Genomic DNA, 51,946 nt, shown 5'->3' on the forward strand with positions numbered 1-51,946 from the left:
GCGCCCGGCGCAGGAAACCGTACAGGCCCACACCCACTTCCCAGTCCCATTCATCGAACTGGATCTTGCCGTCGGAACTGCCGCTGACCAGACCTTCCTGAATGCCCTTGAGGCGGCTGAAGGCGGCGGCGACATTGTCGATCGTCGTCCTGAGAGTGTCTTTTTCCATGCTTGGCTGGTTCATCTGTCAATTCCGCTTAGGAGTAGAAGGGTCGTGTCGCGCCGCCCGAGGCGGGATCGGCACTGTCGAAGGTAATTTTGGGTTGGGGCTGGTCGTGGTCGAAGGCCATGGCCTGACCACCGATGGTGAAGGCGCCTTCCCAGGTCAGGGTAAGCTCAGGTCCGCCCGGCGGCGTGACCGAGAGCAGCCGCCTTTCGGCATTGAAGGTGACCTGCGTGGCGAGAATTTTCTCGCGGAAACGGGCGAAGGCTTGCCCGTCGCCGCAGCCGATGACGCCCACCCAGCCGGCGCGGCGGCCGGGTGATCTGATCTCGCGATTGGCGGTGGCGCCGGCAGTGATGGGCTGAAGCCCGTTTGTTGCATAAAGCGCGGCAAAGCCACGGCCCGAACGGGTGATGAGCCAGTTGCCCTCCATCAGCACCTCGTCCAGCCCGTCGCGGCCGAGATAGGCGTGGGTCCAGTCATTGCGGTGATCGTTCGTATCGAAGATCAGCATCGCCAGATCGCGATGCTGCGCCACGCGCGGCAGGATGCCGCTTCCCGCCCAATAGGAGGGGCGCTGGCTGCCCCATGGATCGTCCTCACCGGGATGGTTGACCCAGAGCCGCGCCATCGGATGGCCGGCAAGCTTGATGTCCATGACATGCTGCTGGTGGCCCTTGCGGCCGGTCTTGTGGTCGACAACGGTGGAAAGCTGCGCGGCCTCGTTCTTGAACAGCACAAGCTTGCCGGGCTCCAGCCCCTGCGCATACCGTGCCTCGACCATGCGGCCGGTTTCCAGCTGGGAGAGGGCGGCAAGATGCGCCGGCGGCAGGTAGTCACCGCAGCAGAACATCGGCAGCGAGGCGACACCATTGTTGAGCCAGCCTTTGCCGAAGGCGACTTGCGCAAAGGGCGCCAGTTCCGTCAGCGGCCCGGCGCGCAGTTCCTTGTCATAAGCCCGCCCTTGCGAACCGGAGGGAACGCCACCCAGCGTGTGCAGCGCGATCATCTCGAAAATGAGATCGAGCTGGTGGCGGGCACGGGCGGCAAGTTCCGGCCCCGCCCAATGTTCGATGGCAAGAAGGCCGATGAAATCCACCGGGTAGTAGGCGGCGGAGTTCCATTCGGCGAGGCCATGCGCCTCGACGCTGTCGAACCAGCGCTCCAGACGGTCGGCGGCCAGCGCCGCCTGCTGCCGGCCGGAGCGGCCCGACGCGGTGAAAAGGGCATCCGGCAAATAGTCGCCGGCCAGCAGCTGGCTGGTGTGGAAACAAAGAACATGGTTCTCACTCCAGAACCACATGACGTCATTGCCCGGTTCGTCCACCCAGTAACGATAGCCGAGGATCGTTGCATCGATCCGCGCCCGCATGTCGGCCGGCAGCCGGTCGCCATAGGCGCGCACCAGCCAGAGCAGCGGGATCATCACGAAATCGGAGCAGTCTTCGCGCCTGTCGATGGAATGCAGCGTCGCATCAACGATGCCGCCAATCGTCTCGATGTCATCGCTGCCGGTGGCGACCATCGCCAGCGCGCGGCCGATGCGCCAGGCGCCGAAACGGGCGCTGAAGGAGAGGGCCGCCTTTTTGCGCTCGTTGATATCGGCATTGGATGCTTCCGGCGCGATATCATGCATGAAGGCGGCGTCGATGAGGCGGGTGACCGTTCCCGCTCCCGAACCCATGGTGATCCTGACACCGTGATACCCGTCCGGAATGCCCGACGTTCCGGGGATCGTCAGCGCGGATTGCCCGGCCTTCAGCACGGTGTCCACTTCCGCGAGCGTGGCGCGCTCGTGGCCATGGCTTTTGACGGCAATATGCACCGGCAGGTCGTTTGCCGGGGCCGCGCCGAAGACCAGTTCGAGAGGCGTGCCGGAAAATACATCCCGCGCCGGGTGAACGTCACGCACCAGTGCGGCCAGACGCTTCGTCTCCTCCCGGTCGAGCGGCACCGGTAGCACGACGGTGAGCGGCACCGGATCGATGACCTCAAGTTCGAAAAACCAGATGATGTCGCGCTCCGCCAGATCTTCGCAGAGCAGCAGCACCTCGTTATCGCCCACCGCAAGATCGAGCGTGATGTCACGGCTGCTTTCGACATTGCGGATAAAGGGTTCGAAACGGACCTGTTCGACGCCGCCCACCCAGATGCGCACGCCGCCGCAGGTGCGCAGCCGGAAATGCGCCTTTCTTGCGGTCTCGCTGCGGAAGGTGCCCTTCAGCCAGCGCTGTACGTGGGTCGGAACATGCCAGAAGCCGGTGAATTCGACGCGGCGGTTGGAGCCTGGCAGGTTGAGGTGTGACACCGGCCACCCGGTATCAGGCGCGATATCGCGGCCGATCATGGTCTCCTGGAAGGCCTTGCGGCAGGGAAGGTCGCCCACATTCACGAAACCATTGATGAAGCGATAGTTCACGCGGTCTTCGGCGGGGGCTGCGATGCCGGGAAACGACGTCTCCACGAGATCGGAGACGATCCAGGCGGTCACCGTCTCGCCGTCCGTGACGGTATATGTCGGCTGCGACGCGTTCGCCGCAAATGCTGCATCCGTCATAATGGATCGCCTCCCGTCGATCTATAATGAAATTATTTTCACAAATCTGCTTTCGCTTTTCTGCGTCGATTTGTGCGATTTCGCCAAAACAAACAGCTTGACGTTTATTCTGTCAAGTCGCAAAACATCATAAATCGAATTAGGCAGAGGAGCTTCCATTCGATTTATGAAAATGTTTTCATTGGGAGGATGAGCATGATGAAATTGTTTTCGGGCGTCAGCGCCCTCGTGATGGCCTCCGTCGCCGGTCTTGCGACTTCCCAGGCCGAGACCCGCACGATTACGTTCCTTTTTACCGATGACGACCAGGGTTACGTGCAGCGCATGTCGGAACTCAGCAAGGAGTTCGAGACGGCCAATCCCGGCGTGAAGATCAATTTCGTATCGTCGGGTTACGACGCGGTTTCCAAGCAGCTGCCGGTGCAGCTGGCGGTGGGTGAGGGGCCCGATATCGCCAAGATCACCGACTGGCAGCTCGCGCCCTATTATCTCGATATGCGGCCTTACATGAAGGATGCGGAAGCCTTCGCAAAACTACACGGTTCCAGCCTCGACCAGCTTCGCCTGCCCAATGTCAACGACCCGAAGTCGATCAATGGCTATATGGCGTCGCAGACGCTGAACCTGCCTTTCGTCAACAAGACGCTGTTCGAGCAGGCCGGCGAACCCTTGCCCGGCCCGACCGCCAAGTTCAGCGAGATCGTGGAAGCGTCCGCCCGCGTCGCCAAGGCGACCGGTGTGCAGATCCCCTTCACCATGGACCGTTCCGGCCACCGCTTTTCCGGCGGCGCCTTCTCTTACGGCTCGACCTATGTGAAGGACGGCAAGTTCAGCTTCCCTGATGATGCGGCGAAAAAATACATTGCCGATCTCTTTTCATGGACGCAGAACGGCAGTTTCCCCAAGGAGATGTGGGGTGCGGCCGGCGGTTCCCAGTACAAGAACATGGGTGACGAGTTCGTCAACGGCAATGTCGTGACCTATCTCGCCGGCAACTGGATGGTCAATCCGTTCCAGAACAAGATCGGCGACGGTTTCGAATGGACCGCGATCAATGCGCCCTGCGGCGATGCCGGCTGCTACGCCATGCCCGGCGGCACCGCAATCGTCGGCTTCAAGCGCACCAAATATCCCGAGGATGTCGCCCATTTCATCGAATTCCTCGGCTCCGAAAAGGTGCAGCGGGAAATTGCCGAGAACTATGTCATCCTGACGGGTGCTGAGATCGTCGATCCGCAATACAAGCTGAAGAGCGAAAACGCCAAGGCGGCGATGAAGGTCTTCCTCGACAACAAGAAGAATGTGCCGCAGGCCGCGCGTGAATTCGAACGCGCCAAGGGCGGCAGCGCCATGTATCAGCAGATCGTGCAGCGTATGAGCCAGCTCATCGTCGGTGAATTGACGCTCGACCAGACCTACAAGGTTCTGGAGGATGACGTCGCCAAGATCAACGAGGCTGTCGCGGTCAAGAAATAACGGCACGGCCATCCGCTTCTGGCGGAATGGAGAAGCCGTCGGACGATATGCCCGGAGTGATACTCCGGGCATATTCCGCCGTTTCCCTGCGGAGGCGCGCATCGTCGCCAGGGAACCGCCGCAAGAAGCCGTTCCCGTCGGCCATCGAAAAACTGAAATATGCTTTGTTTAAACCTGACGATGAGGCGCGCGGAACGTCGCGCCGCCTGTTTTCGTCACGCGTCACTCGCTGAAAATCATAGGATTCGTCATGGCCAGACTGAAGATGTCGTCTTTCTTTTCCGCACGCTCGACCCTGCTCGCCTCGGTCGCCTTGCTGTTTTTTGTTCCCGGCGCGCAGGCTTTCGATGCCGCCGAACCGGTGGGGCGGGGTTTTGCCATCACGGTGCCGGAACCGGCCGCGACATATCCGCTGCCGCTTGCCGACAATTATCGCAACCAGACCGGCAAGAATGAGAAGGGCGAGGACGTCCGCGCCTACGACGACCGGGATAATCCGATCATTGAAATCCTCTCCGGTTTTAATCGCATCTGGACGATTGGCGATGAAAAATGGGCCGATGGCGGCGCCAATGGCGATGGCCCGGCGGATTTCAGCCATGTCAAGATCGTTGATCCCGCTGTCTGGCAGGAAAACATGCGCTACGTCCTGTCCGTGACCGGCGAGAACCGCACGCGCGCCGCCGCTTTCGAAGCCTATATGAACGACCGCCGCTCGCAGGGCTACAGCGTCATCGACGGCCTGGGCCCGCTTGCCGCATGGTATCGCGAAGGGGCGGGTGCGACGACGACGATCAATCACACGCCTGCGGATTTCGATCCGAACGAGGTCATCACCCGCAAGGAGGACGACAAGGGCACCGAGGCGGGTGCGGCGGATAGCGAGCTGAAGGATTTCGTCACTTTCATGAAGGTGATCCGCGGTCCGGAAGGCACGACATCGCCGGCCAAATATTTCTATTCCTCACCGCGTCCCTGGCGCATGAACGCCAAGGGCGAGGTGATCGAGACGGGTAAGGAAACGATCGGCGACCGCTCATTCGAAAACTATGACAGCGATCCCGGTGTCATCGTGCCGGCACTGAAATATGTGCGTGAAACCCGCGGTCGCGGCAAGGATGGCGGTTTCCCGAGCGGGCACACCAATGCCGCCTATCTCGCCGCCATCGCTTATGCCTATGCTGCGCCGGAGCGCTTTTCCGAATTGCTGACGGCGGCCTCCGAACTTGGCGAGAGCCGTATCGTCGCCGGCATGCATTCGCCGCTCGACGTGATCGGCGGGCGCATCACGGCAACCGCTATGGCTGCGGCCATGTTGCAGGATCCGAAAAATGCCGAGGTGAAGAAGGCGGCGCACGAAGCCTTGCAGGCCTATTTCACTAAGCGCCTGCCGCAGGGGCAGTCGCTCGTCGATTTCGCCCATGGCGCAGGGCCGGATGCCGACCGCTTTGCCGATGCTGCCAAGAACGTGGCGGATTATCGCCGGCGCATGACGTTCTCCTTCAGCCGCGACAAAGCCGTGGGCGATGATGCGCCGATGGTGGTGCCGAAGGGCGCGGAAGTGCTGCTGGAGACGCGCCTGCCTTATCTCGATGCCGCAGAACGGCGCGCCGTGCTGTTTTCCACCGGCATCGAGGCCGGTTATCCGCTGCTCGATGACAGCAATGGCTGGGGCCGCATCAATCTGGTGGCCGCCGCCGGTGGCTACGGCGCGTTTGACGGCGATGTCGAGGTGACCATGGACGCCGCCGCCGGCGGGTTCAATGCGGCAGACCGCTGGACGAACGATATTGCCGGGGCAGGGCGTCTCGTCAAATCCGGCAGCGGGGCGCTGACGCTCAGCGGTCATAACAGCTATGGCGGCGGTACCATTTTGAGGGAGGGAACGCTGGTGGCGTCGTCTGCCGATGCGCTTGGAACCGGCGATATGCTGGTCACCGGCGGCGCGCTTTCGCTCAGGGCAGGCAAAGACGTTGTCATCGGCGGTGACTATATGCAGACGGGCGGCACGCTGATGCTTGATGCGGAAAAGGCTCCGTTGCGGATCAGGGGCAATGCGGTGCTTGAGGGCGCAACGCTGAAGCTCGTTTTCGATGGCGCTGCACCGGCCGCCGGAACGCGGCTCGACGTTATCTCCGCCAACGGCCTGACCGGAACCTTTACGTCGATAGATGCGGGCACTGTGAAAGTGCGGCCGGTCTATACGGGTTCGGCATTATCGGTGGTGGTCGAATAGGGCGCGACAGTGCGGGCGCGGTCATGCCGCCGCGCCCGAAAGGGTCTCGTTTCAGGAATTCTGCCGCCGCATCAGCAGGAATATGAAGGGTGCGGCGAGCACGGAAACGATGGCGGCAAGCGCGAAGGAGGCCTGATAGCCGAATTTTTCGGCAATCGCGCCGGCACCCAGGCCGCCCGCCATGCTGACGATGCCGTCCATGCACTGGAAGAGGGTGAAGTCGACCCCGGCCTGCCGTGGGTCTGACCAGCCCATGAAACAGGCGTAGAGCGCTACAAAGCCGATGGACATGATGCCCGAGGAGCTTGCTACCGCAACCGCCATGACCACCCATTGCGAAACGTCGCGATGGACGCTGAAATAGGCGAAGACGCAGAGCAGCGCCGTCTGTACGAAGATGGCGACGAGCAGAACCCGCGATGCGCCGTAAAGCCTGACCAGCGTGCCGCCGAGCAGCGCACCGGCGAAACCGATAATCATGCTGCCGACACCATTCAATGCGCCGATGGTGGCTAGATCAAAGCCATAATCGACCAGAAACGGGCCGAGCATAGCGAGCCCCCATTTCTGTGCGGCGACATAAACGGCCGCGACCAGAAGGCCGGTGCGCACCTCGCGCCGCTTCAGCGCGTTTCTGATGGAGGGCAGGTGATCCCGCGTCTGCACCACCGTTTTTGCCGCCGGGCCGAACAGGAAGGGCAGGGCAAGCAGGATGACCAGTCCGGCCATCACAAGCGTGGCGCTCGTCCAGCCGGACCGCTCCACCAGCACCAGAAAAAGGCCCGCGCCGATGGCCGAACCGAGATAGGAGCCGCCCACCTGTGCGGCATTGCCCCAGCCGTGATGTTCGGCCGCCAGTGTTTCGACCGCATAACCATCGCAGGCTATATCGACCGTCGCGGTCACCAGCGCGATCACCGACAGGATGACGATTGCGACGGAGACCGGCGAAGGGCCGGTGAAGGCGAGGGTGGCGAGGCCGCAGGCGCAGGCGGCGATGCCCGCGCCGACGATTATCCGCGAACGGTTCCTGCCGACCGGCGGCAGGCGGTAACGCTCCACATGCGGCGACCAGAGGAATTTCAGCGCCCAGGGCAGAACGACGAGATAAAGCAGGCCGATCTGGTCCAGCGGCAGGCCAGCGGTTCTGAGCACTGCGGGCAGACCGAGAAAGGTCAGCCCGCCAATGACGCTCTGGCCGACATAAAGCCCGCCGACCGCCACGAAGACGGCGGCGGGTGACGGTCTTGCTGCGAGGGGGTTCTGCTGCAGCATCAGAAACGATACCGGATGCTGCCGACGATCTTGCGACCCTCGTCGTAATAGCAGAAGCCCGTGGTGCAGACCTGCTTGACCTCGTTGAGGAGGTTGGTGGCGTTGACCTGCAGCTTCACACCTTCCAGCGAGGGCAGGGCCTTGCCGAGATCGTATCGCAGCGAGGCATCGACGAAGGTGCGGGATTCATTGTCGAGAATGGGCGTGTGCTGGTTGTCGCCGAAGCTCGATCCCACGTAACGCAGGCCCGCGCCGATGCCGAGGCCTTCCAGCGCGCCGCCCTGGAATTCATAATCGGCCCAGAGCGAGAAGGTGTGGTAGGGCGAGGAATTGAGCTGCCTGCCAACTGTTTCCGACGTCAGCTTGGTGATTTCGACGTCGTTATAGGAGTAGGAGCCGATAAGGCTCCAGCCATTGTCGAGCGAGGCGGTCGCTTCCAGTTCCACCCCGCGCGAGCGCAGGTCGAGCTGCCGCAGCAGGTTGATGCCGGACGAGGTTTCGTAGACCGTGGCATTGTCCTGATCGAGATTGAAGAAGGCGGCGCTCAGCAAAGCGTTATATTGCGGCAGGGCATATTTGACGCCGAGTTCATATTGCTTGCCGACCGTCGGCTGCGCCTGGCCGGTGACCGTTCCCGTGGTGATGATGACGCCCGGATTGGCGACGAAGGAGGTGCCGTAGCTGACGTAGGGCATCACGCCGCTGTCGAAGACATAACCGAGGCTGGCGCGGCCCGTCGTTTTCGTTTCATCGCCATCATAGGTGGGAGCCGCTGCCGCACCCGCGGTCTGGGACTGATATTCTGTATCCAGCCAGTCGTGGCGGATGCCGGCCGTCAGGCGCCAGCGATCGATTTCAACCTGATCCTGCGCATAGATGCCGAGGGTGTTCATCCTCTGCTTCAGTATCAGCGACACATCAGGCACATAGGTGAAGGTGTCGGTGAAGGGGCTGGCGCCGTTGCCCTGTTTCGATGTGTAGGACATGTGGCTGAAGTCGATACCCGTCAGCAGCGTATGTTTCGCCGGGCCGGTGTCGAATTCGGTCTTCAGGTAATTATCGGCGGAAACGCCTTCATTATCCTCGATGGTGATGCCGGGATAATTGGCGAAGACCCATTGCTGGTCGGCCGAAAGGGCGGAGTAACGCGCCTTGCTGTAGAAGGTGACATTGTCGTTGATTTCGTGCTCGAACTCATAGCCAACACGCCATTGTTTCTGCTCGAAGTCATTAAAACGGGAATCGCCGCCATAAACCGGCGTCGCGCCGGTTGATTTGCCGTCGCTGCCGTAGTTGTTGATGTAACCCCAGGTGCCGCCGGTGGTGCTGTCCATATATTCGCCGAGCAGTGTCAGCTTGGTGCCGGCATCCGGCTGGAAGGTGAAGGCCGGCGCGATGAACAGCCGGTCGTCCTTGATGGCGCTGATTTCGTTGCGTCCGTCGCGGGCCACGCCGGTCAGGCGGTAAAGCATGGTCTTTTCGTCATCGACAGCGCCGGAAAGATCGAAAGCGCCCTGCACGCGGCCGTAGGAGCCATATTGCAGCTCCACCTCCCGCAATGTCTCCTCCGTCGGGCGCTTCGAGATGATATCGACAATGCCGCCGGAGCTGCTTGCGCCATAGATGGAGGCGGCCGGGCCGCGCAGGATGGAAACGGCTTCCACGCCATAGGGCTCAAGCCGGGCGCTGCCGTTCTGACTGCTGACCTGCCGCAGGCCGTCGCGGAAAATGCCTGTGGTGCTGAGATCGGTGCCGCGCACCTTGAAGGCGTCGAAGCGCGGCTCCGCGCCATATTGGCCGATGCGCGCGCCGGGCGTGTAGTTCAGCGCTTCGGAGAGGTTCTGCGGCTTCAGATCATCGAGCTGCTTGCGGCTGACGGTGGTGATCGACTGCGCGGTTTCGGCAACAGGCGTATCGGTCTTGGTGGCGGTGCGGCCGGATTTGCCGACATAGCCATTGCTCTCGATGATGCCCCTGGCGCCTTCAAGGCCGGTGCCCTGCACGGTGATTGGCGCAAGCAGGGTGCTGCCGGCGGCGGCAGAACCGCCGCCTTCACCGGTCTGGCCGGCGGGATCGAAAATGCGAACCGTATTGCCGCCGGCCAGCGCATAGTTCAGCCCCGATCCGGAGAGAAGCCCGCTGACGGCCGCCGATACGTTGAGCGTGCCCTTGACGCCCGCCGTGCTGCGGCCTCTGGTGATCGCGGAGGGGTAGACCATGCGCAGATTGGCCTGGCGGCCAAAGCTGAGGATGGCGTTTTCCAGCGGCCCTGCGGGAATGGAGACGGTGACGGTCGCGGATGCGCCGCTTGCGGCCGGCGGTGTCTGCGCGCTGGCGGTCGTGGCGCCCGGACCTGCCGCGACGATACCGCCTATGATCGCCGTCGTCGTCAGCCAGAACCAGCCACGCGCCTGCTTGCCCAAATTCATGTCATTCCCTCTCACTCGTGATCATGCCGCCCGCTGAAACGGGTCCTGATTGCCTAGAGTGAAAAGGCGGGCCGCCTCCTGACGTCGGAGCCGCAAAAAAGTTATTTTTATCTGGAGCGCACGAAAACCAGCATTCCGGAAAGCCGTGATACCGAAACGGGAAGGCTTTCTTCGAGAATGATGAGCGCCTGATCCGTATCCTTCAGGTCGAAAATGCCGGAAACGCGCTGTTTCGCCGCCGCCTCATCGAGAATGACGATACGACCCCGGCGATATTGCGAGAGAATATCGAGAACCTCACGCAATGGCTGGCCGGAAAAGACGAGCTTGCCCTCTCGCCATGCCATGCTGTTGGCAACATCCTTGCGGGCGCGCACCAGCCTGCCGTCGCCACCAAGGGTCACGGCCTCTCCGGGCGTGAGCACGGCGACCTCGGCCCCTGTCGTCACCTCCACCCGGCCTTCCTCCACCTGCACCTCCTGCGGCAGTGCGCCATTGCCGGTACGGACCGAATAATGCGTGCCGAGCGCTTTTGCCGTCAGCGCTCCATCCTCCACGATGAAGGGGCGCTCCGGATTTTTCGCGACATCAAAATAGGCCTCGCCGCGAAGAAGGGTAATGCGCCGTTCCTTTTGCGAATAATGGACGGCAATTGCCGTGTCGGTATTCAGGCTGATACGGCTCCCGTCTTCCAGCGCCAGCACGCGCGTTTCGCCGATGCCGGTGTAATAATCCGCCTGCCAGCGGTCCTTTAATCCGCTTTTTTCCGCAAACAGCGCCGCAAGCCCGATGAGGCAGAGACCGGCCAGGCCCGCAAGCATCGCCCGGCGGGCCCCTCGGCGTTTTTGCCGCTCGGCCGGCGCAAGATCGATCTCGGCGAGTTCTCCCCAGAGGCTTTGCATTTCCTCATAGGCGGCAGCATGGGCGGCATCGGCCCGCAGCCAGACATGAAACGCCGCGCGCTCCGCTTCCGTCGCATCTTTTGATTGCATGCGCGCCACCCACAGCGCGGCCTCCTCGGCCAGACCGTCATCGGTCAAGCCGTCATCCTTCAGACCGTCCGGGCGCTCATTCATGTCCTGATCTGCCGTTTGTTGCGTGCTGATGTGTATTCCTTTTCCCTTATAGAGTGAAAAAGGATGCGAACACCTGATGCAGGTTTACATTTTTATTTGCACGCGGACCTGACGGCAGTGCAGCAGCGCCTTGATAATGTGTTTTTCCACCATGTTGCGGGAAATGCCGAGCCGGGTGGCGATCTCGCCATTGGAATGGCCATGCAGGCGGCTGAGCACGAAGACCTGCTGGCAGCGTCTCGGCAGGGCCTCGATGGCCCGTGCCATCAAAATCAGGTGCTGCCGTCCGGCGACGATCCGTTCCTGCCCCGGCTCTTCGCAGGCAACGGCAAAACCCGCTTCGTAAGGGGCGAATAACGGCCGCTCGCGCGACTGGCGAATGGCCGTCAGGCGGGCGACGGACCGGGCGATCTGGAAGAGATAGGCCTGCGGATTGTCGATCAGCGTGGCATGCGAGACTTCCAGCGCCCGCAGCAGGGTTTCCTGCATGGCATCGGCGGCATCTTCCCGGTTCTGCAGTCGCCGGCGGAAGAACCGCATCAGGCGGCTTTCCTCCTCGGCATCGAGAACCTGTAACAGGGCTTTGCTCATCAATCGACCCGGTGACGTATTGGCTTGTCGCATGATGCGGCTGCGAATATACGCGCCGCCTCATATCGCAAGAAACATGATTATTATGATCATGTTTACTGCCATCGGGCCTTTGCTGCCAGCCCGTAAAAACCCGGGGGCCAAATTTGCCTCACGTTTCCGTGATGATTGTTGCGGGATTACATCAGGCCGCTTGGGCCAGCCTACAGGAAATAGCGGACTCTGAGCGGCAGCAGCGCAGCGCCGATTGCAGAGGGATCGCCGACCGTTTCGCTAAGAACCAGTTTGGCCTCCTTCGGGCCGACGCCGTAACGGTGTTCGCGCTCCGAGGGCATGTGCGTGCGTTCGATCATCATCTGGCCCAGCGCGTGCGGCAATTGCCCGCCGAAGACGATGGCTTGCGGATCAAGAACCGAGATCAGGCTCGCCACCAGACGGTCCACCTGCGGCATGGTTTCGGTCAGCCATTCCTCGACGCCCGGCCATGCGGGGTCGAACTGCTGGTAAAGCGCCTCGATCGAATGGATGTCGACGCCGTTTTTCTGCAGGGTGGTGATCAGATATTGCAGGGCGGGACGTTTGGGCGCTTCGTCCGGGCTGTATATGCCGCTGAATTCGCCGGCATTGCCGTGAAAGCCGTGAAAAGGCTGGCCGCCAAGGATCAGTCCACCACCGAAACCGTAATTGAAGGACAGATAGGCGAAGGTCTGGCACCAGGAGCCGACGCCGCGCAGGCTTTCGCCGATCGCGCCAGTGGTGGCGTTGTTTTCCAGCCAGACCGGCAGGCGGAACCGTTTCTCAAGGATCGGCTTCAGGTCCATCAGCGACCAGTCGCGCAGAGGTTCCGGCGCATTAAAGGCGCGGTCTTCCGACACGAAGAAGCCGGACATAGAAAAACCGAGGCCAAGCAGACGCTTGCGCGGGATGCCGCGTTCCGCCAGCAACCGCTCCAGGGCCAGCGACAAGGCGGCGAGCGTCTCCTCCCGGTCCTCCGGAAGCATGTCAAGTTTTTCCTCGACAATCACGTCGCAGCGAAAATCGGCGATGCAGATCACCACGGAGTCGGTGTTGATGGAAATGCCAAGCGAATAGGCCGCCTCCGGCACCAGCTCGATTGTCGGGCTCGGCTGGCCGCGCGTGCCCTTGAGCGGCGCGCCGGTTTGCAGAATCCCGCGCTCCTGCAGACCTTCGATCAACCGGTGCACGGATTGCTGCGTGAGGTTGGTGTGGCCGGTGATCGATGCACGGGCAATGGGGCCGTGGCGACGGACGATATCGAGAATAAGACGCTCATTCTCGCTGGCAAGCGGCTGGCGGTCGAAGCTCTGGTGCGGCGTCTGATCTGTTGTCATGGCCTTGGATAACGGCTGTGCGGGGCGGCGGCAACACGGGGCTTTGGTACACGGGGACATTATTCCCAGCCCTTGTCATAAATAATACGCTTTATGTGTATTAATTGAAGGCGACAAAATCAGCCGACCATGAAACCTGAAAGTCGACCCATGCACCGAACCCTCGCTACCTCCCGAAATACCTCCAATCCCTGCAATGTGCTTGCACTCTGCTCGCGCGACAATCCGGCCATCCTGACCATCGCCCACCGTGGTTTCTGGACTGCTACGGCAGAAAACTCACTTGCCTCCGTCCGGGCCGCGGTTGCGGCGAGTGTCGAGATGATCGAGATCGACACGCAGGTGACGGCCGATGGCAGGCTGGTCGTCATTCATGATGAAACGCTCGACCGCACCACGACGGGCAAGGGGACCGTGAGCGCGCTGCCTTTCGAGGTGGTTCGCGCAGCAAGGCTGAAGGCCGGCGCGGGTGGCGATGCGGCTGACGTGACCTATGAATGTGTGCCGACACTGGAAGAACTGCTGGAAGAGGCACGGGGCAAGATCACCGTCAATATCGACATCAAATTCACCCGCGATCTGCCGCAAGTCATGGAAACCGTGCTGCGGCTCGGTGTTGAAGACCAGGTGCTGGTGAAGACCGATATCGATCCTGAGGCCAGCCGTTTCGAGGTGCTCGATACGGACTGGTTCGGCAAGATCCCGCATATGCCGATGTTTCCGGTGAGAAAGGGCAGGTTTGCCGAGGATCTGCGCCGCATCGAGGCATTGAAGGCGCCGATGATCGAGGTGAAATTCACCGATATTGCCGATCTGGCCGAAGGCCGTGCCGAGATGGAGCGTCAGAATATCCGGTTGTGGATCAACACGCTGGATGTCGCCCATTGCCTCGATTTCAACGATACGCGGGCGCTCAAAGAACCGGAGGCGGTGTGGGGCGCACTCGCCGAGGCCGGCGTCGGTGCGATCCAGACGGATGAGGTCGAAGCTTTCGCCAGCTGGCTGAAGATGGATGCCGGCAAGCATGGGCACGATGAACGAGCGCCTTGAAGGCGCCGTCGCTACCGTCGAACAAGCGACGAAGCACGTCCTTCGCTTGTTCGACGCTATCGCCACACGGTGAAGTCGCTATCGGACGTCACCCCGCCTGAGCCAGCGCAATTGCGTCAGGGCCAGCGGGAAAACGGAGCTGGCCGGACACATCATGAACGGCGCTCCAGATCGCTTCGGCGACGTCCTGTTCGCTGGTCGTCATGGCCGGTTTGGCGAAGCCTTCGAGAATTGGGCCTGCGAAGTCCATGTAATCGTCCGGCAGCAGCTCTTCCAGCGGAAGGATGGCATTTGTCGTGAAACGGGTGGTTGGTGCATAGCCCGGTTCCACCAGCTTCACCCGGATGTTGAAATGACCGAGCTCATGGGCAAGCGAACCGGAGAAACCTTCGATTGCCTGCTTGCTGGCGGTGTAGGCGGCGGCGAGCGGAAAGGACGCGAGCGTGGCGCTGGATGTGACGTTGATGATCGCGCCGGACCGGCGCTTTCGCATCTGGGGAATGATCGCCTGCGTCATTGCCATCACACCAAAGCTGTTGGTGTCGAAGATCGTGCGGATTGCCGACATTGGCGTTGCTTCGAAAGCGCCGACCATGCCGATGCCGGCATTGTTCACCAGCACATCGACCGGACCTGCCGCATCGATCAGGGCCGCGATGCTTTGCCCGTCCGTCACATCCAGCGGCAGGACGCGCAACCGGTCATTATTGCCGCCGAAGCGATCGGGATCCGGACGCCGCATGGTCGCAACGACATTCCAGCCACGCGAGAGGAAAAATTCGGCGGTCGCCTTGCCATAGCCGGATGAGGTGCCGGTGATGAGGATCGTCTTGGTCATCATAAGTCTCCATTATTCGATATGACCTGACATAGACGATGTGTTCTGGATGATGTATGCTCTGGACACCGTAATTCATTATTGATCGTCCAGACAGTGGATCCTCTTAGCGATATCATCGATCTCTTACGGCCCAGCGCCGCCGTTTCAAAGCCAATCTCCGGCCGGGGCCGTTGGGGTGTGCGTTATCACGCCTATGGCGCGCCGGGTTTTGCCGTCGTTCTTGCCGGTGCGGCATGGGTCATGATCGATGGCCGGGAGCCCCTGCGGTTGACGAAGGGTGATTTCCTGCTTTTACCCTCCACGCCCGCCTTCTCGCTTTGCAGCGATCCCGACGTCGACTCTATTCCGGTCGAGCCGCAGGGCCGGGCGGTGCGGCATGGTGAACAGGAAGGGGAGCCTGATTTTGTCGCGCTAGGCGGAAGCTTCATGTTCGAGCGGGTCAATGCGGCGCTTCTGCTGTCGCTGATGCCCGACCTGATCCATGTACCGGCGGGCGAGGGCGGAGCATCCCGGCTGGCGCGCCTGATCGAGTTGCTGTCGGAAGAATGCGTGCGCGAGGATGCGGGCAAAGAGCTGATCATCCGGCGCATGCTGGAGGTTCTGCTGGTTGAAGTGCTGCGTCGGCCGAACGCGGGCAGCGAGGCAATTCCGGCGGGGCTGGTGAAGGGGATGCGTTTGCCCGGGCTTGCCCGCGCATTGTCCGCCATGCACGCCAATATCCGTGCGAACTGGACCGTGGCCGAACTGGCCGGGATCGCCGGCATGTCGCGCTCGGCTTTCGCAGCGCGTTTTAATGAAATGCTCGGCTGCGCGCCGATCGAATATCTGGCCCGCTGGCGGATGGCGCTTGCCAGAGACGCGCTGATGCGCGGGGTAAAGTCCCTCGATCATATCGCGGAGGAGATCGGTTATGAATCCGCCAGCGCATTCAGCACCGCTTTCCGCAAAAGAAACGGTGTCGCTCCTGGCATCTTTGCCCGCGCAAATGGCGACAGACGCCGACAGCAGGCAATTTTTCTCTAGCAGTTGCCGGTCATGGCGATAAGGGTCGTCCCGGTTTATCGCGAGGGAGGGGCGGAATAGGCGCGTTCGCTCCACAGCAGGGCTTTGCTCAGCGGATTTTTGACGGCTTCGATGATGCCGCCCAGGAACAGGATGTGGTCTGCGGCATCGATGGAACCGACAAGTTCGCAATCCATGGATAACAGCGCATCGGCAAGCCTCGGGTTTCCTGAAGGCCAGATATCCCAGCAGCCGATGGAAAACCGGTCCCGCAGGTTGCCTTTTCCCGCAAACACGTCGGCAACTTCTTCCTGCCCTCTGGCAAGCGCCGAAACAGAGAAGCGCCTGCTTGCGGCGATGAGATCTACCATGCGGCTGCTGGCGTCGATGGAGATCATCAGAAGCGGCGGCTCAGCGCTGAGCGGCATGAAGGAGGTGATTGTTCGCCCGACCTGCTCTCCGGCGTGGGCGGCCGTGGCCACAGCCACGGTGAAGGCAAGGCCGGCCATGGAATCCTTGAATTCACGCGGGGAGATCATCGCAGACGCGCAGGCTTTCAGTGGAATATGCGCGTGATTGACGACGCCGCCGGCGATCAGCCTGAAATTATGAGACATGACGTGCCGGGCTACCCGCCCGCTCCCGGATTTTCTGAAAAAATTGATAGTTTTGCTGCAGCACCATTCATGATGTCGGCATTGTCAGGCGGGGACCTTTTCTCGTACACGCGCGGCCAGATGCCGGAATAGTGGCGATTGAGGTCGAGCCAGACATGCAGTCCCGCTTCGGTATCCGGCCGGATCGCCGCGGCGGGACATTCCCCCTCGCAGATACCGCAGTCGATGCACTGATCGGGATGAATGACGAGCATGTTCTCGCCTTCGTAGAAACACTCGACCGGACAGACTTCCACGCAGTCCATGTATTTGCAGGCGATGCAGTTTTCGGTGACGACGTAGGACATGGGGACGCTCGAATGGAGTTGCAGCCGGACGGCGGCTGTCCGGCTGCGCCTGATCCGACCGGCCGCCCAGGGCAGCGGGACCAGCCGGATCTGTGGGGCTCAAATCAGAGGCGCGTGGCGACCGCCTGCCAGTTCACCAGTTTGTCGAGGAAGTTTTCGAGGTATGCGGGGCGCTTGTTGCGGAAATCGATATAATAGCTGTGTTCCCAGACATCGCAGCCTAGCAGCGCCTTCTGCCCGAAGCACAGCGGGTTGACCCCGTTTTCGGTGCGGGTGATTTTCAGCGAGCCGTCGGTATCCACCACCAGCCACGCCCAACCTGAACCGAACTGGGAAGCGCCGGAGAGGGCAAAATTTTGCTTGAACAGCGCAACCGAGCCGAAGGACTGTGTCAACGCGTCTTCCAGCACCTTCGGTATCGCGTGGTTTTCCGGCCCCATGATTTCCCAGAAGAGATTGTGGTTCCAGTGCTGGGAAGCATTGTTGAAGATGCCGGATTGTGCCACCACACCCTTCTCATAGGTGCCCCGGATGATCTCTTCGAGGCTCCTGTTTTCCCATTCTGTACCGGTAATCGCCTTGTTGAGATTATCCACATAGGCCTTGTGGTGAAGATCATGATGGAACTTCAGCGTCTCCTCGGACATGCCCGCGGGGGCGAGCGCATCATGGGAATAGGGGAGGTCGGGAAGCTGGAAAGCCATGGGGTGTTCCTTTGTCACTGTTTGCTCAAGGGCACGAAAAAAGCCTTGCGAAAACAAGGTGACAATATGTCTAGAACTTCAACCATGGTTGAGGTCAAGCGGTTTTTTGCGCCGTCAAGAAACGCGCGCTGTCGGGCAGGTTTCGTCATTCCAGCCCGCGGGCGGCGGCTTTGGTTTGCCTTGGGTCTCGCGCTCTAGAACTTCTTGCTGACGCCAAGTTTCGCGCCGGCCGATGTTTCCCCATCACCCTCGAAGTTGAGAAGCAGTGCTGCATCAACCGACCAGTTTTCCACCGTCTCCATGGAAACGCCGGTTGTGATGGAGCCAAACGCGCCGGTTCCGTCGAGACCTGAAACACCGACCGTACCGCCGAATTTCGGCGTGACGATCGAGCCGTTCTCAAGCGCCACCTGACGGGCGACCTCCGCGCCGAGGCTGACGCGCAGCTGTTCTTCCCGGAAACCCTCGAGATCTATCCTGTCGCCGGCGCCATTCGCCACGGCGTAATCGTCAACGGTCTCGGAAAAATAGACACCGCGTAGCTTTGGCGTGAAGGTCGTGACGTCATCGATATCCCAGCGTCCGGAAATCGATGTGTCGAACAGCCAGCGTGTGGTGTCGAAAGAGCCGTCCCAGAAGGGCGTATCAATGTCATTCGCGGAGCCACCGTAGAGAAGGCTGCTGTTCCAGAAGATTCCCTTTGCGATTTCCAGTGACGCATTGGGTCCGACGAGCCATCCGTTACCGGTCAGTTCGTTTTCGCCATCGGTGGGGTCGGTCATCCGGTCGAAATGGAAGGAGAAACCAAGCAGGGCTTTGTTGGAAATCAGGTAGTCCGCGCCGGCCGAAATCTTGGCGAAACTGCCCCACTTGCTGCCGGATTCCTCGCGATTGTGGACGAGGAACGTACCGTCGAGCCAGATATTGAATTCCGGCAGTTCGCTCTCCGTCACGCCGTCGGCCTTGTTGCGCGCAGCTTCGATCTGGGCCAGGCTGGTCGAGAAACCAAACACCATTCCGTCACCGGACGGTGCCGCACTGGTGGTCACGGCCTCCGTTGCATTGGCCATCTGCCGGCGCTCCAGAAGGCCAGGTATCTTGACGGTTGAGGCGATGAGGTTCTGTCTCGTGCTGACGAAACCATGCACCAGGTCGTTGATCTCATTTGCCACCTGAGCGGCGTCATAACCCAGCTTGTAGGTGATGGTGCCTTGATTGGATGAACCAAGGGCACTGGTGAGGCGAAAACCAACCCGTGCCTGACCGGAAAACGCAGGGTTTGGAATGAATTTCAGATAAAAGCCGGTTGCCTGCGGGCCGTGTGCCTGTGCGAACTCGCCATTGACGATGCTTGCCCTGCCCGCATTGGGCGGACTTACGAAGGTCAGGTCCGCTGCGGTAAACGGGCCGCCGGTTGCGCCTGCGGCAAGATTGACATTGGGCGGCGCCGCGCCGGGGGCGACGGAAATTTCCCTGTCTGTCACATTCACCTCGCGCGGGGTAACCTTCAGCGTATAGGCGGCTGAGAGGGCGTCGCCGCGGGCGTCGCGAACCTGGACCGTAAAGCTGTAATCGCCTTCAGTCTCGGTTTCGAGCGGTCCTGTCAGTTCGCCGGTCGAGAGGTTCAGCACCAGGCCGCGCGGCAATGTTCCGCCCGCAAGACTGTAGATCAGCGGCGCGGTGCCGCCGGAGGCCGTAATCGCCTGGCTGTAGGCTTCGCCAGCCATTGCGTCTTTGAGCGCGCCGCCGGCGGGCGACAGGGAAAGCGCGCCCGGCGGCGGTGTTACCGTAATCGTAATCGTTGCAGTGGAACTGCCGGCAGAGTTGCTCGCCGTATAGGTGATGCTGTCGGGACCGGAATAGCCGCCGGCAGGGCTGTAGGTCAGCGCGACGCCGGTGACCGTTGCCGTCCCGTGCGACGGACCTGCAACAACGATGATCGTATCAGCCTGACCACCGGACAGGTTCAGCGGGACAGGATTGCCGCTGCTGTCGGCTGCCACGGTCACTGCGCCGTCGGTTGCGATCGGCGTAATGTTTATCGGGCCGTAGGTGACGCTATTGTCCGAACTTGTGGACGCCTCGTTCCCAAGTCCCGCCGGTGTCGTCACGCTCCCCGCCGGGATCGTTGCCGTGACGGTTCCCGCCCCGCTCATGCCAGAGACCGCAATGCTGTAACTGGGGCCGGATCCCGTTATCGCCACGCTGGTGGCGCCGGCGGTGCCGGAAAGCTGAACGTCTGCAGAAGAAAAGCCCACAATGGGTTTGTCAAAAATGACGTCGAACATGATTGGAGAACGGGACGTCGGGTCAGCCTGGCTTGCAGTCTGGTTGATCGTGACGGTCGGTTTCGTCTCCACCGTGTGGTTGGAGCCGGAGCCGGTTCCCGTGCTGCAACCGCTGCCGCCCGAATAGGATGCGCTTATCGGATAGGTGCCGGATGCGAGGCTGGAGGTGCGAAACGTTGCTGAAGACGCCGCACTGACCGGGGCTGTGGGTAACAGGCCGAAACTTTCCGATTGCGACCCGATCGAAATGGTGACACTTCCTGGAGGCGATTGGCCGGCGTTACAGCCCATTGAGGAAACCGTAGCAGTGACGGCTACTTCCTCTCCGGGCTGGGAAGGGTTTGGTGACGATGTCACCGAAATGATAACAGGTCCCCCTGCGGCAGCACGGACCACCACCGTGTTGCTTGTCATGGTCACGCTGCCATTGCCGCCAATTCGTGTACCGGTGAAAGTCGCAAAATCAGAGAATTGCCCCGACATAACATCGAGGGAATCCACAGAGTAGGTTGCGGTGCATGTCAACTTGTTCGGGTACTCGAGACCACCGCCAAGGCTCGGACAGGACACACTTGCACCCTTGATCGAGGTTGAGGTGGGATTGATGCCCGTAATAGTGTAAGAACCGGGGTCGATAACGTAATCAAAACGGATCACGTCCCCTTCGGCATTAAATGTCGCTGGCGAGGCCGAAACCGATACAGACTGGGCCAGGCTTGCTGTTACCGAAAGGGTGACGAGCGCCAGAGAGAGCGACGCCGTCTTCAGGATCGCGTGAAAACTCGACGCCGCACCATGGGCAACATCATTCCACCAACTACGCCCGCTGCCCATATGCCCCCCAGCATTAGAACGTTCGAATATGCAGGCATTGTGCTAAGGATGATTGGAAGTGAGAGTCAACCTGTGCGTGAATAAATCGCAGGTGATTTTTGATATTTACGGATAGCGTGTCGTTTTTGCGCCATCTGAAAGCGAGAAAGTCAGTGAACTCTGGGCAAGATGGTTTTGCTTTGCTTCTGGTGGTTTGAGCTGAAACGATGACGACTATCGCGTTCGTTCTCACATGGCGGGAGGAGCTCATGGCCAGAGCCGTTGGAATTGGTGGCGTATTCTTCAGAGCAGCAGATGCTGCCGGTCTGGCCGAGTGGTATGAAAAACATCTCGGCATCGACGATCTACATAAATCCGTGTGGCATCAGGAGGCTGGGGTGACGATTTTTGGGCCTTTCGCCAGAAATAGTGAATATTTCGGTCGTGCTGAACAGCAATGGATGATCAATTTCCGGGTGGATGATCTCGATGCTCTTATCGCGAAGCTCACGGCAGATGGCGTCGAGGTTGAAACACGCGCCGAATGGGATTCGGAGGTGGGACGCTTCGCAAGGATACATGATCCGGAAGGTAATCCGGTGGAATTGTGGGAGCCCGCTCGGAGCTGACGATATTTGTGCCCCGCACGGATCTAACTGGAAGGTGAGTGCTTTCCCTCGCGCCAGGGTTGACGCCGGATCGATGGCCGCGCTGTTTCGATATGGGCTTCCGAGGAGGGCGGTCGCTCAGATTGGGATAAACACAATTCTGAGCGGCAGATTCTGATCTCTGTCCGGCGCGTCATGCCTTCTCAATCAATTGCTCATATGCCTTGCTGCACGATCGGCGCCCTCAAAGCCCAAGAAACTTGAAAGGTTCGGTGTCCTTCAGGCTCTCATTCGCCATACCCGAATAGATATGGATCTGATTGGGGCCGAGATCGAGTTTCTTGACTGCGCCGGTTTCTTTCGAGAGATCGAGTTTCGTCATGTCGATCCAGAAGATATTAGGCGTCAGCGCCGATTCGAAGAAATAGAGTTTGCGTTTGTGATCTATCACCGTGCGCCAGCGGGTGGAGGAAATATTCGGCTGGTCCGGCGTGGTGATGCCGTAGGGAACGGAGACGTTGCGGATGACGCTGAAGACGCTCGCGATGGCTTCGACAGGGTTCTCGCTCTTGGGAATGGCATTGGCGTAGAAAGAGGCGCGGGCAAACCGGTCCGATGCGCGGTTGGTGCCCGGCAGCATGACAGTACCGCCGATCTGCTTCCAATATTCGTTGAGCGCCAGCTGGTGGTCGAAGGTCGGCGAATTGGTCATCACCTGATACTGACGGCCGTGATGGATGACCTGCTTGCCATCGATGTATTCAACGATTGCGCTGTCGCCGCTCGCATCCGAAAGGGAAAGGTGCAAGGTCGCCAGGCGTTCTTCGCCCGGCACATTGTCGGTCACGATGGTGAAGGGGTTCTTCTCGAGTGCGCTGACCGCCTCTTCGACGGTCGCGAAATTATCGAGCACATATTGCGCCCAGGCGGCGATGGACAGGCCCGGAGTTTTTCCGTCATAGGCGGGGTAACTCGACTCGACAAGCCAGAGGACGTTTGCAGCAAGTCCGGCTTCATTCATGCCGTCTGTCGTGGAAATATCATAGCCCGACGCGATGACGCTGCCATATTTCGAGGTCCATTTGACCGAATTCGGGCCGGCCTCGCCGGAGCGCTCCATGCCGCGGGGGAAGACCCAGATATTGGTTCCCACATCCGTTTTCCAATCCATCGACCGGGCCGTCATCACTTGATCATTTTCGCCGAGATAAACGAATCGCGTACAGGCTTCGGCAACCGATGTGGTCAGTGTCGCGACAGACAATATTGCGGCAGTGCAGGCGGAAAAAATCGGCAAGGTCTTCAGGCGCATGGAAAAGCCTCCGGTGCTCGCGGCGCACGATACAGCGTATGATAGAAAATCGGACTTGTTGGCGAGAGTCAAATAGGCTTAGCTACGGGCGTTAGTTGGGGGAAGGAATTGCTAAAATTATCAGTTTTTGCGGCCGTTATGGCTTTTTCTGCAACCTCAGCCGCAGCTGCAGACGACGTTGTGGCCGCGCCTGCGAAGGGTGATGGCGGCACCGATTGGGCGTTTCAGGCCACGGGTTATCTCTGGGCGACTGGTTTGAATGGCAACGTATCGCCGTTCCGGCGTGCACCGACGCTCCATGTGGAAAAATCCTTTTCAGATGTCGTGGATGATCTCAATTTCGGTGGGTTCCTCAACATCTGGGGGCGTTATGACCGTTTCGTCCTTTCCGGCGATTTGATGTACGTCGATACCACCGACAGCAAGGCGGCCGGTCCGTTGCCGGCGCTGCAAATTCCGGGTTTACCAACCTTGCCGGCCGGTGCCGCCATCGATGCAAATGTGGACACACAGGAATTCATGGCGACCCTTCAGGCGGGTTACCGAGTCATCGATGCTGACGGATTCTCCCTCGACGCGCTTGCCGGCGCGCGCTTCTGGCACATTTCCAATGACGTTGCGGTCACCGCCAGCCATCCCTTGATCGGCAGCGCTTCCGCCAGCCATAGGGAGAGTTTCGGATGGGTGGATCCGGTCATCGGCGTGCGGGCCTTTTTCAGCCTGACGGACAAGCTGTCCGTTCAGGGACAGGTGGATATCGGTGGTTTTGGAGCGGGATCAGATCTTACCTGGTCAGCGCTCGCAACGGTCAACTACATCTTTACCGACACATTGTCGGGCTCGGCGGGCTTCAAGGTGCTCGATGTGGATTACTCACACGATGGTTATGTTTTTGATTCCCGGCTGAGTGGACCGGTTGTCGGGTTGACCTACCGGTTCTAGTCGTTGACATCACGTTGTCTCGCCACCTTTCATATCCCATCTGAGAAACAATTTTAGTTTCCCCTTAACTTTGGTTTTCATGTGGTCTTGCGGACAAACGCGTGTTGCAATAACTTCTAGTTGTTGCTTGACTCGAGAAACCGCAGGGCTGGAAATTGGTTGGATCGCGCTTAAAATTCACGGATGAAAAATAATATCCATGCCATGGTGTTGGTAGGATTGATTATTATGCGAATTTTTAATGTGTGCGGTTCTTTGAGCAGATGACTAGAGGCTATCGTCTCGTAAAGAAAGTTACTACTTTAACGCTTCTTGGGTCAGATGAACTGATCTATGCACCCGGTAGGGGATCGACAGCAAGGACAGCTGCAGAGTGAAGCATGGGCGGCATTGCCGCGACAAACTTCATTTCAAATGCAGGCCTCCGAAATATGCCACTTGCTGCTTTTATTCCTGGTTTCCGACGGCTAGTCCCTCCTGACTTTTGTCTCGCAATTGTCCCGGCCGCTCAAATCTCAGCCAATTCCCCGAGGAGCGCGGCGAATGGTTTCAAGCGAACCTTTGCCATTGCGATTTTTGCAAACCTGCTCGCGTCAGGGCAGGCAACTGCACAGTCGCCCGCCGATGATTTTTCCCGCCGGCAGGACCAGCAACAGCAGTTGCAGAGGCTTGAAAACCTGAAACAGATAACTCCTGATGGCGTCGCTGGTCGTGAGAGCCGGGCGCCGGGAGGCGACGCGAAATCCGCTGGTCCTTGCTTCGATATTTCACGTGTAGAGATCGAAGGTGCGACAAGGCTGTCTGGCGCTGCGGTCGGAAAAGTGACCGAGCGTTACGATAATCGCTGCATCGGTGTTGCGGATATTACCGCCTTGCTCAAGGCCATTACCGACCTCTATCTAGACAAGGGATTTGTGACTTCGCGCGCTTATGTTCCCCCACAGGATATTGCCGGAACAAGATTGCTGCGGCTGGTGGTAGTCGAAGGCACGATCTCGGATATCTACCTTAATGGCCACCCGGTCGCGAGAAACGGCGCATTCGCGACGGCTTTTCCCGGCGTGAAGGGTGAGGTCGCCAATATTCGCGATATTGAACAGGGGCTGGACCAGATCAACCGGCTGTCATCGAACGACGCGAAAACCTCGATGTTGCCGGGCAAGGAAGATGGAACGTCTATCCTCAATGTCGAGAACAAACCCGCCAAGCGCTGGTACGCGAGCATTTCCAACAACAACCTCGGTCAAGAGAGTACCGGTTACTCCCAGACCAATGTTTCCGTCGGCTTCGACGACCTGTTGGGCATCAATGATCAGTTGGGGTTCTCCTATGGGCGTAGCGGTCCGGACTACCCTTGGGACGACGATGGCCGCGGGCACAGCAACAGCTATTCGGTTAATACAAGCGTACCTTATGGCTACTGGACGTTTTCAACGAATGGCTCCTGGTACGAATATGACAGCACCATTCCCGGCAATTTTGGGCCGATCGAAACCTCGGGCAATTCCGGTCAGGTTGGATTTGGCATAGATCGCGTCATTCTGCGCGACAAGGATTCCATCACGACCCTTAGAGGCGGTCTCACCTACAAGCAGACCGACAACTTTCTTCTCGGCAATCGAATTGAGGTGGGAAGCCGTCGATACACGATTGGCAGTCTGGGCTTGTCGCGTTCACAGAGAATTCTGGGTGGCGTCGTCGCTCTCGATTTTGCCCTTGATAAGGGTCTTGATCTCTTTGACGCCGTGGAGGCCGGAGAGCCGGGGGCGGGCACGGCGGATCCCCGGTTTTTGAAATTCAACACTACCGTCAGCGCGACGCGGCCGTTCGAGGCGGCTGGCCAGCGGTTGGAATTAACGACGCTCCTCAATGCCCAATATTCGCCCGATAACATGTTTGGCGCAGAACAGATCGGGCTTGGTGGCTCCAGCAATGTACGCGGCCTGAGGGAAAGCGTCATATTCGGTAACAACGGATTTTTCAGCCGCAACGAACTGGTTTGGCGGACAATGCCATGGGAGGGCACAAGTCTGGCGCCCGTTCTGGGCGAATTACGCCCATACCTGGCCCTCGATTATGGCCGCGTGTTCTCGCAGCATCGCTTCGATATTCCAGACGGCTATCTCGCGAGTTGGACCGTTGGTGCGAAACTCGTTGGGGGAAACATCAGTGCCGATTTCGGCTACTCCCAGGCATTTTCCAGCAGCGTCAGTAACGGACGCGGCAATCTCATTTTCGCCAGCGTGACGGCACGCTGGTAGGCTTCAAAAGAGAATATTATGGTCAGATCTTCTTTTCACACCCCCAAATTGTCTGTCGTATTCGCGCTGGTGGCGACTGCCAGTGTCGTTTCCGGTTGCGGTGGCCGGGCAGCGCATCCGGTTGCCTCGACAAACCCTGCCGACAGCGCTTTCGATTGCGCCGGCATCAAGCGCGAATTCGAGGCTAACGAACGGCAGGTCCTGGCGACGGTGAAAGAACGATCCGATGCGCAGGGTAAAAACGTCGTCCTCGGTGCGACAGGTGTTCTTCTGTTTTGGCCGGCTCTTTTCTTTATGGATCCGAAATCGCCAGAGAAACTGGAGATCGACGCATTGCGTAACCGCAATCAGGTCCTTGGCGAGATTGCCAAAAGCAAAAAATGCCCGGCCCCGCAGTCGAAGCTGGCGGATGTCTACAAGAAACTCGACGCCAAGCCGTCCCAGGCCGACACGAGCAGAAAAGACCGCTAAGCCCCAAATTCCGTCTGCCACGAGAGGCGAACAACAATGACATCACAGTTTAAGCGTCTTCCACGCAAAACAACCGACCTCGCATTGTTCGCCAATGCAGGGACGCTGGCTCAAAAAATCATTGCCACCGTTGTCAGTTTTACGCTCGTGCTTCAGCCAGTGCTTCTTCACGCACAGGACATATCGCCGGAAGTTGGAGGATCTTTTGAAAATCGCCCCGGGATAGGGGCTGCTCCGAACGGCGTACCGCTCATCGATATCGTCGGACCCAACAGCCAAGGTCTGTCGCACAACAAGTACAACACTTTCAACGTCGGCACGCCGGGCGTCATCCTCAACAACTTCAACGGTGAGATCGGCACGTCGAAACTGGGTGGTGTGACGCCTGGCAATCCAAACCTTCAAGGCAGAGGTGCGGCCACGGTCATCCTCAATGAGGTGACCTCGCAGAACCGCAGTTCTCTTCTTGGGCCGACCGAGGTGTTTGGTGGCCGGGCCGACGTCATCATCGCCAATCCGAACGGGATCACCTGCGATGGTTGCGGTTTCATCAACACGCCACGCGCCACGCTGGCGACGGGCGTGCCTGACATTGGCACTGACGGACGTCTCAATGGCTTCACGGTCAATGGTGGAGACGTCACGTTTGGTCCGAACGGTGCGAATTTTGCGATGGGAGACGGGAGAGTCGATCTGTTCGATATCGTATCCCGCACCATCCAGATTGACGGTACGATTTATGGCGAGGACCTGCGCCTGACAGCCGGGCAGAGCAAGTTCGATTATGCCACCGGCGAAGCGACACCGCTCGATGATACCTCTGGAACACCCGAATATGCAATTGATGGTTCCGCACTCGGGGCCATGAAGGCTGGCCGTATCAAGATGGTCGTCACGGAAAAGGGCGCTGGCGTTCGCATGCGCGGCGACATGGCCGCCAATGCCGGGGAGCTCTCGCTGTCGGCCGACGGCAAAATCTCGATCGGCAATGCCTCTGGCAATAACGGCGTGAACATTTCCTCGAAGGGAAGTGTTTCAACTGGTCGTCTGACCTCGAAAAAGTCGGTGTCGGTCAAGGCGGGCAAGGACACCAAGGTCGCTTCGATCGGTGCTGAAGAGGATATTCTGATCAATGGTGGGGCCGGCTTCATCGATGTCGCCGGTACTCTCGGGGCCAGTGGTGCACTCAACCTTCTGGCAGATGGGCGTATTGCCTTGGCCGACGCGTCGGCTACCGGACCCGTTTCGCTGTGGTCCGGGGCTGGCTCCATTACCATCAGCGGCAGGGCCCAGTCTGGCACGGCGATGTCGCTTACGGCTGCCTCAGGCGCGATCGCAGCGGGCTCGCTACTTTCGAAAGGCGATTTGGCTTTGCTCTCCGGCCTTGATCTCGGGATTTCCGGGCTCGTACTTGCTGAGGGCAATTTGCAGGCGTCCGCAGGCGGGAACATCCACTATGACAGCATGGAGGCAAACGGAAACGTTTTGCTAGCTTCGACCGGTGGGCTGATAAGTCTCGATAAGCGCACAGCCGCCGGCGGCGACATCGGGATCAGGCAGCAAAATGTCGACCTTTCCAACAATAGGAGCGGGCTTGCTACATCTGGCACACTCTACATCGATGCCAATAATATTAATCTCACCAACAGCACGCTGACGTCAGGTGGTATTGATCTGACGTCATCTGGAACGACAGATCTGACGGGCACGCGGCTCAATGCCGTCACTGCAAGCGGAGCAACTCGTTCCGCTCAGGGGCTAGGTGATATCGCGATCAAAGCGGGTAGCCTCACTGCTGACGGCGCCACCAACATTCTGGCTGCCCATAATCTGACGCTCTCCCTTTCGCAACTTGTCAACGCCGGTCAGCTGGCTGCCGGTAATGATCTTACCTTCAATGTTACCGGCAACCTGACCAACACCGCCACTGGCTTGATCTATGCCAGCAACGATGCAGCGCTTTTCGTGGGCGGCGTGCTGGCCAATGATCAAGGAGCAATTGTCGCCGGCCGTGATCTTGCAATCGCCAGTAACTCATCCGGTGCACGCAATGCTGCTACGGTCAACAGTTCCGGCCTAATTTCCTCTGGTCGCAATATCTCGATCCTGACGGCAAACCTGCGTAACGAGAAAAGCGTGGCTCCGACCTATACGAGCCAGCAAATCTCAAACGCACTCGTGTCGGCCTATGACACCTATTATGCACGCGAATGTGGAGATTGTTCATCTCTCGTCTCTTTTGCTGGCAAGCAGTTCGTCATTGGTGCGCCCATTCGCCATGTCTATCGTGATGTGACTGAAGACCGCGTCACATCGGCTGGTAGCCCCGCAGCGACAATCAAGGCGGGCAATACGCTTTTTGTCGATACCGTCGATCTTACCAATGCCTACAGCAACATCGAAGCCGGCTCCGGCATGACACTTGTTGGCTCCGGCACGCTGAACAATCTCGGTTTGCAATTGCAGCGTACCACTTCGCTCAATTGCAACCAACAAGGTGGCTGCCAGTATTATCCCGATGTCATCTATGAGTGGCAGGAATCGAAAACAAGCGGCGATACAGGTGGTTGGGAAGGTTCATGGCAGGTCGCCATGCCTGGTCCCAGTCCCATTGGAACGCGCGATGCGTCAAAGGATATCGGGCCAGGACGGAGTGTAGAAAGCGTCGAGGCGATCGGCGGTGTTCCCGCGGCGATCCGCTCTGGCGGAGCGCTGGGTATTACCGGTTTTGGTGCCGTTAACAATACCGTCGCAGCAGGTACGATCGCCGACCATGTTGCTGTGGCAGCGCCTCAGCCTTCGAGCAATCCGACCGCATTGTTGGCCGGCGTAACCGCCAGCGGAGCGCTATTTACGCTTGGCGGCGTTGCCACGCCGAAGTCCGGTGGCTTTGGTGGCACCGTTCCCGGTCAGACGTTCCTCTATGAAACGCGTGCCGCCTTCCTCGATGTCTCCAAATTCTACGGATCGAGCTATTTCCTTGGCCGCATCGGCTACCAGCCGGACCGGCAGATCCAGTTCCTTGGCGATGCCTATTTCGAGAACCAATATATTGAGCAGCAGCTCAAACTGGCGACGGGTTCCGGCTTCACCGGGCAGGATTCGATCGCTCAGATAAAGCAATTGCTCGACAACGGAGCCGCCTATCTGGGAGCGCAGCAGCGCCCGCTCGGCGAACCGCTTACGGCCGAGGAGATCGCCAGCCTCACCGAATCCGTCGTCGTATATGAGTGGCAGACGGTGAACGGTACGACCGTTCTTGCGCCGGTACTATATCTCGCCGCCAATGACAGGGAAAGATTGAATTCTGCGGGCGCGCTGATCGCGGGCAATCAGGTGACGATCGATACCGGCCTGCTTGCAACATCAGGGATGATTGCATCGACTGGTGATCTTAGCGTTTTCGGTTCGTCGATCGCGGCAATAGGCGGCACCTTCACGGCGGGTGGCAATGCCTCGCTGAAGGGTAACGAGAACATTCTGCTCGCCAATGCGAAGGTGACGGCCGGCAGCAATCTCGGCCTGACGTCGAATGGAGACATCAATATCTCCGTCACCGAACGGTCAACGACCAGCACTTTGCGCGACAAGCGGAGTTCTACGACAGTTGTCAGAACCACAAGTCAGGGCTCCGAGATCACCGCGGGCGGATCGGTCTCAGCCAATGCAGGTGGTAACCTCAACGTCATCGGTAGCACGATTGCCGCTGATGGAACGGTCGGTCTGAAAGCGACCGGCGATGTGACAGTCGCTGAGGCCATCGACACCACCACGATAGATTACACCTACAGGAAAAAGGGCGGTCTGTTCGGCGGAAGCAAACAGACGACGAGCCACACGGAAACGCAGACCGTCGTCGGATCATCGGTTAGCGGCGGGAAGGGCGTGTCCATCATCTCAGGTGGAGATACCGTCGTCTCCGCCTCGAAGGTGACTGCCGGCGACGAGACCGACAAAGCCGATATCAATGTCAGCGCGGGCGGCGATCTGCTGATCGCGTCGGGCAAGAATACGGCGGAGTTCGAGCAGAGCTCCTCATCCAAGGGCTTTCTCTCCAAAAAAAGCTCGACGCAGTACAACTACGACGAAGCGACAGTAGGCTCCGAGCTTTCCGCATCCGGCAAAATCAAGCTGGATGCTGGCGGCAACGCTGTCATCGCTGGCTCGAACATAACGGGAGGCGATGCGATCAGCGTCACGGGCGACAGCGTCGCCATCATCGGGGCCGAGGAACAGCACGCGCTGGAGAGCAGCAGCAAGAAATCTGGCCTGTTTGCCGGTTCCGGCGGCGGCTTCCTTTCACTCTGGGGCAAGGAACAGAAAGAAAAGAGCCAGTCGTCCACGCTCAACGTTGGCTCCGCGCTGACTGCTGGGACTGACGTAACCCTCACGGCACGCGAAAACGACGTCAGTGTCATCGGCTCGTCCATCATGGCGGGGCGTGACATCGCGCTGGAGGCTGCCCGTGATGTCAACATCACGCCAGGGGCAGAAAGTGCCGCATCGGCGGAGAAGGAGCAGCGTTCCGGTTTCAGCATTCAGGTGAAGGCCGGCAATGGAAGTGCATCTATCGGTATTGGTTACGGCAAGTCGGTCGATCAGACCAGTCAGTCATCAGAGACTAACGCCAGATCCATCCTGTTTGCCGGTCGTGACCTGACAATATCCGCAGGAAACAACGTCAACCTGCAGGCGGCTCAGATGTCTGCAGAGCATGACGTCTCCATCCTTGCTGACAGCAACGTCAATCTCCTGTCGGCGCAGGACATATCAAACTACCAAACCCTGCATGAGGAGATGTTCGCGGGCATTAGCCTTAATGTCCAATCCAAACTTCTGGGCGCCGGCGAAAGTCTGGTATCTGCTGGAAAGGGACTTGCCGGATCTAACGGCATCTCCAGCATCGCTCCTACAGCATTGGCCGGCTACAAGACCTATCAGGCAGCCGCCCCGGCCCTGAAAAGCCTGGCAAACGGTGACCCGTCAGGACTTGGCTCCGTGTCGTTGACGATTGGCATGACGTCACAAAAGTCCTCGCAGACATTCTCGAGTTCAACGCCGGTCGTGACCGAAATCCGCAGCGGAGGCTCGACCGCTATTGTTGCAGGAGAGGGGTCGATCACGGGTCATGGTGTGCAGATTGCGGCTGGCGTCGATGCTACGGGCAAACCGGTCAATTTCCTGGATCCGTCCGTAGGTAACGTCCTGCTTTCGGCGGGCAAGGATATCCTGCTCGACAGCGCACAGGGATCGCACTCCCATTCTTCTTCCTCGAAATCCGTCAATGCGAGTGTGGGGGTTGATCTGACTTCGGGCAGCCCGGTCGCCAACGGCAGCTACGGCGCCAATAAGGCGAATGGCAATGCCAGCACCCAGGTTAACAGTCATGTGACGGGCACTGGCACGGTTGCGTTAAACTCAGAAAATAATACTGCGCTCAAGGGTGCCGTCATATCCGGCAACACGGTTATCGCCAATGTCGGCGGTGACTTTGTTATCGAGAGCCGCCCGGATACGGCCACCTATCGCGAAACCGGCATCAATGTTAGCGCCGGCTTGGGACCTGGTGGGCCGTCGGCTGGCTCCACCAAAAGCAGCATCAAGGGGGACGCGGCCAATGTCTCCGAACAAAGTGGCATCGTCGCCGGCTCCGGCGGATATCATGTGACGGTGGAGGGCGGCGTCGACCTCAAGGGCGGGGTAATCGCATCGACCGCCGAAGAGGAAAAGAATTCTCTTTCTGCCGATCATCTGACCTTTTCCGATGTCGAGAACAGGTCGAAAGCAACTACATCCACGGTCGGCGTCTCTGTCGGCTCATCCGGCATTCCGGTTCCCATCGTCGGCCAACCTGCAAAGGAAGAGGGCAACGGTGTTGCCCGTGCGACGCTGACGCCTGGCAATCTCACTCTAACGAACCAGAGCCAGGATCTGGCCAGCCTCAACACCGACCTGTCGAACGCCAACACTCAAGTCCAGACCTTCGATATCGACCGGTTGAAGGCGAAACAACAGAGTGCCGCAGCCCTCTCCGAACTGCTCAACATCGGGGTCGGTGACCTCTCGCAAAGGCTCGGCTTTGCGGAAGGGTCGCCTGAAAAGCTTGCGCTGCATGCTGCCGTCGGAGCGCTGGTGTCGCAGCTTGCCGGTTACAGCGCAGCCACCGGTGCGGTGGCAGGCGCTGCCTCCGAGATCGCCAATGGCGTGCTCCAGGATGTTCTCAAGACCAACCCCAATCTCACCGACGCGCAAAAATCTGCAATCACCCAGTGGGTTGCTGTCGCTATCGGGGCAGCTGTCGGTGGAGAAGCCGGGGCGGCTGCTGGGCTTGATAACGTCAACTACAATTATCTTAATCATGCCGAAGTTCTGGCACTCAAAGAAGCGACAGATCAATGCCACTCTGGTGATGCGGAAGCCTGCCAACGCGCCGCCAATCTCAATGCCATCGATCAAGCCCGTGACGATTATTTACATCAGGTTTGTAGCGCTAACGGCGATGGTGACGCCTGTAAGGCAGCGGTTACAGATCTGCGTCAATCGCTCGCCAGTCTCTATGGCAACAATCAGGGGCTTGACCTCGTCAGATTGCATTGGGTCGAACTATACCAGCGTTCCATGGGAGATGACCTCGCCGATCCGAGCGGAGCGAAACGCGATATGCTCTCGATTGTTGCTGGAGCTATGCTCGGCGGTGGCGTCGGTACGGGCCCAAAAAACCTTAGCCCGTCCCCAAGTAAAACGCAGTTGATCGACGAATTGATCAATGGCGGAACCAAGGTTACACGCGAAAATGTGGTCAAAATCCAAAAATTACCGAATGGCAAAACTGTCTGGCTTGAGACGGGAACTGCGACTGGACCTCGCCCCGCTGGCCTAAACCACATTGTTGCAGACCATGGAGCAGATTTTGCTAATAAAGGGATTACTGAAGCTGACATTCCAGACGCACTGTTCACTGCCTTGAAAGATGGAAAAATCATTGGCTATCAGGGTACAGGAACCGGACGTCCGATCTACCAATACGTCTATAATGGCAAAACCCAAAACACAGCGATAACGGTCGGAGATAACGGCTTTATCGTTGGTGCAAACCCAACCTCAGGCCCGTAAGGCAAAATGATGTACCGTCCAGATCGTAAAATGAAGTTGATGCCAGATTACCAGTGCTGGTGTTTATGGGATATGATTGAGCCCAAGAACGTCAACCCTGACACGTTACCGATTTCTGAGACATTGCGAGCACGCCTTCATTCCTGGGAAGCGGACTTCGATCGCACCCTTGATTTAGCCGACCACACGAATATCGGATTCAACAATGAACAAGAATATCAATTGTTCTATGACGTGGGCTGGGAGCTGTTCGCTTCATTACGGTCAGAGTTACCTGATATTGAATGGTGGTATCGCGACGGAAGATATGCCGGACTTTTAGATCAAAAGCCATAGAGCGGATAATATTGTGAGATAACTTGTCTGCTTCGATGTGGCTCCGATAGCCACATCGGTTCGCGGCAGGCAATCGGTTGCCATCGCTTATCGTCAGGCATTTTGACCGGACATGGTGTACCGATCGCCGCCAGCTACGATGCAAATGGCATGCGATCGTCCGTTAATCTGGTCACAAGTCTATTCAATGATGAAATCCCACGTAGATGCGGCTGCTGACTTCACTGGGTACACCTTGGTTAGAAAGACACTTGAGCCTTGGCAAATTTCATCGCGAGCCATCCAATTGGCCGACCCTAGGTCCCGTTGACAAAGTCAGCAGTGATAATGCGATAAGATCGCTCCTAACGGAGGATTCGATGTCCGGACCTGATCGAGAAATACGACTTCGACTTAGTGTGCAACGCGCCTTGCTCGGGGCCGTATCATCGACGCTCGCCGCCGTTACGTGTGGCTGGAGCGGCGACAAGATTGTCCTCGAATTCTTGGTCGATCACGATTTCAGCGATGATGACCGCGAACGCATGGAGGTAGTCGCATCCGAGGTCATCTCGGATTTCGGTTATGAAACAATAAAGACTGTCTTCACGTCCCCACCATCGGATGGACCGAAGGTTCCGGTTGATCGGCGATGGTGGGCCTACAGGCGATTTGAGCCATTGCTGGGCTAAAGGCGTTCTATGAAGTGCGGCAGCCAGATTTTTGCGGCGGCCAGCGAAAGGAACGCTTCGAAGGAAGTTCGGGTCTTGTCGTAACGGGGGGCAATCTGTCGGAACTGTCTGAGCCTGTTGAACATTCGTTCGATGCGGTTGTGGTCTTTATATACCTTGAAGTCGCAGGGAGGCGGGTCTATCTATAGAGCATGATTCAAGACTGCCTTTTAGGAAGCGATTTTGGCTCGCGGCGACCTGACGGATTCGGAATGGCGGATTGTTGGAGGACTACTGCCCACTGAGCGCGGGAGGAAATCTTGCCCTTCTCACAATAATCGGCAGTATCTCAACGGAATGTTGCATGTTCGCGTGTCGGGTGCCCTTGGCGCGACATGCATGAGCGGTATGGCAAGTGGAATTCCGTCTACGTGCGCTTCCGCCGTTGGGCAGAACAAGGCGTATGGGATGTCCTGCTGGAGACGCTTGTCGAACTGGGCTTGACCGATGACTGGCAGCATATGATTGACAGCACCACGGTTCGCGGCCATTCTCAGGCTGCGGGCGCAAAAGAGGGACTTATAAGGAGGCTTTTGGTCGATCACGCGGCGGCTTTTCGACAAAAATCCACGCCCGTGCGGACGGTCCGGGACGCCCTCTCGGCTTCATCCTGACAAGGCGGTGAAGCTTCGGATTACAATACCGTTCCCGATCTGTTAGCCATGCCGGTTGCCAAGCCGAGGCTGTTTCTCGCTAACAAGGGCTATGACAGCGACGCTCTGCGCGAAGAGTTGCTGATCCACGGGGTCAGGCCCGTTATTCCTCCGAGGGCCAACGGCAAAGACCAACCGCCTGTGACTTCCCAGTCTACATGGACCGAAATCGTATCGAGCGGCTGTTCAACCGGCGAAGCAATTTCGTCGTGTCGCCACCCGATACGATAAAACCCAAAAATCCTTCGCCGCCTTTCTCGTGTTGGCCGCCGCAAAAATATGGTTGCCACACTTGCTCTGGTTCATGAGTTGTGCACCTTAGTTAAGACGGTAACACGTTGCAAAAAAGGAGAAAATTCTTGTATGACTTCAATCATTTAGACCGAATATCGAAAGACCTGATCGCAACTGGGAAGGCAGCGGACGCGATCAAGATTTATCTTTTCATGGCAGATGGCGACCAGTCGTTGGATGCCGGATATCTCGGGGAGCGGTTGGGAGAGTGTTATGAGAAGATTGGTGACCTGCATGCCGCAAAATATTGGTATGGAAGAGCGGTGGAGGAAAATCCCGACGTCAGGCTGATTTCTGTAGCAGCGCATAAAAGGCTCCACGAAGTCAGCATCGAAGCTTTTTTGGGCGACGCAGAAAAGTAGTTCTTAACGAGCACCTCAAGCTACTTTGTCAACAGAACCTATTCATAACAAGGGATTTGGATGGTCATAATGGAGGCGCTTGGAAGATGGCCACTTCCGTTAAGGACCTCGGAGGTAAGGGGACGCGCCTCGGAACTTATGACTCAAATCTGAATCGTATAGGGGATTGATAATGAACGTTAAAGACACAGATCATAAGGATTGGGCTAATAGAGGGAAAACCATTGAAGAGTTGATAAAGGAACTTCAGTCCTTTGAAAACCAAGGCTTGCCGGTAGAGATATCCATCGATGGAGGTGATGATGTCCGACCGATCAGTCTTGTAGGAAAAAAGGACGGGAAATGCTTGCTTATCTATCTGAATAAATAGTTTATCAACTCCAACTCGTCCACTACACCCGCACCGGCTCAGGACCGATTGCCGAGGAAGACCACATCCACAACCGGTGAAACATGGCGCGGAATCGGCGAAAAGCTGGCTCGCTTCATGTTCTGGTAATTTGGGGATTATCAAAGCTGACGCCAGTGTTGTTGCCAGCGCACACTATCGGCTCAGTCCAAGCCCCTGAGACCGGGCCAGTTGCTGTTTCAGCGCGTGGTCATGGCTGAGTTCTGCATGGCGTGCACGATGCACCAGGCTGGCGATTGCCTTGATCTGCTCGGCGTGCTTTGCGAGCTCGGGACGTGTCTCCAGCTCCTCGGCGAACCTGCGAGGATCGGAACTACCAAACCGCCGCGTGAGCGCATCGGCCACCAGCTTGGCCTCGTCAAGTGCGGTCCGGCCCTCAGGTGATGATCGCAGCTCTTTGATGAACTTGCTTCGCCTCTCGACCGGCGTTTTCTCCACCTCGGCAAGGATTTCGGCGCTGCGCGGGGTGAGGCTGGGGACCTCGATCACGTCACGCTGTTCACGCTGCCATTGTTCGCTTTGACGTTCTTCGCCAAGCCGGCGCTCCCATGCCTCGGAGACATAGCCGATATGGGCAGAGAGTGACCTTGCATATTGCAGCGCCTCTTTCCGCTCCTTGTTGTTGCCGAACAGACCCGACTTGCCGCGCAGCTCCCCGAAGCGCTCTGGCTGCCCGACCATGGCCTTCGCCATGATCTTGCCATTGCCTTCTTTATCGATCATCGCGGCGCGCAATCTTGCTGCGACCTCGGCCGGATCACGGAACACGTGCCGCACGAGAGAGTCCACTGTATCGAATTGCCGATCGATAACGGACATCGCCATTTGCTGCGCCACCTCTTCGACGCTGCGGTCGTATCGGGTGATGGCTGGCACAAGTGGAGTGGGCTTACCGGGTTCCAGCGCCGATCGTTGGCCGACAGTTTCTGTTGGGGTAGGGACGGCGCCGTCTTTCGACATGAGGTCGGACCACCGGATGCGGCGATATCCTTTATTGTCCTCCGTCCGGTCGCCCCGCCGATTGTCATCAATCGTCCGGGCGAACTCATTGCCAGGATCTTCGCGGCGAACAGGGCCGGCCAGTTCGCCGGCACGTTCCTCGTAAACCTGCTGACGCTCTGATGGCCGATCCTGCTGCTCCCGTTGCAGATGGGCCGCACGGGGCAACACCTCTAGGCGCGCATTTTTGGCGGAAGCAAGTTCGATCTCGCTCTTGATCCCAAACTCTCGCCCGATCCATCGGTCGCTGGCTATCCCGCGCCGCTCGGCAAAGTCTCTAACATAGTCCAGCGTGGTTTCCTTCACGCCGGAACGCGACAGTCGGCTTGCCAGCTTCTGGTAGGCGAGTTCATCACCCTTGACGACACGCCATGCATTGCGCTCTGCCTTTGTACCGTCCGGAAGCGTGACAGGCGTGGCGCCTTCATGCTGCAGTCCGATCCTGTCACCGATCTTAGGTGATGCATCTCGCATGGCCCGGTTGAGATCAACACCCCACACCGTATGCCGCTCGCCCTTGTCATTCTCCAGCGTCACAAAATAGCTGTCGCGTGATTGCGGATTATGCTCGTAAGGCGCGACGCCGTGATCAACCAGCCGGCCCGCACTGGTGAACTCCTCGATGCCGGCATAGAGCTGCACGCCGTCGCGATGCCGGGTCATGGCGACATAGGTCAGATGCCGGTCCATGGTGCTGGACGCCAGCACAAAGGCGCGATCGACCGTCGCTCCCTGGTTTTTATGGATCGTCGTCGCATAACCGTGGTCGATCGCCTGGTAGCTGTCCGTGGCAATGCTGACACTGTCGCCGCCTCGGCCATCGAGCTGGGCGATGATCTTATTCGGCTCGACATGCTCGACCGTGCCAAGCATGCCGTTGTTGACGCCGAGGTCGCGGTTGTTCTCGAGGAAGATGATCCGGTCACCGGGAGCGAAGGCGCGTTTGCCGTTACTGGTCTGGAAGGTGAGTTCTCCAACTGCCTCACTTTTCCCTCCGGCCTTACCATCCGCTTGCTCTGCACCAGCGCTCAGCTCGTCACGGTTCCCCAGCCTTTGTCGGTTTTGAAGCTCCGAGCGGATGGCAGCATTGAGGACGCGCACATCGGCGCGGCGATGCGCCATGGCAACCCGGCTGCCATCGGCACGCCGCTCACTATCGGCAACATAATCACGCACGATCTGCGCCATCGCTTTGTCGCGGCTTTCTGCAAAGTGGATATCGCCGTGATCGCGATAGGCAGCCAAGCCCTCTGCCGTTTTGTGGGTGGCAAAGGCAACCGATGCTTCTCGCTGCCAATCATGGCGCTGGCGGCGAATGTCGGAAAGCTCGACATGACCGATCTGCTCCGCAATCGCCCTGAAGGGTGCACCGGCCCCGATTGCCTGCAGTTGCTCATGGTCACCAACAAGAACGATCTTTGCGCCGCGCTCTTCTGCCTCACCGATAAAGCGGGCAAGTTGCCGGCTTCCGACCATGCCGGCCTCGTCGATGACGAACACGTCACGTCGGCCGATCAGATCCCGGCCATGGTCCCAGCTGTATGACCATGACGCCAGAGTGCGGCTCTCTATGCCGGAACTTTCCTCAAGCCCCTCGGCTGCCTTTCCGGCTAATGCCGCACCATGGACCTGATAGCCTTGAGCCTCCCACGCTTCGCGCGCCGCTGCGAGCATGGTGGACTTTCCCGCACCCGCAAACCCGACGACGGCGGCGATGCCTTCAGGCCCGGTAATATGCGCGATCGCCTGACGCTGTTCGTCCGACAATCCCGCCGACGGATCGCTCGCAGCCACCATTCCGCCAGAGCTTGTCCGAAGAGCGTGATCTTGTTTTTCTATCGCACGCTCGACATGACGATGATCGACACCGTGGGACTGCGCCTGATGTAACCTTACTGCCGATCGCGCCATTGCGAGTTCCAGGTCGATCATCTCCCGCGTCGAATAGCGCGCATTGGAGACGTCGCCTGTGTCCGGATCGATGCGCTCAGCCTGGAGTTCCACGAGCGCTGGTGAGGCCAAAACAGCGGCAATGGCGTTCTGGAATGTTTGGGCGTCATCGTTGATATAGCGATGCAACATTTTGGCAATATCGTGCCGGTCGAACACGCTCTTCTCGTTGCTGATCAGCGTCAGAACCTGTTCCGGTTTTTGCCGGATCAGTTCGGCATTTTGCCGTGCTGCCTCGTCATCCAGCCTGCCGCGCTCGACCGTCAATCCTTGCTGCTGCATCTGCGAGGCATGCACGCCCATGTGCTCGGTCGGCGACAGTTCAAGACCGCGCTCCATGTGCGAGCGATGATCGATGCGAACATCCAGGCCTTCGCGCTGAAGCTGACGGTTGGCAATGCCTTCCCATGCCTGCCTGATATCGCGAAGCTGCATGTCGGTTGTCGCCATGCCATGTGCCAGCAGCCGTGCGTTCTTGTGCTCGAGATAAGTTTTCTCGCCAAGGCGGGTTCTGCCAACCTGTCGCGTCGTCATCAGCACATGCGCGTGGTGGTTCCTGATGTCACCATGCTCGCTTGGCGAATGGATGGCAAAGTCCACGGCCGCGCCATAGCGGTTTGCAAGATCCTGAGCAAAGGCGCGTGCAGCCTTCAGCCGCGCTTCTGGCGACAGCTCATGCGGAAGCGCGATTTCGAATTCGCGGGCGACGCGGGCGTCTTTTCGCTTTTCTGCAAACTCGGCAGCGTTCCACAAGGCAGAACGATCCAGAGCCCAATCGGCAGAAAGACCGTCCGGCAGCACAATCTCCTTATGCTCCACGCCCTCTTTGCGGGTGAAGTCATGCACAAGGCCGTCGCGATGATTGGTGAGAAGGACCGCGCAACGATAGGCGGCGGATGCCACGGCGCTTCGGCCGGATGAGCGCGAGACAGGTTTGGTGCTGAGATGATAAATCGCCACACGAAATCTCCGATCCGCAAACGGGGAAATTCAGCGCTCTGACGCGTGGCAAGTCGTAAGTGCGCCCTTGTCTGTTTACCGGTGGCGAGGCTAGCAACATCGAACGGCGATTTCGACTACTAAAAGTAGTAGTCGCCAAGTGGCAATTGCTCGTGTTTGAATAGGGACACAAACGCATCAATGCGGGGAGGGCGATAGGTGCATGTCGATCGCACGACTGATCGGGGAGAAGGAAGGAGAGGAGGAAGACATTGCAGGCGCGGCTCGACAAAACAGGAGAGGGCGCAGGCAACCCGCCGGAAGATTTCGCGTGCAGGAGACAGGCAATTGATTGGCGGCTGCCAAAAATCGGAGTTTCAAAGAAGTTTACAATGGACCATACAGGATACCGTCCAGAAACGGAGCAGACATGAAGACCAGCCTTGAACATTTGCCGGAACGAAAGCAACGCGAGCTCGCGCGCGTCGTCGGGATTATCCAGGAAGAGTTTGCTGATCTGGTCGAGCGCTCCAAGTCTGACGCCAAGAAGGATGGACGAATTTTCAAAATCATTCTGTTCGGTTCTTACGCGCGTGGCACCTGGGTGGATGAACCGCATACGTCGAAAGGCTACCGCTCGGATTTCGACATTCTCGTCATCGTCAGCAACAAGGAACTTGCCGATCCCAAATATTGGGACAAGGCGACCGACCGGCTGATGTGGGACAAGGAGATCGAGACGCCCGTTGGGCTCATCGTGCATGGCGCTCGCGAGATCAGCAACTTTTTGCATGATGGCCAATACTTCTTTGTTGATCTCGCCCGCGAAGGTGTTGTCCTTTATGAATTCGATGACCGGCCGCTGGCTGAAGCGAAACCGCTCAGCCCTTCCGATGCACTGAGGGTGGCCGAGGAGCATTTCAGTACCCAGCTTAATAGCGCCAATTTCTTTCGTGAACTCGCTCTATATTCGATCACCCATGATCAGCGAAATCACGCGGCTTTCAATCTCCATCAGGCAGTGGAGACCGCTTACAACTGCTACCTCCTGACACTGACAAACTATTCCCCCGCTTCGCACAACCTCAAATTCCTGCGGGGTCTTTCCGAAAGTCGTGATCACCGTTTGATCGACATCTGGCCGCGCGATCGTCAGCGATTTACCACATGGTACAACGTCCTGAACGAGGCCTACGTCAAGGCGCGCTATTCGAAGCGTTTCGAGGTTTCTGAAGAGGCGCTAACCTGGCTTCAGGAGCGGACGGCGGAACTTCACAAGCTGGTTGAGACGCTTTGCCGCGAGCACATCGAAAAGCTCAAACAGGCCGCGAACGCCAGCGGCTGAGTCTGACCACAGGGTCCAAACTCCTCTTACAATCGCTATGTCGATCTCCTCATAGAACTGGTCTGCATTCCAGGAGCAAAGCCGTGGTCAACAACGGCAGTTCCGGTGCGACCGCAATCGAAAGGAACAATCGTGGCAAGGAAAACAATCGAACAGCGCCTGGCTGAACTGGAGGCGCAACGGTCTGCGCTGAAGGCCCGTCTTTCCAAAACCGAGCGCAACAACGATATGCGCCGCAAGGTCCTGATCGGCTCGCTCGTTCTGCATCACCTCGAAACCTCGGATGATCAGGAATTCAGCAAACAACTCGGTGCATGGCTGCGCCGCGAACTGCCAGGGTTCCTGACACGCGACAATGACAAGGCGCTCTTTGTCGATCTGATCGGACAAGGACTGCCGGGCACGGGAGAGGGTGGCGACAGCGGGCAGGGTGCTTCATGAACCGGTTGCGACTTTCTCGGGAGGCATTCAAAAACATGTTGCGAGCCGCCGCGCGTGATCCGCTTTGGGCATTCCTGGCTTTGATCACCATGCCCTTCCGGATCTGGAAACGGCTCCTCGGATTAATGTTCATCCTGTTCAACGTCACGTTTGTGATCGGCATGGGTGGTGGTTATTTCCTCGAGCAAACGGGTTTCGAGCGGGGCTCGCTTGTCCACATCATCCCGGGTCTCTTAACCCTGCTGGCGCTTGCCGTTATCACCTTCTGGTTCATCACCACCCCACTGATTTTGCATTTCGGGGAGAATGACGATGATACCCATGGCTCCGCCCGCTTTGCGACAAACAAGGAGATAGCCGCTCTTACCTTATCTGCTTCCGGCCTGTTGATTGGTCGTCATACGAAAACGGGGAAGCCCCTGCGCTATGATGGTCCGGCCCATCTCCTGACGATGGCGCCGACCCGTACCGGCAAAGGCGTGGGCACGATCATCCCGAACCTGCTGACTGCCGACCGTTCGGTGATCTGCGTCGATCCAAAAGGCGAAAATGCAAGGATCACCGGCCGTGCTCGTCAGAAATTCGGGCCCGTCCATGTGCTCGATCCTTTCGGAATCACCGGGAGACCCTCGGCAGCCTTTAATCCCCTGGCCATGCTTGATCCCCAAAACCTCGATGTCGCGGAAGATGCCAGTGCCCTTGCCGACGCTCTCGTGTTTGACGAACCGGGAATGGCGGGCGAGGCGCATTGGAACGAGGAGGCAAAAGCACTTATCGGCGGGTTGTTGCTCGAGATCGTTGCATCTGAACCTTTGAGACGCAGGCACCTCGCAACACTCCGCGAGTATCTGACCCTTGCTCCGGAACAGTTTGCAGCGCTGCTCAAGCGGATGCAGGAAAGCGATGCGGCAAGAGGTCTTGTCGCGCGTGCTGCAAACCGCCACCTCGGAAAATCCGATCGCGAAGCTGCAGGCGTTTTGTCGACAGCCCAGCGCCATACGCATTTCCTTGATTCACCGCGCATGACGGCCGTCCTCAGTCGCTCGGATTTCCGGTTTGCCGACCTCAAGCGCAACAACGCGACGGTGTTCCTCGTTCTTCCGCCTGATCGTCTCTCGACCTATTCGCGCTGGCTGCGCCTGCTTGTCTCGCAAAGCCTGCTCGAAATGGCCCGCGATCCGGCAAAGCCGGCGACACCGGTTCTTTATCTGCTCGATGAGTTCGCATCCCTTGGGCACTTAGCACCAGTCGAACGCGCGATGGGTCTGATGGCGGGTTATGGTGTCCAGCTCTGGCCCATTCTCCAGGACATCCATCAACTGCGGGCCACATACGGTCACCGCGCCGGAACTTTTTTGTCAAACGCCGGCGTGCTGCAGGTTTTTGGCGTCAACGATCATGACAGCGCCCGCCTCATCTCTGATTTGCTCGGACTGGAAACGGTCGTGTTCCAGACGATGGCGAGAGCGCTCGATTCCGATAAGACCGGGATTTCCTACAGCCAGCATCATACCGGCCGGCCGCTGCTCACCCCTGATGAGGTGCGCAATCTGCCGGAGAAAGGACAATTGCTGTTCCTGGCCGGACAACGACCAGTTTATGCTGAAAAGCTTGCCTACTTTGCCGATCCGGAGTTCAGGGAGATGTTTGATCCGGTCTAACGGGGCCGAGAAAAATCGGCAGTCTGGCATTTGCATCGCAACCTTGTATGCGCGGCCTTTCGGCTATCTCGGCCGGGAGGGGAAGCAGGTAGATGAGCCTTCGTCCAAATTGCATCCCTGCGGTAACGGCGGTATCGCGGCCGAGGGATCGTTTTCGATCGCTCTAACACCGGAGTGATGACCTTGACAGGGCAACGTAGGAGTCTAGACGGGGTTTCATAATCATCTTGGGAGTATGGAAATGAAAACGCTGGCAGCCGTTTCGGCTTTCGTGGGCAAGACTTTTGCCATCTGGGTTATCCTGTTCGCCGTACTCGGCTTTTTCTTTCCTGACACTTTCAAGCAAATCGCGCCCTGGATCGTCACGCTTCTGTCAATCATCATGTTCGGTATGGGCCTCACCCTTTCGGTCGATGATTTCAGGGAGATCGTGAAAAGGCCGTTCGATGTGACGATTGGCGTGCTCGGCCAGTTTCTCATCATGCCGCTTCTGGCGGTGCTGCTCACCCGCATCATTCCCATGCCGCCGGAAGTCGCGGCCGGCGTCATTCTGGTCGGCTGCTGCCCGGGCGGCACATCTTCCAATGTCATGACCTATCTCTCCAAGGGCGATGTCGCCTTGTCCGTTGCCTGCACCTCGGTCACCACGCTTGCCGCGCCGCTGGTGACGCCATTCCTCGTCTGGCTGTTTGCGAGCCAGTTTTTGCCCGTCGATGGCTGGGCCATGTTCCTCAGCATCGTCAAGGTCGTTCTGGTTCCGCTGGCGCTGGGCGCCGCCCTGCAGAAGCTGCTGCCCGGCCTCGTCAAGACCGCCGTTCCGGCATTGCCGCTGGTGAGCGTCATCGGCATCGTCCTCATCGTTTCGGCGGTGGTGGGAGGATCCAGGGCGTCCATTGCCCAGTCCGGGCTGATGATTTTTGCCGTCGTCGTGCTGCATAACGGGCTTGGCTATCTGCTCGGTTATCTCGCGGCAAAGGCTACGGGCCTGTCGCTTGCCAAGCGTAAGGCCATTGCGATCGAGGTCGGCATGCAGAATTCGGGCCTTGGCGCAGCACTCGCCACGGCCTATTTTTCCCCTCTAGCCGCCGTTCCGAGTGCCATTTTCAGTGTCTGGCACAATATATCGGGCGCTATCCTGGCGAACTGGTTTTCGGGCCGGGTGGACGCAGGCTCCGCCAACAAAACCGCCTGAAGCTCCGCATTCGTCAGGCCGCCTGTAGTTCAGGCGGCCTGACCCTGCCTTAGAACGGCATAGTCTGACGTGCTACGGCCGGTGGATTAAGCCGGGCAAAGCCCTCCTGGCGCTGATACGGGAAATGGGGATAGGGAGCAGTCTTCTCGCTGGCTTTATCCAGCGCTGCTACCTGCGCCGATGTCAGCTCCCATCCCACGGCATCGAGGTTCTGGCGAAGCTGCTCCTCGTTGCGCGCGCCGATAATAACAGTAGAAACAGTCGGGCGTCTGAGCAACCAGTTAAGAGCGACCTGAGGCACGGTCCGGCCTGCCTCTTTCGCAACAGCGTCGAGCGCATCGATCACGCGGTAAAGGACTTCATCATTGACCGGCGGGCCGAAACCGGCGGTTTCACGCAGGCGGCTGTCTTCAGGCAGCGGGGCGCCGCGACGGATTTTTCCGGTCAGTCGCCCCCAGCCAAGCGGGCTCCAGACCATGGTTCCAAGGCCCTGATCCGCGCCGAGCGGCATCAGATCCCACTCGTAGTCGCGGCCAACAAGCGAGTAATAGACCTGGTTGACAACATAGCGCGGCCAGCCATATCGATCGGCGACCGCCAGCGATTTCATGATCTGCCAGCCGGAAAAATTCGAGACGCCGGTATATCGCACCTTGCCGGAGCGGACGAGCGCATCGAGCGTCGACAGCACTTCCTCAACCGGCGTGAAGGCATCGAAGGCATGAAGCTGAAGGATGTCGATATAGTCGGAGTTTAGGCGGCGCAGGGCGTCATCCACCGCGCGCAGCAGCCGGAAGCGGGACGAGCCGGCCTCGTTCGGCCCGTCGCCCATCGGCAGGCTGGTCTTGGTCGAGATCAGAACTCTGTCGCGCCTCCCCTTGACGGCTTCGCCGAGCACTTCCTCCGATGCGCCATTGGAATAGACATCGGCCGTATCGAACAGGTTGACGCCGGCTTCGAGACAGATGTCGATCAGGCGCCGGGCTTCCGCAGCATCCGAATTGCCCCAGTTGCTGAAGAGCGGACCGGAGCCGCCGAAGGTTCCGGTGCCGAAACTCAAAACCGGCACTTTCAGGCCGGATTTGCCGAGATAGCGATATTCCATGGGGTGTTCCTTTGTTGCTTCGGCATGGTTCTGGGCCAGGCGCATGGTGGCGCCGTGCCTTCCATCCCGTCGTGATCTGGCAGACGAAGATTGTGATGTATTTCAATCGCTGTCTGAAGATAGACGCTGGCTCTTCAATGAAATAGAATGCCGAAAATAATATCACTTGTGAGATGAAGTCATCATGGCGCGACTTGAGATTAACCGGGCAGGGGAGATGGAAATCTTCGTGCGGGTGGTTGAACTCGGAGGTTTTTCCCGTGCGGCCGCGGCGGCGAACATGACGCCTTCAGCGGTGAGCAAGCTTATCGCACGGCTGGAAGGCCGCCTGGGCGCGCGCCTGCTCATCCGCTCCACCCGGCAGCTTCAGATAACGCCGGAGGGCTGCGCTTTTTACGAAAGGGCCACCCGCATCCTCGCCGATCTCGAAGAGGCCGAGCGTGCCGCCGGCTTGGGCGAACAGCCTGTCGGCCGCGTGCGGATCAACACCAGCGCTTCTTATGCAACGCATATTCTTGCGCCCATCCTGCCACGCTTTCTGGCGCTGCATCCTGATATCACGCTCGATATCGTCCAGACCGATCAAGTGGTCGACCTCGTTGCAGAGCGCATGGATGTCGCGGTGCGCGCCGGGCCGCTCAAAAGCTCAAGCCTCGTCGCCCGCAAACTCGGCGAGACGAGGATGATCATCGCCGCCGCCCCTGACTATCTGGAGCGCTGCGGCGTGCCGCAAACAATCGCCGATCTGGAAGGTCACAATCGCCTCGGATTTGGTTATGCCCGGTCAGTCGACGGGTGGCCGTTACGGGACGAGGGAAAGACCGTCCTCATCCCGGCGACGGGACGTGTGCAGGTGAGCGATGGCGAAGGCCTTCGCCGTCTGGCGCTTGCCGGCGTCGGGCTGGTGCGCCTTGCCGCTTTCACCGTGAGGGACGATATAGCCGCCGGCCGGCTGATCCCCGTGCTTAATCATCTCGATACGGGTGAAACGGAGATGTTTCATGCCGTCTATGTCGGCCAGCGCGGACCGCTTCCCTCACGCATCCGGGCGCTGCTCGATTTTCTGGGTGAATATGGGCGGGTGAAGTGACCTTCCGGAGGCATTGGAAAGCGCGACCGGGATGAAGACAGCAGGGGATTCAAAAATTGGGGAACGCCTATCGTCTCGGACCGGACAGCGAGAAAGCACCAACCGATTTCAGCGTGATCTGCGTCTCGCCGGCAAGTGTGCTTGGTATCGCACCGCAGAGACTGCCCGTCGTCACCACAGTACCGGCCTTGAGCATGTCGCCCTTGTTGAATGCCGCATTGGCGAAGGCGACCAGTGGCGCGAGCGGATCACCATTGGGATGTTTTACCGTGGCGTCGAACAGCTGCACCGACCCCTCGGTAACGGTAAGCTGCGGCAGGTTCTCACCATTTCCGGCAAAGACGTCCACGATGCCTTTATCCACTTCCGGGCCGATGACGAAGCCATGGTTGGCGAGGCGATCCGCGAGAAAAAGCGGAAACGGCACCTGATTTTTCTCCGCCAGCCGGTAGCGGAGAAGTTCAGCACCAAGGTGTACCTTGTCGATATATCTTATCAGGTCGTCCCTGGTCAGCGGCTCCGCCGCCGCAGCGGGGATATCGGCGGAAAGCGTAAAGCAGATTTCGACTTCGACGCCTTCGGTGCCGCCTTCAGGAAAAGAAGCGAGATTGGTTTCATCGACCCGAACGCAATCGAACATGAGCGCCCCGATGGCCTCGCCATCCGGGCGGATCGCCAGTTTCCAGCCGGCGACCGGTTCCGACCATTTTTCAGCAAAAGCCTGCTGGACCGCCATAGCCTCCTCAAGGTCACCGGGAATGAGGTCCTCCGCCTGCAACGCCGCCAGGGTGATTTTTGAACCCTCGTGGCTCGCTTTTGCGAAGCTTTCGGCCAGTTTTTCGATTGCCGTCATTGCGTCTAGGGTCCCGGATGTTTCAAACGGCAGATGCTGTCATGATTTGGCGCTGCCTGCCAAGGCCATTAGTGTCGAGTTCGACCACATCGCCAGCTTTAAGGAGAGGTGGCGCCGAACGATGAGCAATTGTTATGACTCTCCTGCCACCCCAAACGAACGGTGATCTAGTCGTACCAGCACACCTACAAGGAAAGCGGAAAATCATGGGCAAGGCAGGCTGCAACAATGCCGTCGCCAATGCTGATGCCCCTGCACGGAGCGTGATCGGACGGGGAGAGTGCCCCCGCCCGACCTGTTCTGACTACGCGACGTCTGCGTCGAACTGTATGCTGTGAAGCCGCTTATAAAGGCCGTCCGTTGCGAGCAACTCGCGACGGCTTCCCTGTTCCACGACCTCGCCATTGTCCATCACCACAATCTTGTCTGCGCGGTTGATGGTGGAAAGCCTGTGCGCGATGACAATCGACGTTTTGTTCAGTGTCAGACGTTCCAAGGCATCGCGGACAAGCGCCTCGGATTCAGAATCCAGTGCGCTCGTAGCTTCATCGAGGATCAATATGTCCGCGTCACGCAACATCGCACGGGCGATCGCCACACGTTGTCTCTGACCACCCGACAGGCCGGAACCGTTTTCGCCGAGCTTTGTGTCATAGCCGTTCGGCATTTTCATGATGAAATCATGCGCATTGGCGGCCTTTGCGGCGGCGATGATCTCTTCGTCTGTTGCATTGTCCCGGCCGACGGAAATGTTGTGTTTAACGGTTCCCGAGAACAGGAACGTTTCCTGACCGACATAGGACACGTGTTCACGCAAACTGGCGAAGGAAACATCGCGCAAATCCATGCCATTGATTTCGACCGCGCCGTTTTGTGGATCGTAGAGGCGCATCATCAGATTGATAATGGTGGATTTGCCGCTGCCGGACGGGCCCACCAATGCGGTCATTTTACCACCCTCGAAGAGAACACTGACGTCCTTTAAAACCGGTTGATCCGCAACATATTCGAAGCTTACGTTTTTAAGCTCAACATCGCCACTTGCTTTAGGAAGAGGCAGCGCGTCGTTCTTTTCAGTCAACGTGAGCGGCGCATCCAGAACCTCGAACATCATTCGAACACCTATCATGCCGCCTTCGATCTGGACACGCATGCGCGCCAAGCGCTTGGCTGGTTCGTAAGCAAGAAGAAGCGCGGTGATGAATGCCATCAGATCGCCAGGCGAGCCGCCCTTTTCAAGAACTGTATATCCGGAAACAGCAATAACTACCGCAATTGCGAGGCCGGACAGGGTCTCCATGATCGGGCTGGTCGCAGCTTCTAGCTTGGCGATGCCGTTGGCACGATGCTCAACATCCGACACCGCCTTATTCATCCGCTGGCGCATTAGTTTTTCAAGGGAAAATGCCTTGATGACGCGAACGCCAATGCTGGTCTCTTGTACGACATTGACGATTTCGCCAAGCGAAGCAAGTTCCGCCTCCATGATTTTTCGAACCCGACGCAGAACGAGGCGAACGCTGAAAATCGCGATCGGACCAATAATCATGGAGATCGCGCTCAAAAGGAAATTTTGGGCGAACATCACGATGATCAGGCCGATAAGGGAAAAAAGATCGCGAACAAACGATGTTACAATCGTATCGATGACGCTGCGCGCAGCTTGTGCATTATACGTTACTCGTACAAGAAGCTCCGATGATGGTAGATTCTGAAAGAATGATACGCCCTGTTTAAGAAGGCGATCGTAAATCTTGCGCTGCTGTTCGGCGACGATGCTGTTGCCAGCCTTACTCAGATAGTAGCTTTGTACGAACGTCGCGAGGCCTTTGATAATGAATATTGCCGCAACCGCTAAGGCAATTTCAAGGACGACGTCAAAACCTTGCTTCAGATAGACACTGTTTACGATGTCGCGCATGATCCATGCACTGAGAGATGTCGTGGCGGCGACGACAACCATTGCGGCTATCGCCGCAGAATACCAACCAACATGTTTTTTGAAATTCTCTTTGAAAAGTCGCGTCAACAACTTCTTGTCGTTTGGCGACAAAAACGATCCGATCAAGGAAACATCCTATTCAGTTTTGGGTGCACACGCGGTTCGTTGGGGGTAAATCTATCAGAACGGCTTTGCTCAATCGAGTGTTTCTTGTCATCTCAGTTGCAGTGACCTATCCCAGCCACTCATCCGAGCCAAGAATTATCGCGTTGCTCCACAATGATTGCGTCGTTAGAGGTGCAATACGTCGAAGGCTTATCACTGTCAACATTTGGGCTTGGCTGACTGATGTTGTCATATTTACGGGTCCTGAACGTCAAGTGCGATGAAGTTCAATCATCTCCCCAAATCCGTTGCAGCCTGACTCGAAAAGGTTTCAACAATATTCGTACCTTGCCAAGCGGCGAGTCAGGACCCGGATGTGGGCGATAATGATCCAGGCCTCAGCTGATCCGACGGACTTTTCCCAATTTTTGGCCAGTCGCCGGCATCTGCCAAGCCATGCAAAGGTGCGCTACACGACCCAGTTCATCCAGCGACGCGGTAGAACCTCGAAGCCCTTGGCCTTGCCGGTCCGCTTGACGATCTGGAGAGTGAACGCAGCGATTTTTTGCAGTGCACCCTTCAGCTTGGGTCCGGAATAGCCACCGTCAGCGAAGATATGTCTCAGCCACGGCCAGCGCTTGAGAATAGTTTTGAGGACGGCGGGCGCACCGTCGCGATCCTGAATATCGGCGCTGGGAGCCATGAGGCCGACCATCAGTCCGAGTGTGTCGATGACGATATGACGCTTGCGTCCCTTGATCCTCTTGCCCGCTTCATAGCCCGTGACGTTGCCCCCAAGTTTTATCCAGTTTTGAGTTCGCTCCAGCGGTTTTGGTGATCTGAATGAGGTGCTCCCCGTTTTTGGGCCAGCGGGAGCTGGAATTTTCCGGGGTTTGAGGTGCTCCCCGAATTTGGGCCAGCGGGAGCTGGAATTTTCCGGGGTTTTGAGGTGCTCCCCGAATTTGGGCCAGCGGGAGCTGGAATTTTCCGGGGTTAAGACTCAGTGCGACGGTGGTGCCGATGAGCCGTTCATGAGCGAAATCGGCACTTTGTTGCCTATCGCGCTGTGTGGCCGGAATTCGTTATAGTCTCTACGCCAATCCTCCATCTTTGCCCGCGCGTCGTCAAGGGTCATGAACCAGTGAGCGTTCAGGCACTCGGCGCGGAACTTGCCATTGAAACTCTCGATGTAGCTGTTGTCGGTCGGCTTGCCTGGCCGGGAGAAGTCGAGCACGACACCCTTGTGATAGGCCCAAAGATCAAGGTCTCGAGAGATGAACTCGCTGCCGTTATCGACGCGAATGGTCGTCGGATATCCGACCTGGCGGCAGACCCGCTCTAGTGTCTGAACGACATCCTCCCCCTTGTAACTGAAGCGGGCATCGACTGCCGGCGAGAAGCGCGAGTAAGTGTCGACGACCGTCAGAACCCTGATCTTGCGACCAGTGGCCAGTTGGTCATGAACGAAATCCATCGCCCAAACATGGTTGGAATGGGTCGGCTCCGTGCGGTCAGCCCGCAGCTTCGCCTTGACCCGGCGCTTGGGAACCTTGTTGCGGAGCTGGAGGTCCATCTCTTTGTAAAGACGATAGATTCGCTTCGGGTTCACGGGCCAGCCTTCACGCTTGATAAGGATATGCACACGCCTGTAGCCGTAGCGTACCCGCGTCTGGCAGATGTCCTTGATCTTGAGCTTCAACTCGGCCTGCTCGCCACGCCTGGACTTGTAGACATAGAGCGACCGGTCGACTTTCAATACCGAGCATGCACGCCGGATCGAAACCTTCCAGTCAGCCTTGATCGTGTCGACAAGCTTGCGCTTGCGGGCAGGCCTCAAAGCTTTTTTGAAAGCACATCCTGCAGCATGGCCTTGTCCAGTGACAAGTCGGCAACAATCCGCTTCAGCTTGGCATTCTCTTCCTCAAGCTGTCGCAGCCGCTTCATCTCCGAGGGCATCAAGCCCGCGTATTTTTTGCGCCAATTAATGGGATGGACTGTTCCCCCACCCCGCAGTCAAACTGGTCGCGCCAACGAAG

35 protein-coding genes and 5 pseudogenes (1 of these 40 cut by a window edge) are annotated in these 51,946 nt (G+C 58.4%); 20 read left to right on the forward strand and 20 right to left on the reverse strand.

All coding sequences use genetic code 11. From position 1 onward, the window contains the following. Nucleotides 1-184: the 5' portion of a beta-galactosidase BglB gene (bglB, locus tag QRN60_RS14400; protein WP_113101032.1), read on the reverse strand. The gene continues 911 nt to the left of window position 1, outside the view; the window shows 184 of its 1,095 coding nt (coding positions 1-184); its start codon is at nucleotides 182-184; its stop codon lies beyond the left edge, outside the window. 13 nt (nucleotides 185-197) lie between these two features. Further along, on the reverse strand, nucleotides 198-2,720 hold the full coding sequence (locus QRN60_RS14405; protein WP_113101033.1) for a hypothetical protein: 2,523 nt from the start codon (nucleotides 2,718-2,720) through the stop codon (nucleotides 198-200). Nucleotides 2,721-2,915: 195 nt separating this feature from the next. Between QRN60_RS14405 and QRN60_RS14410 the strand changes: the two genes are divergently transcribed. Both QRN60_RS14410 and QRN60_RS14415 read left to right on the forward strand, forming a co-directional pair. Then, nucleotides 2,916-4,196 carry an ABC transporter substrate-binding protein gene (locus tag QRN60_RS14410; RefSeq protein ID WP_284765669.1) on the forward strand — a complete coding sequence of 427 codons (1,281 nt, stop codon included), beginning with the start codon at nucleotides 2,916-2,918 and terminating at the stop codon, nucleotides 4,194-4,196. Nucleotides 4,197-4,446: 250 nt separating this feature from the next. Continuing rightward, nucleotides 4,447-6,432 (forward strand): phosphatase PAP2 family protein, encoded by a 1,986-nt coding sequence (locus tag QRN60_RS14415; protein ID WP_113101034.1) that lies wholly within the window; start codon nucleotides 4,447-4,449, stop codon nucleotides 6,430-6,432. A 51-nt stretch (nucleotides 6,433-6,483) separates the two neighbouring features. Here the strand turns inward: QRN60_RS14415 and QRN60_RS14420 are convergent, their stop codons facing one another. From QRN60_RS14420 to QRN60_RS14440, 5 genes are all read right to left on the reverse strand, one after another. Next, nucleotides 6,484-7,707 (reverse strand): MFS transporter, encoded by a 1,224-nt coding sequence (locus QRN60_RS14420; protein WP_111791527.1) that lies wholly within the window; start codon nucleotides 7,705-7,707, stop codon nucleotides 6,484-6,486. Next, nucleotides 7,707-10,136, reverse strand: a complete 2,430-nt coding sequence (locus QRN60_RS14425; protein WP_113101035.1) for a TonB-dependent siderophore receptor — start codon at nucleotides 10,134-10,136, stop codon at nucleotides 7,707-7,709. Before QRN60_RS14425 ends, QRN60_RS14420 begins: the two co-directional genes overlap by 1 nt. Before the next feature lie 107 nt (nucleotides 10,137-10,243). Beyond that, nucleotides 10,244-11,212 carry a FecR family protein gene (locus QRN60_RS14430; RefSeq protein WP_111791525.1) on the reverse strand — a complete coding sequence of 323 codons (969 nt, stop codon included), beginning with the start codon at nucleotides 11,210-11,212 and terminating at the stop codon, nucleotides 10,244-10,246. Between the two features lie 84 nt (nucleotides 11,213-11,296). Next, entirely contained in the window at nucleotides 11,297-11,803 is a 507-nt protein-coding gene (locus QRN60_RS14435) for a sigma-70 family RNA polymerase sigma factor (protein ID WP_060727276.1), read from the reverse strand. Nucleotides 11,804-12,006: 203 nt separating this feature from the next. Next, the gene (locus QRN60_RS14440) at nucleotides 12,007-13,155 is read right to left on the reverse strand and encodes an ROK family transcriptional regulator (RefSeq protein ID WP_113101037.1); all 1,149 of its coding nucleotides are present in this window, start codon (nucleotides 13,153-13,155) and stop codon (nucleotides 12,007-12,009) included. Between the two features lie 150 nt (nucleotides 13,156-13,305). On the opposite strand from QRN60_RS14440, the gene QRN60_RS14445 reads away from it, so the two are divergent. Further along, the gene (locus QRN60_RS14445) at nucleotides 13,306-14,205 is read left to right on the forward strand and encodes a glycerophosphodiester phosphodiesterase family protein (protein ID WP_080864484.1); all 900 of its coding nucleotides are present in this window, start codon (nucleotides 13,306-13,308) and stop codon (nucleotides 14,203-14,205) included. 88 nt (nucleotides 14,206-14,293) lie between these two features. Here QRN60_RS14445 and QRN60_RS14450 read toward each other — a convergent pair whose 3' ends face one another. Further along, a complete protein-coding gene (locus tag QRN60_RS14450) occupies nucleotides 14,294-15,043 on the reverse strand; it encodes an SDR family oxidoreductase (RefSeq protein WP_080865043.1) in 750 nt (249 codons plus the stop codon). A 96-nt stretch (nucleotides 15,044-15,139) separates the two neighbouring features. Here QRN60_RS14450 and QRN60_RS14455 point away from each other — a divergent pair, with 96 nt between their 5' ends. Continuing rightward, entirely contained in the window at nucleotides 15,140-16,069 is a 930-nt protein-coding gene (locus tag QRN60_RS14455) for an AraC family transcriptional regulator (RefSeq protein ID WP_080867479.1), read from the forward strand. A 35-nt stretch (nucleotides 16,070-16,104) separates the two neighbouring features. Here the strand turns inward: QRN60_RS14455 and QRN60_RS14460 are convergent, their stop codons facing one another. From QRN60_RS14460 to QRN60_RS14475, 4 genes are all read right to left on the reverse strand, one after another. Next, nucleotides 16,105-16,665: a flavin reductase family protein gene (locus QRN60_RS14460; RefSeq protein ID WP_080867314.1), complete on the reverse strand. Its 561-nt coding sequence runs from the start codon at nucleotides 16,663-16,665 to the stop codon at nucleotides 16,105-16,107. Between the two features lie 11 nt (nucleotides 16,666-16,676). After that, nucleotides 16,677-17,012: a ferredoxin FdxA gene (fdxA, locus tag QRN60_RS14465; RefSeq protein ID WP_087746843.1), complete on the reverse strand. Its 336-nt coding sequence runs from the start codon at nucleotides 17,010-17,012 to the stop codon at nucleotides 16,677-16,679. Between the two features lie 104 nt (nucleotides 17,013-17,116). After that, nucleotides 17,117-17,716, reverse strand: coding sequence for a superoxide dismutase (locus QRN60_RS14470; protein ID WP_111791516.1), 600 nt, complete (start codon nucleotides 17,714-17,716; stop codon nucleotides 17,117-17,119). A gap of 194 nt (nucleotides 17,717-17,910) precedes the next feature. Next, nucleotides 17,911-20,838: a putative Ig domain-containing protein gene (locus QRN60_RS14475; protein ID WP_113101038.1), complete on the reverse strand. Its 2,928-nt coding sequence runs from the start codon at nucleotides 20,836-20,838 to the stop codon at nucleotides 17,911-17,913. Nucleotides 20,839-21,086: 248 nt separating this feature from the next. Here QRN60_RS14475 and QRN60_RS14480 point away from each other — a divergent pair, with 248 nt between their 5' ends. Then, a complete protein-coding gene (locus tag QRN60_RS14480; protein ID WP_087747122.1) occupies nucleotides 21,087-21,446 on the forward strand; it encodes a VOC family protein in 360 nt (119 codons plus the stop codon). A 223-nt stretch (nucleotides 21,447-21,669) separates the two neighbouring features. Here the strand turns inward: QRN60_RS14480 and QRN60_RS14485 are convergent, their stop codons facing one another. Next, nucleotides 21,670-22,737: a linear amide C-N hydrolase gene (locus QRN60_RS14485; RefSeq protein WP_111791514.1), complete on the reverse strand. Its 1,068-nt coding sequence runs from the start codon at nucleotides 22,735-22,737 to the stop codon at nucleotides 21,670-21,672. Between the two features lie 138 nt (nucleotides 22,738-22,875). On the opposite strand from QRN60_RS14485, the gene QRN60_RS14490 reads away from it, so the two are divergent. The 6 genes from QRN60_RS14490 (at nucleotide 22,876) to QRN60_RS26600 (ending at nucleotide 34,531) form a co-directional block, all read left to right on the forward strand. Further along, nucleotides 22,876-23,679, forward strand: coding sequence for a hypothetical protein (locus tag QRN60_RS14490; RefSeq protein WP_111791513.1), 804 nt, complete (start codon nucleotides 22,876-22,878; stop codon nucleotides 23,677-23,679). A gap of 380 nt (nucleotides 23,680-24,059) precedes the next feature. Beyond that, entirely contained in the window at nucleotides 24,060-25,940 is a 1,881-nt protein-coding gene (locus tag QRN60_RS14495; protein ID WP_113101039.1) for a ShlB/FhaC/HecB family hemolysin secretion/activation protein, read from the forward strand. Nucleotides 25,941-25,958: 18 nt separating this feature from the next. After that, nucleotides 25,959-26,411, forward strand: a complete 453-nt coding sequence (locus QRN60_RS14500) for a hypothetical protein (RefSeq protein ID WP_080867317.1) — start codon at nucleotides 25,959-25,961, stop codon at nucleotides 26,409-26,411. A 36-nt stretch (nucleotides 26,412-26,447) separates the two neighbouring features. Beyond that, nucleotides 26,448-33,524, forward strand: coding sequence for a hemagglutinin repeat-containing protein (locus QRN60_RS14505; protein ID WP_284765670.1), 7,077 nt, complete (start codon nucleotides 26,448-26,450; stop codon nucleotides 33,522-33,524). A 9-nt stretch (nucleotides 33,525-33,533) separates the two neighbouring features. Beyond that, nucleotides 33,534-33,860, forward strand: coding sequence for an immunity protein CdiI family protein (locus QRN60_RS14510; RefSeq protein ID WP_111802463.1), 327 nt, complete (start codon nucleotides 33,534-33,536; stop codon nucleotides 33,858-33,860). A 359-nt stretch (nucleotides 33,861-34,219) separates the two neighbouring features. Next, nucleotides 34,220-34,531 (forward strand): MafI2 family immunity protein, encoded by a 312-nt coding sequence (locus QRN60_RS26600; RefSeq protein WP_087746862.1) that lies wholly within the window; start codon nucleotides 34,220-34,222, stop codon nucleotides 34,529-34,531. Here QRN60_RS26600 and QRN60_RS26530 read toward each other — a convergent pair. Beyond that, nucleotides 34,528-34,695: pseudogene (locus QRN60_RS26530) on the reverse strand (IS5 family transposase); the annotation flags it as partial. The gene QRN60_RS26600 and the pseudogene QRN60_RS26530 sit on opposite strands and share 4 nt — an antisense overlap. A gap of 58 nt (nucleotides 34,696-34,753) precedes the next feature. Between QRN60_RS26530 and QRN60_RS26605 the strand changes: the two are divergent. The 4 genes and pseudogenes from QRN60_RS26605 (at nucleotide 34,754) to QRN60_RS14525 (ending at nucleotide 36,249) form a co-directional block, all read left to right on the forward strand. Further along, nucleotides 34,754-35,545, forward strand: a pseudogene (locus QRN60_RS26605) (IS5 family transposase). A 37-nt stretch (nucleotides 35,546-35,582) separates the two neighbouring features. Further along, a complete protein-coding gene (locus QRN60_RS14520; RefSeq protein ID WP_236760186.1) occupies nucleotides 35,583-35,879 on the forward strand; it encodes a hypothetical protein in 297 nt (98 codons plus the stop codon). 41 nt (nucleotides 35,880-35,920) lie between these two features. Beyond that, nucleotides 35,921-36,049: pseudogene (locus QRN60_RS26535) on the forward strand (toxin C-terminal domain-containing protein); the annotation flags it as partial. 2 nt (nucleotides 36,050-36,051) lie between these two features. After that, the gene (locus QRN60_RS14525) at nucleotides 36,052-36,249 is read left to right on the forward strand and encodes a hypothetical protein (protein ID WP_044459931.1); all 198 of its coding nucleotides are present in this window, start codon (nucleotides 36,052-36,054) and stop codon (nucleotides 36,247-36,249) included. A 174-nt stretch (nucleotides 36,250-36,423) separates the two neighbouring features. On the opposite strand, the gene traA is transcribed toward QRN60_RS14525, so the two are convergent. Next, entirely contained in the window at nucleotides 36,424-40,197 is a 3,774-nt protein-coding gene (gene traA / locus QRN60_RS14530; RefSeq protein ID WP_284765671.1) for a Ti-type conjugative transfer relaxase TraA, read from the reverse strand. A 409-nt stretch (nucleotides 40,198-40,606) separates the two neighbouring features. Here traA and QRN60_RS14535 point away from each other — a divergent pair, with 409 nt between their 5' ends. From QRN60_RS14535 to QRN60_RS14550, 4 genes are all read left to right on the forward strand, one after another. Continuing rightward, nucleotides 40,607-41,521, forward strand: coding sequence for a nucleotidyltransferase and HEPN domain-containing protein (locus tag QRN60_RS14535; protein WP_113101040.1), 915 nt, complete (start codon nucleotides 40,607-40,609; stop codon nucleotides 41,519-41,521). Nucleotides 41,522-41,653: 132 nt separating this feature from the next. Further along, nucleotides 41,654-41,962: a mobilization protein gene (locus tag QRN60_RS14540; RefSeq protein WP_129565173.1), complete on the forward strand. Its 309-nt coding sequence runs from the start codon at nucleotides 41,654-41,656 to the stop codon at nucleotides 41,960-41,962. Continuing rightward, nucleotides 41,959-43,623 (forward strand): type IV secretory system conjugative DNA transfer family protein, encoded by a 1,665-nt coding sequence (locus QRN60_RS14545; protein WP_129565174.1) that lies wholly within the window; start codon nucleotides 41,959-41,961, stop codon nucleotides 43,621-43,623. Before QRN60_RS14540 ends, QRN60_RS14545 begins: the two co-directional genes overlap by 4 nt. A 241-nt stretch (nucleotides 43,624-43,864) precedes the next feature. Next, on the forward strand, nucleotides 43,865-44,815 hold the full coding sequence (locus QRN60_RS14550) for a bile acid:sodium symporter family protein (protein WP_112356946.1): 951 nt from the start codon (nucleotides 43,865-43,867) through the stop codon (nucleotides 44,813-44,815). A gap of 49 nt (nucleotides 44,816-44,864) precedes the next feature. Here QRN60_RS14550 and QRN60_RS14555 read toward each other — a convergent pair whose 3' ends face one another. Then, nucleotides 44,865-45,920: an aldo/keto reductase gene (locus tag QRN60_RS14555; protein WP_284765672.1), complete on the reverse strand. Its 1,056-nt coding sequence runs from the start codon at nucleotides 45,918-45,920 to the stop codon at nucleotides 44,865-44,867. A gap of 184 nt (nucleotides 45,921-46,104) precedes the next feature. Here QRN60_RS14555 and QRN60_RS14560 point away from each other — a divergent pair, with 184 nt between their 5' ends. Next, complete coding sequence (locus tag QRN60_RS14560; RefSeq protein ID WP_113101042.1) at nucleotides 46,105-47,010, forward strand: LysR family transcriptional regulator; 906 nt, start codon at nucleotides 46,105-46,107, stop codon at nucleotides 47,008-47,010. A 67-nt stretch (nucleotides 47,011-47,077) separates the two neighbouring features. On the opposite strand, the gene QRN60_RS14565 is transcribed toward QRN60_RS14560, so the two are convergent. The 4 genes and pseudogenes from QRN60_RS14565 to QRN60_RS14580 all read right to left on the reverse strand — a co-directional run. Next, nucleotides 47,078-47,863, reverse strand: a complete 786-nt coding sequence (locus tag QRN60_RS14565; RefSeq protein ID WP_113101043.1) for a 2-keto-4-pentenoate hydratase — start codon at nucleotides 47,861-47,863, stop codon at nucleotides 47,078-47,080. A gap of 304 nt (nucleotides 47,864-48,167) precedes the next feature. After that, entirely contained in the window at nucleotides 48,168-49,931 is a 1,764-nt protein-coding gene (locus QRN60_RS14570) for an ABC transporter ATP-binding protein (RefSeq protein ID WP_113101045.1), read from the reverse strand. Between the two features lie 310 nt (nucleotides 49,932-50,241). Next, nucleotides 50,242-50,781, reverse strand: a pseudogene (locus QRN60_RS14575) (transposase); the annotation flags it as partial. Between the two features lie 129 nt (nucleotides 50,782-50,910). Continuing rightward, nucleotides 50,911-51,893, reverse strand: a pseudogene (locus QRN60_RS14580) (IS3 family transposase); the annotation flags it as partial. Nucleotides 51,894-51,946: the final 53 nt, after the last annotated feature.

The sequence above is a fragment of the Agrobacterium sp. CFBP2214 genome (genome assembly GCF_030209895.1).
GTDB classification, from domain to species: domain Bacteria; phylum Pseudomonadota; class Alphaproteobacteria; order Rhizobiales; family Rhizobiaceae; genus Agrobacterium; species Agrobacterium radiobacter.

Bases quoted from the DNA above. Each gene is read 5' to 3' on its own strand.
- QRN60_RS14545 (WP_129565174.1), top strand. From the start codon at position 41,959: ATGAACCGGTTGCGACTTTCTCGGGAGGCATTCAAAAACATGTTGCGA.
- QRN60_RS14510 (WP_111802463.1), top strand. From the start codon at position 33,534: ATGTACCGTCCAGATCGTAAAATGAAGTTGATGCCAGATTACCAGTGC.
- QRN60_RS26600 (WP_087746862.1), top strand. From the start codon at position 34,220: ATGTCCGGACCTGATCGAGAAATACGACTTCGACTTAGTGTGCAACGC.
- QRN60_RS14525 (WP_044459931.1), top strand. From the start codon at position 36,052: ATGAACGTTAAAGACACAGATCATAAGGATTGGGCTAATAGAGGGAAA.
- QRN60_RS14495 (WP_113101039.1), top strand. From the start codon at position 24,060: ATGGGCGGCATTGCCGCGACAAACTTCATTTCAAATGCAGGCCTCCGA.
- QRN60_RS14410 (WP_284765669.1), top strand. From the start codon at position 2,916: ATGATGAAATTGTTTTCGGGCGTCAGCGCCCTCGTGATGGCCTCCGTC.
- QRN60_RS14450 (WP_080865043.1), bottom strand. From the start codon at position 15,043: ATGACCAAGACGATCCTCATCACCGGCACCTCATCCGGCTATGGCAAG.
- QRN60_RS14460 (WP_080867314.1), bottom strand. From the start codon at position 16,665: ATGTCTCATAATTTCAGGCTGATCGCCGGCGGCGTCGTCAATCACGCG.
- QRN60_RS14445 (WP_080864484.1), top strand. From the start codon at position 13,306: ATGCACCGAACCCTCGCTACCTCCCGAAATACCTCCAATCCCTGCAAT.
- QRN60_RS14565 (WP_113101043.1), bottom strand. From the start codon at position 47,863: ATGACGGCAATCGAAAAACTGGCCGAAAGCTTCGCAAAAGCGAGCCAC.
- QRN60_RS14480 (WP_087747122.1), top strand. From the start codon at position 21,087: ATGGCCAGAGCCGTTGGAATTGGTGGCGTATTCTTCAGAGCAGCAGAT.
- QRN60_RS14560 (WP_113101042.1), top strand. From the start codon at position 46,105: ATGGCGCGACTTGAGATTAACCGGGCAGGGGAGATGGAAATCTTCGTG.
- QRN60_RS14415 (WP_113101034.1), top strand. From the start codon at position 4,447: ATGGCCAGACTGAAGATGTCGTCTTTCTTTTCCGCACGCTCGACCCTG.
- QRN60_RS14535 (WP_113101040.1), top strand. From the start codon at position 40,607: ATGAAGACCAGCCTTGAACATTTGCCGGAACGAAAGCAACGCGAGCTC.
- QRN60_RS14470 (WP_111791516.1), bottom strand. From the start codon at position 17,716: ATGGCTTTCCAGCTTCCCGACCTCCCCTATTCCCATGATGCGCTCGCC.
- QRN60_RS14475 (WP_113101038.1), bottom strand. From the start codon at position 20,838: ATGGGCAGCGGGCGTAGTTGGTGGAATGATGTTGCCCATGGTGCGGCG.
- QRN60_RS14505 (WP_284765670.1), top strand. From the start codon at position 26,448: ATGACATCACAGTTTAAGCGTCTTCCACGCAAAACAACCGACCTCGCA.
- QRN60_RS14440 (WP_113101037.1), bottom strand. From the start codon at position 13,155: ATGACAACAGATCAGACGCCGCACCAGAGCTTCGACCGCCAGCCGCTT.
- QRN60_RS14425 (WP_113101035.1), bottom strand. From the start codon at position 10,136: ATGAATTTGGGCAAGCAGGCGCGTGGCTGGTTCTGGCTGACGACGACG.
- QRN60_RS14405 (WP_113101033.1), bottom strand. From the start codon at position 2,720: ATGACGGATGCAGCATTTGCGGCGAACGCGTCGCAGCCGACATATACC.
- QRN60_RS14435 (WP_060727276.1), bottom strand. From the start codon at position 11,803: ATGAGCAAAGCCCTGTTACAGGTTCTCGATGCCGAGGAGGAAAGCCGC.
- fdxA (WP_087746843.1), bottom strand. From the start codon at position 17,012: ATGTCCTACGTCGTCACCGAAAACTGCATCGCCTGCAAATACATGGAC.
- QRN60_RS14490 (WP_111791513.1), top strand. From the start codon at position 22,876: ATGGCTTTTTCTGCAACCTCAGCCGCAGCTGCAGACGACGTTGTGGCC.
- QRN60_RS14485 (WP_111791514.1), bottom strand. From the start codon at position 22,737: ATGCGCCTGAAGACCTTGCCGATTTTTTCCGCCTGCACTGCCGCAATA.
- QRN60_RS14555 (WP_284765672.1), bottom strand. From the start codon at position 45,920: ATGGAATATCGCTATCTCGGCAAATCCGGCCTGAAAGTGCCGGTTTTG.
- QRN60_RS14500 (WP_080867317.1), top strand. From the start codon at position 25,959: ATGGTCAGATCTTCTTTTCACACCCCCAAATTGTCTGTCGTATTCGCG.
- QRN60_RS14420 (WP_111791527.1), bottom strand. From the start codon at position 7,707: ATGCTGCAGCAGAACCCCCTCGCAGCAAGACCGTCACCCGCCGCCGTC.
- QRN60_RS14430 (WP_111791525.1), bottom strand. From the start codon at position 11,212: ATGAATGAGCGCCCGGACGGTCTGAAGGATGACGGCTTGACCGATGAC.
- QRN60_RS14550 (WP_112356946.1), top strand. From the start codon at position 43,865: ATGAAAACGCTGGCAGCCGTTTCGGCTTTCGTGGGCAAGACTTTTGCC.